Below are 57,671 nucleotides of genomic sequence, written 5' to 3'. Positions count from 1 at the left end.
CCCATCAATTCTGAAAAAAGTACATGATTTAAAATTGGAAAAAAGGGCTTGGAGAACTGTTCATATACCCTTCAATGGGGCTCCCTTTGATGTGATGATCGCCGACTATCTGATCAACCCCTCCAAGGCTTCGTATGATCTGGAAGCACTGGCGCTTCACTATGATGGACAAAAAGTGGTGACAGCCAAGGAACTGTGGGGAACCGGACTTAAACGAAAAAAACAGACAGAGCTGGACATGGAAGCTATGGTGGCTTATCTGGTACAGCGAACAGCATTGATCCATCGCCTTACACCTGAACTAAAAAGTCAACTCCAGGAACTGGAAATGTTGTCTCTCTACGAATCTGTGGAAATGCCGCTGGCTTTTGTGTTGGCCGAAATGGAATCAGAAGGCATTGAACTGGACGCTGCATTACTTAAGGAATTTGAGATAACCTATGCAAAACGAATTGATGATTTGATTAAACAGGTGCACGAAGCAGCCGGCACAGAATTTAACTTGAATTCCACTAAACAGCTGGGTGAAGTGCTTTTTGTCCGGTTGAACATGCCGCCGGTAAAGAAAACCAAAACCGGATATTCCACCGATGTGGCGGTGCTGGAAAAATTGAAGAATGAACACGCAATCATTCCCTTGATTTTAGAATACCGACAGATGACCAAAATAAAAAGCACCTATATTGACGGGTTGCTGGCCATTGTGAATGCCGGCACCGGACGCATTCACTCCACATTCCACCAGACGGTTGCCGCAACTGGCCGAATTTCCAGTGCTGACCCGAATTTGCAAAATATCCCGGTGCGCACGGAGATGGGAAGACAGCTGCGACGCGTTTTTGTCGCCAGAGAAGGCTGGCAGTTGATCGATGCCGACTACTCACAAATTGAACTGCGCATTATGGCTCACTTATCAGGAGACCCTGGTTTTATCAAAGCTTTTAAGGAAGAAGCAGACATTCATACCCGTACCGCCGCAGAAATTTTCCAGGTGTCGGAAGAAAATGTCACCGGGGAAATGCGCAGCAGTGCAAAAGCAGTTAATTTTGGCATTATTTACGGCATCAGTGACTTTGGACTGTCCAACAATCTGAACATCAGCCGACAGCAGGCACGCCTGTATATTGACGACTACCTGCAACGTTATGCCAGTGTTAAGACCTATATGGATGAAATGGTGACACAGGCAAGAGATAAGGGGTATGTCACCACTTTGTTGCACCGCATTCGATATATTCCCGAGATTAATTCAAAGAACTTCAATCTTCGTTCTTTTGGGGAACGCATGGCGATGAACACTCCCATTCAGGGAAGTGCTGCCGATATCATCAAAGTTGCCATGGTGAGGGTTGCAGATGAACTGAAGAAAGGAAACTATCAGGCGAGACTCATTTTACAGGTGCACGACGAATTGATTGTGGAAGCACCGCCGGAAGAGGTGGAACCGGTAAGCCTGCTGCTTCGCCAGGCGATGGAAGAGGCAGCTGACCTGTCAGTTCCTCTGAAGGTTGACCTGTCGGTGGCAACAAATTGGTTTGATGCGAAATGAGGTAACGCACATGAAGATAATCATCGGGTTAACCGGCGGAATCGCCTCCGGCAAAAGCACTGTCGCAGCCATGTTAAAAGAAAAAGGGGCTTGGGTGGTGGATGCAGATCAGGTGGCCCGTCAAGTGGTGGAAAAGGGAAAACCAGCACTCGATGAAATTGTGGAAGTTTTTGGGACGATGATACTTCAGGCAGATGGAACACTCAACAGAGAAGCATTGGGAAGGGAAGTCTTTGCGAATGATGAAAAAAGACGCCTGCTTAATCAGATCACTCATCCACGAATTCGGCGGGAAATTCTTCACATAATCAAGGTGTTTAGCGAGAATGACCCACGACAAGTACTGGTGCTGGAAGTGCCGCTGTTGTTTGAAACGGGGATAGACCAACTGGTGGATCAAATTTGGTTGGTAGACGTTGAAGAAGAAAAACAGGTGAGGCGCTTGATGGAGCGCAGTAAGCTGTCAAAAAGGGAAGCCTGTGCGCGCATCCAGTCGCAAATGCCTCAAACAGAAAAACGGAAACGATCCCATATTCTCATTGATAACAATGGTGACCGACACATGCTCCAAAAAGGTGTCAACCATCAATGGGAGGAATTGATGATGCAACTAAACAACAAAACCGGGTCTAAGAAGCAAGATAACGGCTGCTGATGAAAGGGGAACTATTGTGAAGCAAAAACAACTATTGGGTCTTGGACTGGCGCTGCTCCTGTCAATCGCAGGCCTGACAGCCTGTCAATCTGACGTCGCTGAAATACCTGAAGAAATTCCGGAGGAAACCGCAGATCTGGACTATCATCCGGCTGACAGCCCGCCATTACGACTTGCGGTTACCAGACCAACACAGATGAATCCGCTGCTGAATGACAACGATACCCTCTTTCAGGTGTATCACCTGATCTATGAAAGTATGATCACCTTCGATGATCATATGAAACCGGAACCATTGCTGGCAGAAAGCTGGGAACTTGATGACCAGGGAATGAGCATTACGTTCAACCTGCGTAGCAATGTGACATGGCATGATGGCGAACCATTTAGCCCCGAGGACGTAGTGTTTACATTCCAGGTACTGCGGGAACAGGCAGCCAGTCTGGCCTACCCGAATCTCTACGTCAACAATCTGCAACAGGTGTCAGATGTTCGCAAAACAGGGGATCATACGGTGCGTTTCACATTTACAAGACCTTATTCAAATATGCTGGAAACATTGGCTTTTCCGGTGCTTCCCCAACACCTCTTCGCCGGCCAGAACCGAAATCGCCTCACCAGTAGTCAGTTTCCGCTTGTGGGAACGGGGCGCTACAAGGTTGAGAGTTTTGAGGCATCGCGTTCAATGAAGCTGCATTATTATCCCAGCTACTGGGGGCGAAAACCCTATATTGAAGAAATTGATGTCATTGTGGTTCCTGACCATCAGGCACAACTCAGCCTTTTTGAAAGTGGCGAAATTGACCTTGTGGAGCCATTGACTGTTGACTGGATCAAATATACTGATCATGAGGCTGTGAGTGGTATTTCCTATCCCTCAACCCAATATGAATTTATCGGGTTTAATTTTCGGCAGGAAATCTGGCAAAATCAAAATTTGCGCCAGGCAGTGGCCCACGCCATCGACAGGGACATGATTATGAAAAATATTTATTTTGGACACGGACACCTCACAGATGTGCCGGTGCTTCCCACTTCATGGCTTTACCATGGAGAAGAGCTTCGTTACACCCATGATGTCACAGAGGCGCGAAGGTTAGTGGAAAGCGTTGAATTGCCGGAGAGTGCCATTTTCACACTGCTGACTAATGATGGAAATCCACAGCGGGAAAAGATGGCCAATGCAGTGGCTGAAGCTTTGGCAGAAGTCGGAATCACCATTGAAGTGGAAACTGTTTCATGGCAAGTACTGCAAGAACGGCTGGCTGCCGGGCAGTTTGATCTTGTGCTGACTGGCTGGCATTTCTCCATGGTGCCGGATTTATCCTTTGCCTTCCATTCCACTCAGGAGTCTGCCGGAAACTTTATTGGCTACGAGAATGCAATCATTGATCAGCTGCTGGAATCAGTTTTTGCGGCGCCCAATGAAGCTCAAAAACTGGAGCGCTGGCAGCAATTACAACAATATCTACTACAGGAGGTGCCGTATGTCAGCCTTCTGTTTAAAGAGCATGCTGTACTTCACCGCACTTCACTGAAGGGTGAACTGACTCCCAATCAGTTTAATATTTTCAGAGGGATTGAAGCAGCTTATTTGATACCACAACGCGAAGAAGCTACCGACGAAACAGCATCTGACGAGTCATCAGAAAGCGGTTCATAAAGCTTGACAGTCGATTGAAAAGGGTTTATACTGTTATAGTGTTTCGGCGAAAGTGCTGTGTTGTAAGCTCAGCAAGCCGTAAACCTGCAAGGCGACGTCGCCGGTGGAGATATTGGTTGATGATCGACGGCTTCGAGAATTCAAGTTTTATTAAGAAGCCGGGCTTTGCTGCATTAGCGAGAGTGCTGGAATCGGCAGACAGGCATGGTTGAGGGCCATGTGTTCGCACGAACGTGTGGGTTCAAGTCCCATCTCTCGCACCACAAAAATAACGCTGTCTCTCTCGGGAGGCAGCGTTTTTGAATTTCTTTCATAATGACCCATGTACGGCGATCACTTCACTGTTGGAGTTTCTCTTGCCTCGAGGGGTGCTTTATGCATCCATTTTCTGATGTCTGCTTCCAGCGCATCAAACATGAGGGGAAGTCCAGCCGTGTGAGTGCCTCCGCCTTGAGCGCTGATGGCATTGCCGCCACCCTTGCCTTCAATGTGGTGTACATGAGACATCATCAAATCTTTTATCGAAAAGCCTGTTATATCGGTGGTATTGATGAAAATGAATCGAAGAGAAGGTGAAGTGGTTGCCAGCAGTGCGACACTGTCTGTTTCAGACTTTAAGGCATTGGCGATTGACTGTAACTGATGGGCATCTAATGAAGCATATATCTGACGAATCACCCTGTAATGACCAAAGGAAATCGCCGAAGTCATCAACCGCTGACTTTCCAGGTGACACCATTCAGTCTGCAAGTTTTTAAAACTCTTTTTCAGTTGCTGATGATCCTGCAAATGCGAAGTCAACGCGGTCGGAATCTGGTACCGACCGACTGACAAAAGGGTACTGCAGTGATCCAGTTCCTGCTGCATCAGCTGAAAGTGCGAAAGGGCTCGTTGACCGCACACAAATGTGATCCGGGTGCCTCTTTTGTATGCTTCGGCTTTTAGGATTTTCACCGGACCAACAGAGCCTGTCATGGAGGGGTGGGTTCCACTGCAGGCTGAGCAATCAACACCCTCGATGGCAACAATGCGTACCGGGTCAGTGAGTTCCGGTGTTTTCCGCAACTTTAGACGGTTGTACTCTTCGGTGCTGATGAGGCGTGTCGTGACGGGCAGGTTTTTGAAAATCAATTGATTGACTGTGTTTTCGATTTTATGGTAATCGTCAGAATGAAATTGGTTGCGATCAAGGTCGATGGTGACAGTGTTTTCGCCCAAATGAAAACCAATGGTATTGGCGTTCCAATCATTATATAAAACTGCAGATAACAGATGCTGGCCCAGGTGTTGCTGCATATGATCAAAACGTCTGATCCAATCGATTTTGCCAATAACCATATCACCTGTATGGATGGTGCAATCATTATCGGTGGACAAGATATGCCAGACCTTTTCATCCTTCGATTCAACGTGAATCACCCGAAAATCATTGAGCCAACCCTGATCTGCAGGCTGGCCGCCTCCTTCAGGATAAAAGGCAGTTTGGTTTAGCTGTACGCGAAAAGGACCGGTGCTATCGCCGGTCGCTTCGATCTCAGTTACTTTGGCTTTGAAATCAGTTAAAAATGAATTCTCCCAATAGAGTTTCCTGGTGTCATAAGGCTGGTGCATAAAATCGCTCCTTTGGTTGAAAGAATAAGAGGTGCATCAGGATTTTTCATCAACAATGGTGCCCTTAACAAAATTTTCCGTTTGTTGCTGATGAACCTGGCGGTAGTGACTTTGGTTTGGGTGAGCCTGAACAGACTTGAATTGTACGTAGAGTTCGTAAAGAAGCCCTGAACGATAATTGAACAGTACCTGAAGATAATCAGGGTGATGCTCCAGATTGCGACTGAGAACGCTGCGGTTAACTTCAAGAAGTCCGGTGCTGGATAGAGTGATTCCCAGGCGATTCAAATATACCTCATATTTTCGTATGGTTCGAAGCATCAGTCGACTGTGGTGAATGCCAATCTCTTTTTCAAAAACAGTGAGACTCAGATAGGCGCGGTTGTATTTTTCAATCAGTTCGATGATCAGCTCAAGAAGTTCGTCAGGAAGCACATTGTCAGACCCGCGGCGAAAGCGCTCCATCACATCTTCCAAAGCTTGCTCGTGGAGATAAAATCGCTGATAAAATCGACGCAGATCCATCAACTTACCATAGAACACCTCTGAAAACATGGTGAAATTGTCGTTGGCACTGGCGGTATTGTTCTGTACCGGATTAACTCGTTCGAGACGATCCACCTGTGAAACATCCTGATTGTTGTTTCTTCGGTTCACTTGATAAGTGGAAATGCGGTGGCGGTTGACAGATGAAACACTCATCAAATCACCTCTTTATAAGATAAATACCCTTTAATTGAACAATATCCCGTGTATGGTGAAAAGAAAAGATCCTTTACAGTATTTATCGGTAAAAAAAGAGCATCTCTGTAAAAATATGGCGACAAAAATTAAAATTTCAACACATGCACGATAAATCAGGCGGAATTCCCATCGAATTAGATATGCTATAATGGGCTAAAATCATCATGAAAGGGCGGCTGAAAAATGACTTCATGGCAATCGGTTCTCAATCAGCTGGAAGAAAGTTTAAGCCACCTGACAAAAAGGATTCCATCATGCCGGTTGTTATTGTGGCTTGTGATGAGAAAACTTGGAGTAAACACGCTTGCTGCTGCACCGCTTCATGAAGATCTGGAATTGTTGAACATGGAAACGCAGGGCGCGCATGATCTTTTTGATAATCTGAATAAAGTTGATCTGTTTCAAACCGAAATACTTGATGAGTTATTTCAGCAATCGATGAATCCCGACTTTCGGGAAAGCAGTGGCAGTTATTACACAGAGACACCCTTGGCGGCCTTCATGGTAAAAGAGTCATTAAGAACACACTATCATCAGTGGATGAAAGGTTGCAGTGCCTCGGCATGGTTTCCGCTGGATCTGATCAAATCGGAGAATGATCCCGGTTGCATACCAGCTGGCATATTAGAAGCTCAGGAAGAGTGGTTAGACTTAATAACGGTGCTGGATTTATCCTGCGGTAGCGGTGTTTTTCTGCGGCAGGGGTTAATCCAGCTGGCGGCAGTGTCCAACTGGGTTAACGAAAAACGGGGTTTAGCAGTATCAATGGCTGATGTGGTCATGAAAATCGGATCGCGACATCTGACAGGTGTGGATAAGGAACCGGAAGCTGTGATGATGGCGGATATGCTGTTGCGTATTGAAATGATGCGCCAGGGGGGCGTATCGGTCATAACGCCTGGCATACAAAATATCCACTTAAAGGTGGAATGTGGCGATGCGCTCACCTGGGAGCCCGCTGCTGACGAACGCTATCAGCTTATTCTGGGAAATCCGCCTTATCTGGGGGAAAAGGGCAACAGGCGTCTTTTTGATAGTGCCCGCAGTACACGGGCGGGGGCCTTGTATTATGAAAAAAATATGGATTTTTCCTATTATTTTTTGCATCGGGGACTGGATCTCCTGCACCAAAAGGGATGTTTGTGCTACATCACTACCAGTTACTTCACCACAGCTGATGGAGCTCGCAAATTGAGGCAACGTCTTCATGGAGAAGTAGTATTTCATTGGTTGATCAATCCTGAAAAAACCATGATCTTTCCCCATGCGAAGGGGCAGCATAACCTGATTTATTGTCTGGGGGTAGCCGGCGAAGGTCTTTCGGTATTGCCAAGGCTGCTTCACCTGAATCAACCCATGGACAGAACAGCCTTGTTTAACCTGCTGTATCATCAAGGTTTAACGAGCCTTTCTCCTGCTGTTTTTGCGAGTACATCTGCCTTGTTTGACCAAAGAGGTCAATTGATGGTGCGGTCGCCCGGCAGGAATAAGAGCTTATTGCAACAGATGGAGCAGAAGACGGTTTTTCAGATTCAAGACCTTTGCTATGTGAATCAGGGATTGGTTTCGGGTGCCGACCGGCTTACCAGACGACACAACGATTTAGTAGCTGATGTGGCGCCGGGGACGGGGATCTTTGTACTGGATGAAATTGAGAAAGATCAACTGGTGACAGCAGCTCCCGAAGTGGCGCCTTATATAAAGCCATTCTTTAAAAACAGCCACATATGGCCTTATGAGGTGGCATGCACATCAAACCAGTGGTTACTTTACCTGACAGATAAAAATCTGCCTGATATCAGCCGGATAAAGCCTTTGGAGCAGCACCTGACACCATATCGTCCCATTCTGGAAAAACGCCGGGAGGTGGCGATGGGGCTGCGAAAATGGCATTCGCTTCACTGGCCGAGAGATCCGGATATTTTCGAATCAGTCAAAATTGTGGCACCGCAACGGGCGATGCTGAATGTATTTGCCCGATCCAACACACCCTGGTACGCCAGTGCCGATGTCTATTATCTGAAAAGACGCGAGACATGTTTCCATTCCCTGGATTATTTGGTTGCATGGCTGAACTCGGCCCTGTGTTACGCCTGGTTAAGTCAGTACGGAAAAATGAAAGGCAGCGATCTGGAACTCTATGCATCGCCTTTAAAAGCGATTCCAGTTCCTTCGCTGCCAGGTGGAGAAGCAGAGCAAAGAGTGATGAAGATGGTAGATGATTATCGGTTGTCAAATCAAGAGGCGCATAACCCTGAACAGATGAGATCGTTCTTAGAAGCGATGGACAGGTGTTTTCTGGAACAAACAGAAATCTCATTGGCAGATGCCCGGCCACTTTTGGAGCAAGTGTGCTCATTGCGTCGCCGGTTTCGTCGCAGGCAGGTCACGTAAAGCATTCGCCGGGGCCTGATAGGAACGAAGAGTCGTACCATCACTGTACAAGGTGACATGCCCCTGAAGATCAGTGCGATAAATCCAGACATCCAGCGCTTCCAGCCGGGAGATGACATCTTTGTGGGGATGACCATACGCATTGTTCCGACCGCAGGAAATCAGCACCACTTCAGGCGATACCATCTCTAAGAGGGCTTGCGTGGAAGAGGTGTTGCTGCCATGATGTCCGGCTTTTAGTACTGTTGACCGGAGCCATTCAGCTGGAAATGTTTCGACAGCCAGCAATTCTGCTTCCTGCTCAGCATCACCGGTGAAAAGAAAAGACTGCTGTCCATGAGTGACATGAACCCATAAACTCCAGTTGTTGAGATGATCCCCAAAATCGTGGCCGGTGGTCAGAATCCGCACCACCACATTTTCCTCATCCAGGATGATCGTTGGTTCAGTAACAGCAACAAGCTGTTGGCCCTCAGATTCGACGGTGTTCAACAGCGATTCAAATGTACGGCTGGTATGAACCACCGGTGGGAGATAGACAGTATCTACATCGAACTGTGTCAAAACCGTCTCCATGCCGCCAATGTGGTCGGCATGAGGATGGGTGGCAACCACCAGAGGAATTTTGCGGATTCCCTGCCGTTTAAGATAGGCTGCCACCAGATCGCCGCCTGAAGCATCGCCGGCATCTATGAGCAAACCTGTTCCTGAAGGTGTGCGGATAAAGAGGCTGTCACCCTGTCCCACATCGATAAGATGAACCGATAAGTGATTTTTGAATGGATTGGTGGAGAGATATCTGCCAGAAATACCAATGAATAGAATGCCAATAAGAAAAAATGGTACAATGAACTTGAAACGAGAGAATTTTGACAAAACTGGAACACTCCCTTATGTGGATTAAACAAGAATCGATGGTAGTTCGCTCTCCCATGATGATGTCTATTGGAGAGCAGATGCGGAGAACCGGCAATCAAGATGTTGGATAAGGATGATTTTCATATGTTGAAACGACAAAAATACAAATTTCAGACATTGCTGCTGGCAGCCATTTTTTTGCTGGTTGGTTGCAGTGAAAATGTCACAGATAAAATGGATGAAGTCAGTCGTCCTCAGGTGGATCTCAGTCCCCGGTTCATCCAGGTTGAGTCAATGCCGGTCATTGAAATACTGGCTGGGCAGGTGACGTTTCAATGGCCGGGTGAATCTTACAGCCTGTATGAAGAAGACCAGGAATTATATGCGTTGTCACATGATCTGAATACAATGGTTCATTTATTACCTGAGAGGCGTCAGATACAAGTAAATCACTGGGAAACGGCTGTTGAATTTATGGAGAAACAACAATTTGAACCAACCAGGGTTTATCCGTTGTTGCAGGGCTTTCTGACTGTGGGACGTTTTTCAGACAAACACAGTGGGCTGGTCCATTTTCGCAATCTACAAGATGAGAATCCGGTGATTTTACAGGCAAAAATACCAGATGATGAAGGAACACCACCAGATTTCCTCTTAAGTCCCGATGGCAGTAAAATTGTTTTTTTTGACGAAGTTTCCGGGAGTTTGGCTGCCTATCACACTGTCACGGGCAGAATGACACAGCTCACACCGCTGACTGTCCACTGGTTTTGCCACGACTGGACCAGTCAAGTGACTATCTCTCCAAAAGGGGGGTATCTGCTGGTGGAACAACAGGATTGTGATGAAACTCATCCACAACAGTTTATCACATATGGGGCTGATTCTGGTCGGCAGATTCACGCCTTTCTTCCAGGAATTCGGCCACAAATGAACCTTGAAGAAACAACCATTGCCTTTTTGCTTAATCCCGGTGCCCGGAAAATCGACGATCAGTCATCAAAACCCGTTCAGGTGGGAATTTACTCACTTGACCGCCGTGAAACGCAATTTCTAAACCAGGTTTCAGAAGGGTACAGCATCATTGGAAAACCCGTCTTCAGTGAGACGTACCCTTACCTGTTGTATGGTGCCCTGCCTGTTGATACCGACTCAGAAAATCCTGATAATACTGGAAAAATGATAACTTATCACCTGAACCAACAGGTTCAACAAACGCAAGTGCAACAATACGGCGACTTGATGGAAGCGAGTGAATCGATTTACTTCAATTATCCATGGCTCGTGTATCCATTGCAGCAAGATGACTCCAGGGTTGTTATCATTCATCATTTCGAAGATGAATGGACAGAAGTGATTGATGCGATCGAACCATGGGAGGCATTACCAACCGGCCAAATCACGTATTTCACAGGAAATGCCGAATCTGGATTTGTATACATGAAACATCGTCAGCTGATTCATTTTCAGTCAGGCAGCCAACGAATGCTGTTTGAAATACCAGAAATGCATCGTGTGAAGCAAGTTCTGACTTACCGGCGATGGCAAGTAGTGGTTTTAGAGACCCCAACAGGAGACTGGCAGACAATTTTTCCGGCACATTTTTAAGTGAGGATCAAAGATGGGCGTCAGGCATGACATTTATTGTCAGGCGTGGTTTAAAAGCTGATTTTGAGGGATACTTCTTTTGAAACAGGCCTTTCTGTGGTATTATGGTGTTCATGAATAGAAGGATTATCTGGAAACAATATTGTTTTCAGGATGGCTGAAAGGAGGCCTCCATGATTTTATATATCTTTTCTGCAACCAAAAAAGAACGCATGCGACTGCTTAGACAGTACTTTTATAAAGAGCTGGCCGTGGAAAGTGAACTTCGCAGTGATGGGATGCCAACGAGCAAAGTTCGTGGTGTCAAAAGCATCACAACGCCAAAGCATCATCGGCGGATTCCCGGCTATTGGATTGCTGTGGAATTTTGCAAGAATCATCAGGGCGCTGCGCTGCTTCAGCGAGTTCGGGATCAATTGCCTGCGCATCATCTTGACGGGCAAGTTTTCTTTCCCAAAAACGAGCTCTCCGGCAAAGAGCTGGAAAAAGGGTGGTTGCAAAAATACCCCTTTGATGGTGACCGGTTGGAAGAAGTCAGCCGCCTTTTTTTTCAGGAAATTCGAAGTCATTTAAAAGAGGGAAGACCAGGAAATGCTCTGCATGGCGTATTATTGATATTACGAATGAATCCTTTTTTTATGCGCAAGTATCGACGGTACTATTTGCTGGAGGATTTGGCATATGCTTTTGATCATGCAGGTAATCTGGGCAAAGTGATTCGATGCTTTCAACTTCAGGCAAAAATTCGACCGGAATCGCCAGAACCATACCTCAACATCAGCAGTTTTTATATTGTCAATGGGATGGAAGACAAAGCAGTCCAGCTGCTAAAAAAAGCTGTGAGGGAATATCCTGACAACCCATTCCTGATGAGCAACCTGATCATTGCCATGTGCAATCTGGGCCTGTACGATGCAGCGGTGATGATCCTAAAAAAAACCCTGGAGAAAGAACTGAAAAACGGATTTTACTGGAAGCTGCTGGGTGATGTCTTTTATGAAATGGAAGATAACGAAGCGGCGATTCGGTGCTACAAAAAAGCGGTGCGCGAAATGGATGACGAGAAGTCGGAAGAACTGACAGCTGATATTCACAGTGGGATTGCTGCTTGCTATTATGAAGAAGAGCATTACAAGAAGGCGCTGGAACACTATCAGAAGGTGTTGGCTATTTACCCTGAAGACCACTACACGCTCATCAGTTTGGCACAGCTGTATTTCTACAAGATGCAAAACTCCAAAGAAGCACTGAAGTACACAAAGAGAATTCTTGAAGTCTTGCCGGAAAATGGGTATGCGCACTATCACATCGGTTTGATTTACATGGATTTAAATCTCATTGATAAAGCGCGCTGGCACTTGTATAAAGCCCGTCGGATGATGCCCTACTACAATCCGGTTCATGAAGCGATTCAGATGTTGAAAAAAAATATCGATTTTACCACCGGTCGCAGATTGAATAGCAGCAGACAAGGCGAATGAGGAGCAGGCTGAATCATTCGTTCATTGATCAGGAGGTGTTCGCGTGCAGTTGAATCAAGGCATTAAGCGAGTGATCAGCAGCTTGCTGTTTCTGTTGATGATAATAACCACGCCGGTGGTTGCTTCTGAACTTGAAGACCCCTATGACAACACGATGCGGGCAAGGGTTTTGGCAGTGGAAGATCGAGGGCAGTCAGAAGTCTTTTTTGAAACTCAATGGGTAACACTTGAAATTTATAGCGGGCCACTTAATGGGGAAGTTGTCACAGTGGAAAATCACCTGTCTGATAATCCTGTCTATGACGTACCGGTGAAACCAGGTGACCGCGTGTTGGTGGTACAGGAAATGCTTGCCTCAGGAGACCTGGAAATATATATCATCGATTATGTGCGAGACATGTCAATTCTATGGATCTTGGGACTTTTTATATTGCTGTTACTCGTCATTGGCCGCTGGAAAGGCTTGAAAACCATTGTGACACTGGCATTCACTTTTGTTCTGATTATTCGCGTGCTGTTGCCAGGCATGTTAAAGGGGTATCCTCCGATTTTGCTGACCATCGGCGTTTCTTTACTGGTGACATTAGTGACAATTTTGCTTATTGACGGGGTCAATGTGAAAAGTATTTCAGCGGTTATTGGGATTACAGGAGGCCTGATGGCGGCAGGAGTGGTCATGTTCATTGCCGGGTCACAAGTGCGGCTGACAGGGCTGTCCAGTGAAGAAGCCATTATGCTGATGTACATTCCCCAGGAGGTTTCCTTTGATTTTCGTGACCTGCTTTTTGCGGGAATTATCATGGGGGCTTTGGGGGCCGTGATGGACGTGGGTGTTTCCATTGCCTCTGCCATTACTGAAATTCACCGGGTGAACCCGGCGGTATCTTCACGCCAGTTAATGAGATCTGGAATGAACGTGGGGCGTGATATTATGACAACCATGTCCAATACCCTTATCTTAGCCTACACTGGTGCGGCACTGCCATTGATGCTTCTTTTTATGGCGTATGACACCTCTGTGATTCGCATCATGAACTTAGATATGATTGCCACAGAAATTTTGAGGGCGCTGTCTGGAAGCATCGGGTTGCTTCTGACGATCCCACTGACTGTCGTGGTCACTTCTTTATTGTTAAAGAGAACAGAGGCAGGAGCCAAAAAAAACATGCCGGCTTCAAAACAATCACCTGACCATCCTTAAAAATCAGGGACATTTCAAGATCATCAGATTAAGTGAAAATGGCGAAAGGGTTGTCAACATTGCATAAGGGAGGCATCTCAGTGAAGCGACCTGCAATGATGATTGTTCCAGCTTTTACGCTGGGTATGTTGCTTGCGGGTCAAACGCAGGCGGTTGCCGGATGGCTGATCTTTCCTGTGGCACTGATGGCCGCAATTGGGTTGGTGAAGCTGGATGATCGACGGGCATTGTGTTGCATGATATTGCTGGCCTGTCTTATGGGCTTTCAACGACAACAGATGGAAAACGCAACAGGAACTTCGATGATGGGTGTTCTTTCCACCGATGATGTGACCCAACTGAAAATAATGGTGACGCATACAGGGAACAGCGGTCGTTTCAGTACCCGCTATGAAGGTGTCATCCAGCAAATTGTCATGGAAACAGAAAATATTCAGATGAAAGTACCCGTCATCATTGAACTGACACATTTTGATAATGACATTCCCAGGCTGATGCCGGGCCAGATGTTTTATGCTTCTTCTTTTCAAGTGGTTCATGATCTGTCGGAATCTGCCACAGAGCCTTGGCTTGAAAACTGGAGGTCCAGAGGGTTTCGTGGAGTCATTCAGCTGTCGGGAAAAGAGATTTGCGTGACAGAATCCGTAAATTGGTGGCGTCTAAGAGCTTACCAACTGCGAAAATTCTCTGAGAAGTCAATTGACAGCCGGCTTTCTGAACCGGAAAATCAGATATTAAAAAGCATTTTTTTTGGAGAGCGTCGTCTGTTACATCAGGATCAGCTGCAGCACTTCAGCCGTACAGGAACAGCCCACCTGATTGCAGTATCTGGTCTTCATGTGGGAATTCTGGCAGTCGTCATTCAGTTTATCCTCCAGAAAACAGGAGCAGGCAAACGTGGAGCACTTGTTACCACCGTGCTGGCGGTATGGTGTTACGCTGCCATGACGGGTTTTTCGATTTCCATTCTGAGAGCTGCGGTGATGTATACTTGCTACGTTGCAGCTTTTTTTCTAAAACGTCGATACGATGCAAAGAGCAGTTTGCTTTGGTGTGCATTGTTTTTTGCTTTCGTGAACCCACTAACGCTGAGAACAGTGTCATACCAGCTGTCTTTTTTGGCCACAGGAGGGATCCTCTGGCTATATCCACCCTTGCGCAGCTGTCTATATCAGGAGAAGCTGCCTGTGCTGGATCTGTTGCTGGTTACCCTGGCGGCCCAACTGGGGACCTGGCCTGTGGTGGCTGTCCATTTTGAGACATTTTCACTGGTGGCGATACCGGCAAATTTTCTGATTGTTCCCGTGATGGGCGTTTTGATGCCCCTGGCGCTTGTCATGATTGTGGCAGGCCTGCTTCACCCGATATTGGCAGTTTTGCCGGGAATCATGGTAACGGGTGGCATACGATATATCATCGCCGTCACCTCATACTTTAGTCAATGGCCCTGGGCAGAAATGCAGGTGTCATTCTTGTCATCCGGATGGCTCATAGGCTACGGACTCGCTTTAGCAATAATATGGAAAGGCTTATCAATATGCGAACAAAGTCGATTGGTGCAACTTAAGACGAAGATCTCATATTCGGCAGAACCAACACAAGGAGGCGAAGATAATGTCACAGAAACAGATATCAGACCCAAAAGCATTGATACTCATTGATTACACCCATGATTTTGTGGCAGCGGATGGCAAGCTGACGGTGGGAGAACCGGGCCAGGACATTGAACAGATGATCGCCGAAAAAATAAACACATATCTGACTGAAGCGGGCTATGTGTTTGTTGTCAATGATGTGCACGATGAAAATGATACGACCCACCCCCAACATCGGCTCTTTCCTCCTCACAATATTTCAGGCACTGTGGGCAGATTGCTTTATGGCAGCATTGAAACACTGGTGAGGCGTCTGGAAAAGGAGCATCCTGAAAAAATTATTCAACTGGATAAACGCCGCTATTCTGCATTTTGCGGAACGCCCCTGGAACTGATCCTTCGACAGCAGGGCATTGAACAGATTGAACTGGCAGGAGTCTGCACGGATATCTGCATTTTTCACACAGCCGTTGATGCCTATAATAAAGGTTTTGCAGTAATCGTCAACGAAGGAGCTGTGGCAAGCTTTAATGCGGAAGCCCATAATACAGCGCTGGCACATTTCGAAACAGTCATGGGATTCGATGTTGTGAGAAGAGGGTAGCCAATGGAAGTCATCAGAAGATTGCAGCAGACCCCGGTGGAACAGGTGCCGGCGGTTTTCATAATCACCGGAGAAGAAGAGTTGTTGATGAAACGTTACCTACAGGCACTCATCCAGCTACTGATCCCACCAGGAATGCAGGACATGAACCTGGTCACTTATGAGGGAAAAGATTTTACCATCGAAATCTTGCTGGAAGCGGTGGAAACGTTACCGGTGATGGCCCGGCGAAAACTGGTTGTCGTTAAGAATCCGTCATTTCTGGAAACAAAAGGAGCGGCATTGACAGAAAAAGAGGAAAAAAAACTACTGCAGTATCTTGAACGTCCTTCCAGCAGCACGTGTTTGCTGTTTTTCTGTCGTGTCAAACCAGATGGCCGAAAAAAAATTTTGAGAGCCATTAAGAAGGTGGCTCATACAGAAGATTTTCCGCGACTAAAGGAACCCGACTTTCGGCGGTTTATTCAGCAGGAGCTGGAGGCTGCAGGAAAAAAAGCGGATCAGAAGGCTGTGCGAACATTTGCAGAGAGCTTTGACTATTTTACCAGTCAACCGGAACAGACACTGCAGGATGTCAGCAATGAAATCATCAAACTGGTGGCGTATCTGGGAGATCAGCAACGGGTAACACAGGAAGAAGTGCAGCAGACAACATACGCCGCTTTTCAGAATGATATTTTCATGCTCATTGAGAGTTTTGCTGGTAAAAAGGGAGCAGAAACGCAGGTGCGCCTCCATGAATTATTGTCAAGAGGTGAACCTCTCATGAAAATTATTGGCTATCTGCGCAACCAGTTTAAGCTGATGCTTCGGGTGAAAGAACTGACCATGCAGGGTTATACGCCGGCAAAAATGGCGACAAAACTGAAACAACACCCCTATGCCGTGAAAAAAACAGTGTCATATAGTAAGCGTTTTCATGAAAATGATCTGATGTGGCTGCTGAATGCTTTTTTGGTACTCGACCGGCAGATGAAACAAGGGCTTTTGGATGCACAGCAGGCCATGGAGCTGATCATCGCTGAAATATGCTTGCGGAAATGATGGTCAACATTCAGACATATTAAAAAAAGCGTCTCTGAAGTAATCAGAACGCTTTTTTTATCTCATTTGATTGTTTAACGCATAAGTTTGAAACTTTTCATCTGATCTAAACCGTACGGTTTAATTTTTTCGTCAGGCGAGACAGTTTCCTGGAAGCATTGTTTGTATGAATGATGTTTTTGGCGGCAGCCTGCTTCAATTTCTTATCAACAAACTGAAGTTTTTCCTTTGCCACATCAAACTGATTATGATCCAGAGCTTCTTCGAAACGTCTGATAGCAGTCTTAAGTTGCGACTTAATCATTTTGTTTCGGGCAGTTTTTTTACGGATCACACGAATGCGTTTCATTGCAGATTTAATATTAGCCAATCACTTCACCCCCTTATGTGCTCATTAACATTCTAACTATACCAAAAGCATGCCTAAAAATCAATAGCTTCTTTCATTCATCTTCATGAAGTGATTGAAACTCACTAGACCCTTATGATATAATGCCTTCGTTAAAGGTGTCAATAGAAGGAGGAATTTCGTTGTTTTCAACACGTCAACATAAAATTCGCAATTTCAGTATTATCGCCCATATTGATCATGGAAAATCCACCCTGGCTGACAGGCTCATTGAAACCACGGGCCTGGTAAGCAGCCGGGAAATGAAAGAACAGCTGTTGGATAACATGGAACTGGAGCGGGAACGCGGCATTACCATAAAGTTGCAGACCATCCGGCTGAACTACAAAGCAAACGACGGCGAAACCTATCAATTGAACCTCATTGATACGCCGGGTCATGTAGATTTTACTTATGAGGTTTCCCGCAGCCTGGCTGCCTGTGAAGGAGCCTTGTTGGTGGTGGACGCCGCCCAGGGCATCGAAGCTCAGACGCTTGCAAATGTGTATCTGGCATTGGAGCAGGACCTTGAGATAATACCGGTGATCAATAAAATTGATTTACCCAGCGCACGGGTGGATGAAGTAAAAAAAGAAATTGAAGATATCATCGGACTTGACACAGAAGGCATCCCCCTGATTTCTGCCAAAGAGGGCCTTAACATCGAAGATGTATTGGAAGCTGTCGTTCAGCGCATTCCCCCACCAAAGGGAGACGAGGAGAAACCGTTAAAAGCACTCATTTTCGACTCCCTTTATGACAACTATCGGGGAGTCATTGGCTACATCCGCATGATGGATGGTGAAATGAAACCAGGCATGCGGATTCGCATGATGGCAGGCCAGAAAGAATTTGAAATCACAGAAGTTGGTGTGTTTTCGCCTGGGCCCATTGAACAGGATGTGTTGCGGGCGGGAGACGTGGGATATGTGGCAGCCAGCATTAAAGATGTGCGTCATTGCCGGGTGGGTGATACCATTACCGAAGCCAAAAGGGAAACCCAAACACCACTTCCCGGTTATCGAAAAGTGACGCCAATGGTTTACTGCGGCATCTATCCGGCTGAAGGCGAAAAGTTTGAAGATGTAAAAGATGCCTTGGAAAGACTCCAAGTGAATGATGCGGCACTGGTTTTTGAAAACGAAACTTCTGCAGCGCTTGGTTTCGGATTTCGCTGTGGTTTCCTGGGGTTGCTTCACATGGAAATTGTTCAGGAACGTCTGGAGCGGGAGTTTGATCTTGATCTGGTGACCACTGCCCCAAGTGTTATCTATCAGGTGCATAAAACCAACGGCGAAATGGTCATGATACAAAATCCTGCCAACCTGCCCCAGCCTCAGGAAATCCGACTTATTGAAGAACCCATTGTCAAAGCAAGCATTATGGTGCTGAATGAGTATGTAGGGTCTGTCATGGAGCTTTGTCAGGAACGCCGGGGAATGATGAAGGAAATGACCTATTTGGACCAGACAAGGGTGAATATTAATTACGAACTTCCCTTGAATGAAGTGATTTATGACTTTTTTGATGCGCTGAAATCCCGAACCCGCGGTTATGGATCCCTTGATTACGAAATGCTGGGGTATCGGGAATCACAGCTAGTCAAGCTGGATATTCTCATTAACGGAGAACAGGTGGATGCCCTTTCCTTTATTGTACACACGAGCAAAGCCTACGAACGGGGACGGCTCATGTGTGAAAAACTGAAGGATGAAATTCCGCGACACCAGTTCGCGGTTCCCATCCAGGCATCCATCGGGCAAAAAATCATTGCACGTGAAACGGTCAAAGCGTTACGCAAGGATGTGCTTGCAAAATGTTACGGTGGTGACATCTCTCGCAAAAAGAAACTGCTGGAAAAGCAAAAAGAAGGCAAGAAGCGCATGCGACAAGTGGGCAATGTTGAAGTGCCTCAGAAAGCCTTTATGTCAGTGCTCAAGCTGGATAGTTAAAGTGACTGCCGGCAAATGCGATTATTTCAGCAGTTATCCATTTCATGAAAAGTAGGTTTTAAAAATGTGGAGCAATCAACACCCTTTAAGCATTTACATTCACATACCGTTCTGTCGTCAAAAATGCCATTACTGTGATTTTTTATCATGGCCCAACCGCCTTGAAGATCTTGACGGGTATGTGGAAGCACTGCTGGCAGAAGTGGATCTTTACCGGGGTCGACTGGCTGAAAGGCCGGTCGCCACGGTTTTTTTTGGTGGCGGCACACCTTCGTTGCTGACGGGCGTTCATACCAGTCGTATTCTTGAGAAACTGGCCGCAGTGGGAAATCTTACAAAAAATGCAGAAATCACCATGGAAGCAAATCCGGAACAGTTGACCCTGGATCAGTTGAAAGCTTATCGTCAGGCAGGTGTTAACCGCCTCAGCCTGGGTCTTCAGAGCACACATGATCCGCTCCTCGCTTTTCTGGGGCGCAGGCATACTGCAGCCGACTTCTACCAGGTGGTGGAGCTTGCGCGCCAGGCAGGGTTTGTTAATGTGAACGCAGATTTGATCTTTGGAATTCCAGGCCAGCAATTGGAACAGTGGCAGGAATCACTGGAAACATTGGAAGCAATGAAGATACCTCATTTATCATGTTACGGCCTTACATTTGAACCCGGCACACCCCTTCACCGCCAGAGAGAAACAGGGGTAGTATGTGCAGCTAATGAAGATCTTGAATATGCCATGTTTCGTTGGGGAATTGAGTGGTTGCAGCAGAAAGGATACCAACATTATGAGATTTCCAACTATGCCCTTCCTGGGAAATCCTGTCATCATAATATAACTTACTGGGAAAACAGAGAATATCTGGGCCTTGGAGCAGGTGCCCACGGATTCTTGTCGGGCGAAAGAACCGCAAATAGTCAACAAATGGAAAGCTATGTGACAGCAATCAACCAGGGTGATTTTCCGTACATGAACAGCGAGAAAATTGGGCTGACAGAGTCGGTGAGTGAAACCATGTTTTTAGGGTTGCGCATGCGGCGCGGGATTTCTGAGACCGCTTTTGAAAGTCGTTACGGGCAGTCGATGGCGTCATTTTTTGAAAAGGAGATAGCCGAACTGGTGCAACGGGGATTGTTGGAGCGAAATTCGGGTTTTTTGAGATTGACTGAAAAGGGAATTGATTTATCGAACCTTGTATTTGAAAAACTGCTGGTATCTTCCAGATAATTCCTGCGGAGAATGCTTGACAAAATTTCTGTGAAATGGTATTTTGATATCAAGAATTAGCACTCACCTGAGTAGAGTGCTAACAAAATAGGGTGATCATGATGATGTTAAATGATCGAAAACTCATGATCTTGCAGGCAATTGTCCGTGACTACATTGAATCGGCAGAGCCTGTGGGGTCCCGCAGTTTGTCAAAAAAATATGATCTGGGAATCAGCCCGGCAACAATTCGCAACGAGATGGCCGACTTGGAAGAGCTGGGCTATATTTTGCAACCCCATACTTCCGCCGGAAGAGTGCCTTCTGACAAAGGCTATCGGCTTTATGTGGACCAATTGATGGAAATTAAGCAAACCGCCGACAAAAATCGGGTCAAAATCAAGACAGAATTGCTGCGCCAGTATAATGAATTGGAACAGCTTCTGCAGTATACTTCCCGGTTATTGTCTGAGTTCACAAGTTATACATCCATCGTGTTGGCGCCTCAGGTGAAAAAAAGCCGGTTGAAACAGATCAAGCTGACCCGTATCGATGAGGCTCATTTATTGGCTATTTTTGTTACCAATACCGGGCTTATCCAAAATCCGGTGTTTCGTGTGCCGCCAAATCTGACAGGAGATGACTTGGAAAAGATTGCCAATTTCCTAAACCAGGAATTTGCCGGGATGCCGCTGGAAGAAATAGAAACCCGTCTGGTTCAAACACTTCAGACAGAACTGGCCCAGTTCCATTCAACGGTACATGCCATCATGCCTGAAATGTTCCGCGCGCTGGAACAAATGAGTGACATCAGTCTTTATCTCAGTGGCACAACTAATATTTTCAACTTTCCGGAGTTCAGTGACCTCACCAGAGCAAAAGACTTTCTGACATTGATGGAAGAGAAACAGGTGATTAGCCGCATGATTACTGATCCGGGAGGCGGTCAGCTGAAAATAACCATTGGCAGTGAGAATCAGGTACAGCGTGCCAGGGAATGCAGTATTGTCAGCGCCACCTATCAGGTTGATGATCAGACGCTGGGCTGGCTGGGCGTCATCGGTCCGACACGCATGGACTATGGGCATGTCATTGATGTGCTGGATCAAATGAGTCGATTGATGAATCAGGCATTGAAAGATAAATCCTGATGAAAAATCGGCTTCCAAAATAACGGGAGTGCGGAGCGGCTGCTTTGCACTCTACTTATGCAGTCGGTCAGTTGATAGTTCTTAAGGAGTTCAAGCCAATTTAGAATGATGCGAATACAGCAGAATAGTGAATATCATATTGAGAAAGCGGGTGTCATGCAGTGAAGAAAGAAAAACAGAACCATACACAAGAACAATCAGAGCGAGCAGAACCGGATGCTTCAATGCAGGACAAGAGCGGTTCAGAGGATGTTGGTCCACCAGCTTCAGCTTCAACGGAGCCTGAAGTTCAGGCAAATGAAGAAACGTCGCAACTGAAGCAAGTTGAGTCACTTGAAGCAGCATTGCAGGAATCAGAAGATCGTCTTCTGCGGCTTCAGGCAGAGTTTCTTAACTTTAAACGGCGGGTGGAGAAAGAAAAATCAGATTTGCACAGCTATGGTTGTGAAAACCTGGCCAAAGATCTGCTGCCGGTGTTGGATAACTTTGAACGGGCACTGGAATCCGTTCAAGAGGCAGACCCGCAGATTTACAAAGGAATTGAGATGATTCACCAGCAAATGATCGAAGCCCTTAAAAAGCATGACATTACAGAGATTGAAGCATTGGGGCAGCCTTTCGATATGCATCAACATCATGCGGTGATGACTGAAGAAACCACTGAAGAGGAACAAAAGAACAGCGTAGCTCTGGTGATGCAAAAAGGATACAGAATGAAATCCAGAGTACTGCGTCCCAGCATGGTCAAAGTGTATCAGTAAAAATGAGTCAGATACCAACCCATAATCAGCAATATTTAACCATACGATTCGTTTGATAAAAGGAGGAAATAAACAATGAGCAAAGTTATCGGAATTGATCTGGGAACCACCAACTCGTGTGTCGCGGTATTGGAAGGCGGCGAACCGGTTGTCATCACCAACTCTGAAGGAAATCGTACCACTCCGTCTGTTGTTGCTTTTGGCAAAGAGGGTGAACGCATCATCGGAGAACCAGCTAAACGTCAGGCAGTCACCAACTCAGAAAAAACCATTATGTCCATCAAACGGCATATGGGGTCTGACCACAAAGTATCAGCCGACGGAAAAGACTATACACCACAGGACATTTCTGCCATGATCCTGCAAAAATTGAAAGCTGATGCAGAAAGTTATCTCGGAGAAACCGTGAAGGATGCCGTTATTACGGTGCCCGCTTATTTCACCGACAGTCAGCGCCAAGCCACCAAGGATGCAGGCCGCATTGCCGGTCTGAATGTCATGCGAATTATCAACGAGCCCACAGCTGCTTCCCTGGCATATGGGCTGGATAAGACAGACCAACAACAAAAAATTCTGGTTTACGACTTGGGCGGCGGTACTTTCGACGTATCCATTCTTGAACTGGGAGACGGTGTTTTTGAAGTACTGGCCACCAATGGTAACAATCATCTGGGCGGAGATGACTTCGATGAGGTTCTCATCGAACACATTGCAGATGAGTTTAAAAAACAAGAAGGCATTGATCTTCGAAAAGACCGCATGGCCCTGCAAAGATTAAAAGAAGCTGCTGAAAAGGCAAAAAAAGAATTATCCAGCACCACCACCACCAACATTAACCTGCCCTTTATTACTGCAACCAATGAAGGTCCCAAGCATTTGAACATGGATCTGACCCGGGCTAAATTTGATGAATTAACCGGACACCTTGTGGATAAAACCATTGATCCAATGAAAAAAGCACTGGCAGATGCCAAGCTGCAGGCGAGTGATCTTGATAAAGTGATCTTGGTGGGTGGCTCGACACGGACACCAGCCGTTCAGGAAGCCGTCAAGCGGATTACCGGTAAAGAGCCTCATAAGGGAGTCAATCCAGATGAAGTGGTGGCGCTGGGTGCTGCCATTCAGGGGGGGGTTTTAACAGGCGAAGTGAAAGATGTGCTGTTGCTTGATGTGACACCCTTATCCCTTGGAATTGAAACGCTGGGCGGCGTCTTTACCCAGCTGATTGAGCGCAACACCACCATTCCCACAAAGAAAAGCCAGGTGTTTTCCACCGCAGCCGATAACCAACCTTCGGTTGATATCCACGTGCTTCAGGGGGAACGCCCCATGGCAGCTGACAACATCACCATGGGACGCTTTGAGCTTTCAGGCATTCCACCGGCACCACGGGGAGTACCTCAAATTGAGGTCAGTTTCGACATCGATGCCAATGGGATTGTCAATGTATATGCCAAAGATCTGGGCACCGGCAAAGAGCAAAAAATAACCATTACTGCTTCCACCAACCTGTCACCGGAAGAAATCGAGAAAAAGGTGAAGGAAGCTGAAAAGTTTGCTGAAGAAGACAAACTAAAGAAAGAAAAAATTGAAACCAGAAACCAGGCCGATTCGCTGGTATATCAAACTGAAAAAACTCTGAAAGAAGTTGAAGATAAGATTGAAGCATCTCAGAAAGAAAAAGTACAAACAGAACTGGAACAGCTTAAAAAAGCATTGGAGTCCGATGACCTTGAAGGCATGAAGAAGGGCGTCGAAGGAGTTACTGCTGTTTTCCACGAAATATCTCAAAAAATGTATGAGAATGTGGCACAGCAGCCAGAAGGCGACACTGCTGGCGGACAGACTGCAAAGGATGACAACGTGGTGGATGCTGAGTTTGAGGAAGTCGACGACGAAGAGAAGTAGGATCATCTGACCGCATGGCAGCCGTATGTCATGCGGTTGCCTTTATATTGTCCGACGTACCGGTTGAAACCAGATGAAAAGTTCTCTATAATAGACGAGAACAGAAGCATTGAAAAGTTGGGGTGGTGAACAAGTGGCAAAAAGAGACTGCTATGAAATACTGGGTATTGATAAAAACGCGGGTCAGGATGAAATCAAGAAAGCTTATAGAAAGCTGGCCATGAAATACCATCCTGACAGAAATCCGGATGACCAGCAGGCAAGTGAAAAATTCAAGGAAGCCAATGAAGCATATGAAATTCTCAGCAATCAGGAAAAGCGAAAGCTGTATGATCAGTTTGGCTATGCAGGACTTGGAGGCAATGGCGGCGGTCAAGGCGGCTTTGGCGGCTTCGGTGGCGGCGGCGGCTTTGAAGATATTTTTGGTGATATATTTGATATGTTCGGCGGTGGCGGTGGTTTTTCATCATCACGGCGTCGCCGTGGCCCTCAAAAAGGGGCGAATCTGCAGTATGAAATGACCATTACCTTCGATGAAGCTGTTTTTGGCAAAGAAAAAACCATTCAGGTAAACAAACAGGATGCCTGTGACCATTGTGGCGGTGATGGTGCCGAACCGGGTTCAGGCACATCCACTTGCACTCATTGTAATGGTTCTGGTGAAATACGGTTTACCCAGCGAACGCCTTTGGGGCAAATTGTCAATGTGCGCCCCTGTGACCACTGTCATGGAGAGGGTCGCATTATTGAAAAACCCTGCTCGGTGTGCCAGGGAACTGGTAAGATGCGCAAAAAGAAAAAAATATCCATTTCTATTCCTGCCGGTGTGGATAATGGGTCGATCATCACCGTTCCGGGTGAAGGTGCTCCCGGTGAAAAAGGTGGTCCTCCAGGAGATTTGTACGTGGTGTTGACGGTAAAACCGCACCCACTCTTTGTGCGTGAAGGATTCAATATTATCTGTGAGGTGCCGATCACCTTTACTCAGGCAGCACTGGGAGATACCATCGAAGTGCCCACACTGGAGGGTCGGGTGAAGCACAAAATTCCGGAAGGCACTCAGAGCGGTACAGTGTTTCGGATGAAAAACAAAGGCGTCCAGAACCCAAGAGGATACGGTAAGGGCGACCAGTTTGTAAAAATAATGGTGGAGATCCCCAAAAATCTGACAGACGAGCAAAAGGATCTGTTGCGTAAGTTTGCAGCTGCAGGCCATGAAGATTCCCACGAACAACGCAAAACCTTTTTCGGAAAAGTCAAAGACATGTTTGGGATGTAGCAGATCAACTGCCAATGGAAAGGATGAGAACCATGAAGTGGATCGAGGTTTCCGTTAAAACCACCACTGCAGCAGTGGAGGCTGTGGCCAATGTGCTGTATGATGCAGGTGTGAATGGGGTGGCCATCGAAGACCCCCGGGACCTCGAACTGCTTGATCGGGGTGAGGATGCCTGGGAACTGGTGGATGAGTCATTGGCAGACAGCTACTACGAGGGTGCTGTTGTCAAAGGCTACTTGCCGGATACGCCAGAATCGGTTGCGCAGGTAGAACTGATTCGAAAGGCGGTGGAGTACCTGCCCTCCTACGGGCTGGACATTGGTCTTGGAGAAGTGGTTGTGTTGTCAGTGGATGAGGAAGACTGGAGTGAAGAATGGAAGAAATACTTCAAACCTCAAAAACCGGGAAGTAAACTGGTGATTAAACCCACCTGGGAAAGCTATGAAGCAGCAGGCGATGAAGTGATTCTGGAACTGGACCCGGGCATGGCCTTTGGCACCGGTACCCACGAAACAACCATTATGTGTATCCAAGAGCTTGAAAAAACAGTTGGCAAGTCCACGACTGTCCTGGATATTGGTTGCGGCAGTGGCATTCTGGCTATTGCAGCAGCACTATTGGGAGCTCGTCAGGCCATCGGAGTGGATCTTGATCCGGTGGCTGTGGAAGTATCCATACGCAATGCAGTACTTAATCAGGTTAGTGATCGTGTTGAAATACGACAGGGCAACTTGATGGATGTGGTATCAGAGCGGGCTGATATTCTGGTATCCAACATCATTGCTGAGATCATCGTCAAGATGTGTCCGGATATTCACCAGTATTTGAAACCTGGTGGTATTTGGATTGCTTCCGGGATCATTAATGAAAAAGTTCCGCTGGTGACCAGGGCGATTGAAGAAGCGGGGCTGAAAATGATTTCGGCCCGATCTCTGGGAGAGTGGGCAGTGATCACAGCGGCGGTACCTGGTGAGTCAACCAAAAAAGAGTAAATGAAAAGCAGCAGGACCCGCTGTAAAGGGGTCCTTTCTTGCCGTTTTTGCTTTATGTCAGGGCGGAGACAGAGGAAGAGAGGAGCAAACATGCATCACTTTTTTGCATCACCTGAAAACATCCATGAATCAGAAAAGCATATTGATCTCCTGGGACCGGATGTGCATCATATTCGAAAAGTACTCCGTCTTTCTTTGGGGGAGCTGGTCAGCATTTCTGATGGACAGGGACATCAGTATCAGGCTCGTGTGGAAGAAATAGAACCCCAGCGCGTGGGATTGACAATAATGAGCAGTCGGATTAAACAACATGAATCAGCCATGCGACCCGTTACACTGGTGCAGGGAATTGCCAAAGGGAGCCGTATGGATTGGGTCGTTCAGAAAACCACCGAGATGGGAATCGCTGCCATTCAGCCTGTAGGCACCAAGTTCACGGTGGTCAAATTTGAATCCCAAGGAGATGCTGAGAAGAAACAGAAACGATGGCAAAAAATTGCTGAAGAAGCCTCGAAGCAAAGCAAGCGAACCACCATTCCACGAGTTGAAACGCCGGCTTTGTTCAAGGATTTGCTTGAGAAAATAAAGCATCCCGAAGATCAAAAAGATCGCACACTGCGACTGTTGGCATATGAACGTGAAGAGGGGCAGCATCTGTCGGAACAATTGAAACAAGAAAAACTGGCTGCCTTTGACCGTATAGAAATATGGATTGGCCCCGAAGGCGGTTTTTCCACAGATGAGGTGGCTGCAGCAAAAGCGGCTGGCATACAAACAGTAGGGCTTGGCCCCCGAATCCTTCGGACAGAGACAGCGGGGCTGGTGTTGCTGACGGTGGTCTTGTACGAAATGGGAGCTTTGGAGGAAACATAAAATGGAAGCAATGGAACATCCGATGACAGAACTGTCTTTAACAGGCGATGCCTTTGAAAAGCGTCATGGACGACGAAAACGTCTGGCAACCCTGACCCTGGGCTGCAAAGTTAATCAGTATGAAACACAGGCACTGATTGAACTCTTTCAACAAGCAGGATTTGACAATGTGTCCTCAGAAGAGATGGCCGATGTGGTGCTAATCAATACCTGTACAGTCACCAGTATGAGTGACCGGAAATCACGACAGTTCATTCGCCGCGCCCGAAAACTGAATCCACAAGCTATCGTAGCTGTTGCCGGCTGTTATGCGCAGCTTTCACCTGAAGAAGTACGTCGCATTGAAGGAATTCAGGTGATTGCAGGCACCACGGAGCGGCATCGGTTGGTTGATGCGGTGCAGTATGCCAGGCATGATCAGAAGCATCCCATCGTACTGGTTAAACCCCATGAAGCCGGAGAAATCTTCGAACCACTAACGGTTCAGGAAACCAACGACATGACACGGGCTTACGTGAAAATACAGGATGGCTGTAACCAGTACTGCAGTTACTGCATTATCCCATATGCCCGGGGACCGGTACGCAGCCGGCCTTCGGAGGCGGTGATAAGCGAGATTCAAAAGCTGGTGGCCAATGGCTACCAGGAGGTTGTTTTGACAGGAATTCATTTGGCTTCTTATGGAAAAGAACAGGGTGAGCCAGATGCACTGATCCGCTTGCTGATATCCATTGATCAGATGACAGGCCTGAAACGCCTGCGTCTGGGTTCGCTGGAACCAACCTTGATCACGACTGACTTTACGGAGAAGCTGATGATGCTTCAATCACTTTGTCATCATTTTCATCTTTCGCTTCAAAGCGGCAGTAATCAGGTGCTGCGAGGAATGAACCGACGCTATGATACCCTTCAATATCGAAAAGCGGTGGAGTTGATTCGTCAGTATGATCCTGAAGCAGCCATCACCACCGATATCATCGTGGGTTTTCCGGGAGAAACCGAGGCACATTTTCAAGAAACACTTGATTTTGTATCAGACATTCAATTTGCAGACATTCATGTGTTTCGATACTCTCCCAGAGAAGGAACACCGGCAGCAGCCTACCCGCAACAGGTTGATGAGCCGGTGAAGCATGAACGCAGCCAGCGTCTGAGCCGTTTGGCAGCCTTAATGAAAGAAGCATACCTGAAGCAGCTGATTTCCCGGGAAGTAATGGTTCTCATGGAAAAACCTTCCACAGAGAGGCCTGACATGATGGAGGGTCATACCGGTCATTACGTGCGTGTGCTGGCACCCCTTGATGAAGCGTCGTTTCAGCGGATTATCCGGGTTAAGATTCACAGAACGGGCACAGATAGTTGCGAAGGAATTGTGGTATAATGCCTGTATTATTGTCAGCGAACCATCAATAATTCTGTCAATTAAAAAGGAGCGGTGAAGAATGGAGAACTGCATTTTCTGCCGGATTGCCAACAAGGAACTGTCGTCAGAGGTGGTTTATGAGTCGGATCAGGTGATTGCTTTTCGAGATGTGGCACCGGTGGCGCCCACCCACATTCTTGTCATTCCAAAAGAGCATATTCCTGCGGTACACAACTTAAGCATGGAGCAGCGCAACACACTGCTGCCAGCTATTTTTGAAGCGATTGACCAGTTAGTTGAAAAGGAAAACCTGGCAGAAAAAGGATTTCGGGTAGTCAATAATGCCGGTCAGGAAGGTGGACAGACGGTGAACCATTTGCATTTTCATCTTCTGGGCGGCCGATCTCTCCAATGGCCTCCCGGCTAATTTTCGGCATGCTTGATGTAAAATGTTTATTGCACAACAAGTCCAGATAGGTTATAATTGGAACATGTTCAATCAACCCCGCCACATCACAGTTAATACCTGCGACTGATCATGCACTATCTGTGCCAGCGGAGGGAGGGAGAAGTCAATGTCAGAAATCAAAGTGAAAGATAATGAGTCACTGGACAACGCTCTTCGTCGTTTCAAACGTCAGTGTGCGAAAGCTGGCGTGTTATCCGAAGCCAAAAAACGAGAGCATTATGAAAAGCCCAGTGTACGCCGCAAGAAAAAAGCGGAGGCCGCCCGGAGAAAGAATACCAAGAAGTTTTAGTGAGTGAAAGTATCGAAATAAGAAGAGTCAGGTGAAGCAAATGACACTAAAGGAACAATTGGCTACTGATTTGAAAGCAGCCATGAAAAATAGGGATACCGTCCGCAAGGATGTGGTCACGATGATTCGTTCCTCCATTAAGCAGGTGGAAGTTGATGAACGCAAGGATTGCTCGGATGAGGATGTGCAGCTGCTGATCATGAAACAGGTGAAACAGCGCAAAGATGCACTGGAATCCTTTCAGCAGGGTAACCGGCAGGATCTGGTTGAACAAACTGAAATGGAAATCGGCATCCTGGAATCCTATTTGCCCGAACCTCTTTCTACAGAGGAACTGATGGCAATCGTCCAGGACGCGGTGGCAGCCACCGGAGCCGAATCGGCGAAAGACATGGGCAGAGTGATGTCTCTGGTTATGGAAAAAACTAAAGGTAAAGCAGACGGAAAGACAGTGAATCAGCTGGTGCGCCAGTGTTTGTCTTCCTGATTAAAGTAAAAACCCGGCCTGTGCCGGGTTTTTCTTTCAAAAAAAACATAATGATGCAATCATATCATCAATGGAAACTTTTGCCAGCAAACGACGTCATAACAAATACAAGGGTGAAATAAGCGGGAATCAGGTGCTTTTTTGGTTGTGGTCTACAACTGTCCCATCCAAGCGGGCTGGCTGAAAACCTGAAAGTTTCTGATTGAAATGCCCCCATTGGCGTATATATCCAAATAGAAGGAATCGGTGGTGATGGTATCACTCATTGCCCAAACATGGCCCGCGGAGGATCTTTTTTTTGCTCGAATGACAGAAAGGAGCATGACCATGAAACGACCAATTTTTTTAAGACGACAGCTCTGGATCATTGTCTTTGTGTTGATGCTCACCAGCTCCTTTGCATGGGGTCAAAATGAAAATGGTCATGTCTATGTGATACCATTGCAAGGAGAAGTGGGTGTTGCCATGGAGCAGTTTGTCTCCGGAGCGTTGGCAACGGCACAGGAAGATGACCAGCTTTCAGGCATCATTTTTGTGATTGACACCTACGGAGGGCGTGTGGATGCCGCTGAACGCATCAGTGAAATGATCACAGGGCTTCAGGTTCCAACAGCTTCCTTTATTAACCCGCGAGCTATTTCGGCAGGGGTCCTTCTCGCCATCTCAGCCGACACCGTTACCATGGCACCAGGCAGTAACATTGGCTCTGCAGAAACCATTCCTGATACAGAAAAAGCACTCTCCGCATGGACAGGCGTGCTTCGGTCTGTGGCACAGGAAAAAGGCCGGAATCCCGAACTGGTGGCAGCAATGGCTGATCAACGCATTGAAATTGAAGGTATCACCACAGCCGGACAACTGCTCAACATGACAGCGGCTGAGGCTCTTGAGGCAGAATTATCTGATTTTACCGCGAGGGGACTTCAGGAAGTATTGCATGTGATGGAAATGCCAAACGCTTCTCTGATTGAAATGGAAGTATCCAGGGCCTTCAAAATGGCACAGGTGCTCACCAGTGCCTATGTGGCTCCCATCTTGTTGTCTGTCGGGTTCGTCGGCCTGCTCATCGAAGTCTTTACGGCTGGTTTTGGATTTGGCGGCACTGTCAGCTTTGTTGCTTTCGCTCTATACTTCGGCGGGAGTATTTTGGCTGGAAATGCAGGTACAGCAGTGCTTTTAGTATTTTTGGCAGGCATTATTCTATTGTTAATTGAAGCCTTCGCCCCTGGGTTTGGTTTTCCTGGTATTGGTGGTATTCTTCTTATTGTGGTCAGCATTGTCATGGCCTCCAGCTCTATTACATCGGCCATTGTTTCGCTGGTTATCTCCTTGGCGGCATCAGTGATTGCGCTCATTGTGATACTAAAGTATGCCCCCAAAAGCAAATACTTCGACCGGCTCACCCTGGCGACTGAAATGCGTACTGATCTGGGATATGTATCAACTGAAGGGAAGGAAGCACTGATTGGAAAAGAGGGGATTGTCATCAGTTACCTGCACCCTGCTGGTACTGTGGACATAGAAGGAGAAAAGGTGGATGCCGTTTCTGAAGGCATGTACGTGGAAACGGGTACCCGTGTGAAAGTGATTCGACGGGAAGGCAGAAGAATTGTGGTCAAAAAAGTCGATTAGGAGGGATTTTGAATGGAAGGTTTGATTGGATTAATCATCACTGTAGCAGTCGTTATTGTACTTTTGTCCGTGTTTTTAAGCTTTGTTCCGCTGGGACTCTGGGTGACGGCCTTCTTCTCGGGTGTTCGCGTGGGGATTTTTACACTGATTGGAATGCGGTTCCGTCGTGTGGCACCATCACGCATTGTCAATCCATTGATCAAGGCCACTAAAGCAGGTCTGGCATTGAACATCGACAAGTTGGAGGCACACTACCTGGCTGGTGGCGATGTCAACCGGGTTATCGACGCACTCATTGCGGCACAACGAGCTGAAATTAATCTTGAATTTGAACGGGCGGCGGCGATTGATCTGGCTGGCCGTGATGTGTTGCAAGCCGTTCAGGTAAGTGTTAATCCGAAAGTGATTGAGACTCCCAAAATTGCAGCAGTGGCCAAAAATGGCATTGAAGTAATCGCCAAAGCCCGGGTAACAGTTCGGGCCAACATTGAACGGCTGGTGGGTGGTGCAGGTGAAGAAACCATCATTGCTCGTGTTGGTGAAGGGATTGTCACCACTGTTGGATCGGCAGAATCTCACAAAGACGTGCTGGAAAACCCTGACATGATTTCACGAACCGTTCTGAACAAGGGTCTTGATGCCGGAACAGCCTATGAAATACTGTCCATCGACATTGCAGACATTGATGTGGGCCGTAATATCGGAGCACAGCTGCAGACCGATCAGGCAGAAGCTGATAAGCGGATTGCCCAGGCGAAAGCTGAGGAACGCCGTGCAATGGCTGTTGCAAAAGAACAGGAAATGAAAGCCTCTGTTGAAGAAATGCGGGCGAAAGTAGTGGAAGCCGAAGCCGAAGTGCCCAAGGCAATGGCGGCAGCTCTCCGCGAAGGTAATCTGGGTGTGATGGATTACTACAACATGAAAAATGTCATGTCTGATACAGAAATGCGCAACGCCATTTCTCGCATTAAAAAAGATGATGGCGACCATAAGGATCAGTAGAACATCCTGCATATTTTGAAAATATCTGGTGAAGCCATTGTCACTGAACAGTAAGGAAGTGATGGTATGCAAATTGAAAGCATCCTTATCTTCATTGTATTTGTGGTCATCAGTTCGATGGCCAACAGGCGTAAACAAGCCCAACAACGGCAACAACGTCAGCAACCTCAACCAATGGAAAACCAGCAGCCAAAAGTGGCTGCCAGTCAACCTAAAACTCAGCATCCATCTCAGCCTCCCAAGCCTGCCCGCCCGGCAAAAAGAACACTGCAAGATCTCTTCAGAGAAATGCAACAGGAGCTGGTGGATGAGTTCAAGCAGGCTTCGGAACAAGTGCCTGAAGATCGCAGTCTGGAAATGCAAGACCCTGCGATGGTCACCAGGTCTGCCAAATCTTCAGTGACCGCTGCAGCAAAGAATAGAGGGGCTGGACAGTCAACAGACGGGCGGAATGTTGAACCCAGCGAAACGATGAAGCGTAAGAGTCCGATATACGGAAATGAAATAAAAGAAATGCCTAAGACAGCAGCCATTGAGCTGACAGAAGAGACTGTGCTTAACGGCATCATCTTCTCAGAAATACTGGGAAAGCCCAAAAGTATGAGACGGTAACCACGAACCTGAATGAACAAGCAGAACAGCCTCGTTTCGGAGGCTGTTTTGTCTTGGGGGAAACCTACGATGACATGGTTGTTGTAGTACTCCCAATGCGTTATAATGGTGTAAATGACGTCACTGCCCATATAGCAGGATAAACGAACAGGAGGATTCTATTTGAATCAGACAGCTCAAAGATCTATTCCCGTGATCAAAGCGGAATGGATGCAAGCGCTTTTTGGTTCGGCAGACGAACACGCCAGACTTGTCAAAGAAGCCTTTGGTGTTGAGATGGTTGCACGCCAGGAAGCCGTTTTGCTTCTGGGGCCGGATGCCGGAATTAAAGCAGCGACACAACTGGTGGAAGGTCTGCTGGCCGCAAAAGACAAAGGAGAGACATTGACTCCCCAGAAAGTGGCCTACCTCATCAGTTTGATTCAGGATGATCAGGTGGAGCACATGAACCGGTTTATGGAAGAGCCGGTCTACATGACGGCTAAAGGCCGCATGATAAAGTCCAAAACATTGGGTCAGGCCCATTACATTCGAACGATGCAGCAGAAAGACCTCGCCTTTGGCATTGGTCCTGCAGGAACAGGCAAAACTTATCTGGCCGTCGCCATGGCGGTGAAAGCATTTGGAAGCAGAGAAGTGAACAAAATTATCCTCACACGACCGGCGATTGAAGCCGGCGAAAGCCTGGGCTTTTTACCTGGAGACCTGAAAGATAAAATTGACCCATACCTGCGGCCTCTCTACGATTCCCTTTTCGACATTTTGGGAGTCGATAAGTTCCAGAAGTATATGGAACGGGGACTTATTGAAGTGGCGCCATTGGCGTATATGAGAGGGCGAACACTGGATCATGCCTTTGTGATACTTGACGAGGCCCAAAATACCACCCGGGAACAGATGAAAATGTTTTTGACCCGCCTGGGTATTGGGTCAAAGGCAGTGGTGACCGGTGATATTACGCAGATTGACTTGCCAAGGGGTAAGTCATCCGGCTTAGTGGAAGCATTGGATGTAGTCAAAAGTATCCCAGAGATTGGCATTGTTTATTTGAATGATAAAGATGTGGTGAGGCACACGCTGGTGCAGAAAATCATCCGGGCCTACGAAGCCTCGGAGTCACAGAAATAGAAGACACCATCAGGAGGTCCGGTATGACATTGATAGATGGATGGAAGAAAAGGAAAAAGGGGACACCTGCAGAATCGGGAAGGCTGGAAATGAAGCGGATCGCAGGATATGTACTGATGTGTCTGCTTTTTTTCTTGGTGCTCTTTTTTACGCTCTTGGCAAGTCTTCAGCCACCCAAATATGATTTGCGTGTCGGTCAGGCAGCCCCTGAAGAAGTGTTATCACCAAAGTTGATCGTGGATCAGCACCGCACCCAGCAGCTGCGTTCAGAAGCCATGAGTCGTGTTGAGCCTGTTTATCGGCTGGACCAGGGAATTTACCCAGAAGTAAAAAGAGATATCGATTCGCTGTTTGATTTGGTCTTTGAAGTTCGTGAAATGGAAGAAGTGACACCGGAAGAAATAGTGGCCGAACTGCAGGACAACATGCTGGGAATCACTGGATACCAACTGTTGGTTTTGGCAGAAACACCGGTGGAAAGGCTACAGAATTTGCAGAACTATCTCTATGAAATAATTGCCCAGCGAATGAACCAGGGTATCAAAGTGGCAGATTTACAATGGGAGAAAGGTCAGATTCGGGAATATGTCGGTACCCTGACAGAGTTCGAGGAAAACTTAAGGGAAACAGCCGTGACTATTATCAACTCAACTATTCGCCCCAACGAGTTTTTAAATGTGGAAGCGACAGAAAATGCCCGTCAGGAAGCGGAGGAAAGCATTGAACCGGTGGTGATCCGTCGGGGCGAGGCTATTCTGCGTCAGGGTGACCGGGTGACTGCTGACCGACTGGCTCTCATGCGTGAGCTGGGACTGGTGGAGGGTGAGTATCAACCAAACTACCTGCTTTATGCCGGCATCACCCTGGTGGTGCTCTTGGTAATGCTGTTGTTTGTGGGTTATCTGTGGCAATTTCATCCAGTTCTGTTGCATCAGTTGGACAAACTGCTTCTGATTGTCCTCATTATCACCCTCATCAGTCTGATGACACGCCCCATTTTTATCTTGTCTCCCTATCTGATTCCAACAGCTGCAGGAGCTATGCTGTTATCACTGCTGGTAGACCCCCGACTGGCGCTGATGGCGAATACCATGATTACCCTTTTGGTGGGGCTTTCCACCGGGAACAACGTTCTAATGATTATGATGGGCCTGGTGGGCGGCACCGCTGGAGTGCTCAGTATGATGAACACTCAGCAACGGGGCAATATTTTCATTTCAGGTGTCATTATCGGAGCGGCGAATGTGGTGATGGTCACTGTATTCCGCCTGGTGGGTATGCACGAAAGTGTTCGTTTGTGGATGGATTTGATCTATGCTTTTCTCAACGGTATTTTATGTGCGGTTTTAACCATAGGATCCCTGCCTTTCTGGGAGTATACGTTTTCGATCCTAACGCCGTTAAAGCTCATCGAGCTGTCTAACCCATCCCATCCCTTGCTGAAGCGGTTGCTTATGGAGGCGCCGGGAACATACCATCACAGTATCGTTGTGGGAAATCTGGCAGAATCTGCCGTGAATGCTGTTGGCGGTGACGGACTTCTGGTACGCACAGGAGCTTTCTATCATGATATCGGCAAACTGAAACGTCCTTTCTTTTTCAAAGAAAACCAGTATATGATGGAGAATCCCCATGATAAACTGGCACCATCTCTCAGTGCCCTCATTATTACAGGGCATGTGAAAGAAGGCCTGGAAATTGCATTGAAGCACCGGCTGCCTGTCAAAATCAGAGCGTTTATCGAAGAACACCACGGCACCACACTGGCAGCATATTTTTTTCACAAAGCTAAAAGTGCCAGTAGCGAGCCTGAGAAAATTGATGAACACATGTATCGCTATAATGGTCCGATCCCTCAGAGCAGAGAGACGGCGATCTTAATGTTGGCCGACTCGGTGGAAGCCGCAGTTCGCAGCATGGAAAACCCCACGCGGGACAGAATCGAACAAATGGTGCAGAAGATCATACAGGGCAAACTGGACGATGGTCAACTGGAAGACAGTCAGTTAACCCTGAGAGAGCTGAAAGAAGTTCGCAAAATTTTCACCCGGATTCTGGCGGGGATCCTTCATGAACGTATCCAATACCCGGAAATGGATCTGAAGGAATTGAAAGGAAAATCACCATGAATCAAAGAGACATTCTCATCGACATTGATCATCGGCAAGATATCATCACGTTGACACTCCAACAAGAACAGCTGATTCAGCAGGCGGTGACTGCCTGCTATGAACTGGAAGACTGGCCGAAAGATTTCGAAGTCAGCCTTTCCTTTGTTATGAATGAAGAAATTCAGGCCCTGAACCGTGACTACAGGGGTAAAGACCAACCCACCGACGTGCTTTCCTTTCCCATGGATACGCCTGACAACGCCCCTGAAAAACTGTTGGGAGACATTGTGATTTCTGTTGAAAAAATGCTGGAACAGGCAACCGAGTATGGACACAGTGTTGACAGGGAAATGATCTACCTGGTGGTTCACAGTACCCTGCATCTTATGGGATATGATCATATGACAGAGAAAGACAAGCAGATGATGCGGGAAAAAGAAGAGACCATCATGAAGCGGCTGGCATTGATTCGCTAGGCCGCCGGGAGGACCGGCATGAAATCACGAAATCTCATGGACAGCTTCAACTACGCTTTTCAAGGAATCATTTACGCACTGAAAACACAGCGCAACATGAAAATCCATGTGGCCGCGGCCGTGGGAGTTCTGGTCATGAGCCTCTTTTTTCATTTGACCCGACTGGAACTGGTGATCCTCATTGCCACCATTTCTCTGGTGCTGGTGACAGAAATGATTAACACCGCCATTGAGTCAGCCATTGATCTGATGACTGATCAATACAATATTTTTGCCAAGATCGCTAAGAATGTGGCTGCCGGGGCAGTGCTGATCGCAGCCCTCAATGCACTAATTGTAGCTTATCTGCTTTTTTTTCAGCATCTCAATCCCCTTTCCAAACAAGTGCTTGAAACAGTGCGTCAGTCAGATATACATATCACCTTTATTGCCCTGATGGTGGTGGTGTTGGCCACCGTTGCCGCCAAAGCATATTTTGGCCGGGGGAAAGGAACACCAATGTCCGGTGGCATGCCCAGTGGTCACGCAGCCCTGGCTTTTGCAACGGCGACTGCCATCACCTTTATATCAAATCATGTGCTGGTTGCCAGCCTGTCTTTTCTGCTGGCGGTGTTGGTGTCACAGAGTCGTGTAGAAGGGAAAATCCACAGTTTGCTGGAAGTCGCTGCAGGTGCTCTTTTGGGGTTGTTGGTGACTGTCTTGCTGTTTCAGTTATTTCTTTAAGTTAGAATAAATCAATCAAGCGTTCCAAATCACAAGAATCAAGACACGCTAAGGAGGAAGGCATCCCTTGAAGAATCGAGTCAAATGGCTGATACTGTTGCTTCTGATGGTTTCACTGTGGTCCGCCGGATGTGGATCATCAGCACCTCAGGAAGACCCTGCAGAACTGGAAGAATCCATAGTTGAAGAAATCATGACAGAAGAACCGGAACCAAATCCCATTCCGGAGGGAATGGCAAAGAGCCCGCTCACCGGCTTATGGATTCCTGAAGAAATGGCGTCGGTGCGGCCGGTGGCCATGCAAATTAACAATATCAAGGTGGCTTACCCTCAAAGCGGTATTTCTCAGGCAGACATTATCTATGAAACCCTGGCTGAAGGCAATATCACCCGCTTGCTGGCGGTTTTTCATGTGTACGATGCAGCGAAAATCGGCCCCATTCGCAGTGCCCGTCACTATTACCTGGATATGGCCGCCAGCCACGACGCACTCTACATGCACTATGGCGGAAGCCCCCAGGCCTATGAGTACATCAGTCGTATGAAAGCACCAAATCTTGATGGACTGCCAAAACCTGACGGTGTACTAAGTTGGAGAGACCCTGAACGGCGCGCCATTCCCCGCATGCTGGAACACAGCGTCTACACCAGTCATGAGCTGATTGATGAAGCTTGGGAAAAAGCAGGTTATCGCAGAGAAGTGGCCGACGATTTTGAAAGTGGACTGCTATTTCGAAGCGAACCTAAAGCACCCTTGGGGCAGCGGGCCGACTATGTGACGATCCCCTTTTCAAATGCCTACATATCAACTTTTGATTATGAACCCGAAACCCGGGAATATATCAAATATCAATCGGGAGAACCTCATCTTGATGAGATGACAGGCGAACCGTTGCGCTTCACCAACCTGATAGTCCAGCGCACCAATATTTTCGTGATTCCCGGTGATGATGCCGGTCGTCGGGAGATCAGCATTATTGGAAGCGGCAAAGGTCATTATATTTCAGAAGGGCGTACGGTTGCCATCGAATGGAGTAAGGCAGGTTATAACCAACCCACCGTCTATGTTGAAGCCAAAACAGGCCTCCCCCTCACCATGAATCCTGGAAAAACCTATATTGCTATTTTTCCGGAACGTCAGGAAATCACGCTGGTTAAGCCTGTAGAAGCAACTGAAACACCGTAAAGGCAAATATGCCTGTCAGACTGGAGTTCACCAGTGGTAAAGAGGCACCCTATAAGAGAGGATGAAAAAAATGACACACCAGGATTTGATTCAGATAGCCCTTGAAGTTAGAGAAAATGCTTACGTTCCATATTCTCATTTCAAAGTGGGAGCCGCTTTGCTTGGAGTCTCCGGCAAAGTTTATACCGGATGCAATGTGGAATGTGCTTCTTATGGCGGTACTAACTGTGCAGAGCGCACAGCCATCTTTAAAGCAGTATCCGAAGGTGAACGTCGCTTTAAGACCATTGCTGTGGTTGGGGATCCAAATGCGTACACTTTTCCCTGTGGTATTTGCAGGCAGGTGATGGTGGAATTTGGAAAGGAACTGGAAATCATTGTTGCCAAAACACCTGAAGATTACCGGGTTTATACAATGAATGACATACTTCCCCATTCCTTTACACCGGATGATCTGGAAAACAGCAGGGAAGGAGCTCATTCACATGACCTTTAAATCAGGTTTTGTAGCCGTTGTGGGTCGTCCCAATGTGGGAAAATCGACCCTCATGAATCGACTGATCGGCGAAAAAGTGGCCATCATGTCTTCAAAACCCCAAACCACCCGTAACAGCATCCGGGGAGTTTTAAACCGCCCTGGAAGCCAGATGGTGTTGGTGGATACGCCGGGACTTCACCGTCCCAAAAACAAGCTGGGTGACTTTATGATGCAAAGTGCCATGAATACCCTGGCCGATGTGGATGTTATTCTGTACCTTGTTGAACCGGAAAATGACATAGGGCCGGGCGACCGGTATATTATGGAGATGCTGGCAGAGATCAAAACACCGGTGATTCTGGTGATTAATAAAATTGACCTTTCCAACGGCGAGCAGCTGGATCATTGTTACGGTCTTTATGAAACAACCGGCCGTTTTCAACGGATTATTCCTCTTTCAGCAACATTGGGAGTTAATTTGGAGCAGTTGCTGCGGGAGCTGGAAGCACATCTTCCTGAGGGGCCCCGGTACTTCCCTGAAGACATGATCACTGACCAGCCGGAGCGGGTGATTATGGCAGAGCTCATTCGCGAAAAAGTGCTCCAGTATCTGGAGCAGGAAATACCCCACGGGGTAGCGGTGATGACGGAGCGCATGCGACTCAATGAAGAAAAACAGCTGATGGAAGTGCAGGCCACCATCTTCTGTGAAAAGAAATCCCACAAGGGGATGATCATAGGCAAAAATGGCCGCAAGTTAAAAGGAATCGGCAAAAGTGCCCGGGAAGATATGGAGCGTTTTCTGGGAGTGAAAGTATATCTGGAGCTGTGGGTAAAAGTGAAAGAAGGCTGGCGTGATCAGGCGGCCTCTTTGCGGGACTTTGGTTACGACGAATAAAGGCGGCGGCGCTTGATGCTGATTAAAACGGAAGCATTTGTACTGAAAAGCCAAAAATACAGAGAATCAGACAGCCTTATCGTGCTTTTCAGTCGAAAGTTGGGAAAAATAAGTGCAGTTGCCAAAGGCTCGCGTCGTGCTAAAAGTCAAATGCTGGCCGGTATTCAGCCTTTTTGTCATTCTGATTTTCTGCTTTATCAGGGACGCAGCCTCTATACGGTTAACCAGGTGGAGGCAAAGCAGATTTTCTACCCCCTTCGAGAAGATTATCAGCGGTTGATGGAAGCGGCTTACCTGGTGGAGCTGGTGGATATAGAAATCAACGAAGGACAGCCCCATCCCCGTCTTTATTCTCTTTTTGGAACAGGACTGACCCTGCTCAGTCGAAACGAAACCGAGCTGAACACCCTGACAAGAGCCTTTGAAGTACACTACACCCGGGTTTGCGGCTATGCGCCACAAACAATGGCTTGTGTTGCCTGTGGTATTGCCTATTCAGAGCAATGGTCTTTTTCAGCGGCCCAGGGGGGGATTTTGTGTGGGAACTGCCGACACCAGGATCCCCAAGCCTCACACATATCCCCTACCTGCCTGAAACTGCTCAGGTATCTTGGAACCAAACCACTTCAAGATGTGGTGCGTCTTAAAATCCATCAAAAGCTCAATGACGAGCTGCAACAGCTCATGCGGCACTACCTGCTTTACCATATGGAACGCCACCAGTTCCGAAGTCAGAAGCTGCTTCAGCAACAGGGATTTCTTCCAGTCATTAAGGGCAGCGAGAAAGAAAACACCAGCACCACATTGACAGAAACAGGTAAATCTGGTACAGTCATTAAAACTGAATCTGGTGAAAACAGCGATGAGCAGAAGGAGTAATTTCCGTCACTTTCCAAAGCGAGCCGGGGCCGGTGGAAGCCTGGCGAAAGTCTGAAATGAAGGGCATCTGTGAGCTGAACTGATGAAAGTGGGTATCGCCTGAGTCGATATCAATCAGGGTGGAACCGCGGAAGACATATGATGCTTTCGTCCCTTATGCAAGGGACAGGAGGCATTTTTTTATGCTACCATACTTCCTGAACTGAAAGAGATTGTCAAATGAACAGGTAAGAGAATGCAAATATGAGAGGAGTCGTTATGATGGCAGTGGAAAAGAGCATGGAAAAAGTGGTTGCACTGGCAAAATCAAGGGGTTATATTTTTCCGGGGTCAGAAGTTTACGGAGGTCTTGCCAATACCTGGGACTACGGCCCATTAGGTGTTGAATTCAAAAACAATGTGAAAAAGGCATGGTGGAAAAAATTCATTCAGCAAAGCCCCCATAATGTGGGTCTTGACGCGGCCATTTTAATGAATCCAAAAACATGGGAAGCTTCCGGTCATGTGGGTGGTTTCAGTGACCCGTTGATGGACTGTAAAGCATGCAAATCCCGCTTTCGGGCAGATAAGCTGATTGAAGATTTTCTGGGAGATGAAGCCAGCCATGCTGCTGTGGATGGTTGGAGTACGGAAAAAATGGCGGCTTTCATTGAAGAAAATCAGATAGCCTGCCCCGAATGCAGTGCTCACAACTTCACAGGAATTAGGCAGTTTAATCTGATGTTTAAAACGTTTCAGGGAGTTACTGAAGACAGCAGTACACAAATATATCTGCGTCCCGAAACAGCACAGGGAATTTTTGTGAATTTCAAAAATGTGCAACGGTCTTCACGTAAAAAAGTGCCCTTCGGCATTGGCCAAATAGGCAAATCCTTTCGTAATGAAATTACACCGGGAAACTTTACCTTTCGTACTCGGGAGTTCGAACAGATGGAGTTGGAGTTTTTCTGCAAACCAGGAACAGATTTGGAGTGGTTTGATTACTGGTCCAACTTCTGTCACAATTGGCTCATCAGCCTGGGCCTGACTCCGGATAATTTACGGCTGCGTGAACACGAAAAAGAAGAACTGTCCCATTACAGTGCCGCCACCACCGATATTGAGTACCGGTTCCCCTTTGGCTGGGGCGAATTGTGGGGAATTGCCGATCGTACCGATTTTGACCTGAAACAGCATGCGGCCCATTCCGGGGTTGATTTCCATTATCAGGATCCGGTGTCCAATGAAAAATACGTGCCTTATTGCATCGAGCCATCTGTTGGGGCTGACCGAGTTGCTCTTGCATTCCTGGTGGATGCCTACGATGAAGAACAGGTGGGTGAAAATGATACACGAGTGGTGTTGCGTTTGCATCCGTTTTTGGCTCCCATTAAGGCGGCTGTGTTGCCCCTGGCCAAAAAACTGGGTGATGATGCGATGAAAGTGTATGATTTGCTGTCAGAACATTTTATGATTGAATATGATGATGCCGGCAGTATCGGTAAACGCTATCGCCGTAATGATGAGGTGGGCACACCTTTCTGCATTACTTTTGACTTCGATTCTCTGGAAGATGGGTGCGTGACAGTTCGTCATCGTGATACAATGGAACAAGAAAGGGTATCTATAGACGAACTCGTCCACTATCTGGCCAAGCGACTTGTATTTTAAAGGAGGAGATCGATGAAAGTTCAGGAACTGAAGTTTTTTATAGTATCCGACTCTGTGGGAGAAACTGCAGAGCTGGTGGCCCGGGCCGCACTCAGTCAGTTTGATTTTAAAAACTATGAAATCAGGCGTTATTCTTTCATGTCTGAGCCGGAACAGCTTCTTGAAATGCTGACCGATGCACAACCTGAAAGTACCATCATTTTGTACACCATGGTGGTACCAGCCATGCGTGAATTGTTGATGCGTGAAATCAATGAACGCAAATTACGGGCCATCGACCTGATGGCGGGTCTGATGGACGTTTTGGAAGATCGACTGTGTATGAAACCCAAGGGAGAAGCCGGGCTGATTCGCAAATTGGATGAACAGTATTTCCGGCGCATCGAGGCCATTGAATTTGCTGTGAAATATGATGATGGAAAAGATCCGCGGGGACTTCAAAAAGCAGATATTGTTCTCATTGGCATTTCCCGAACTTCCAAGACTCCCCTGAGCATGTACCTGGCACACCGAAACATCAAAGTGGCCAACGTGCCGCTGGTGCCGGAAGTGTCGCCGCCCAAAGAACTTTTTGAAGTGAAACCCCAAAAAATCATTGGACTGACAACAGACCCCTACAAGCTGATAGAAATTAGAAAAGAACGAATTAAAGCATTGGGACTGCAGGATAATGCCAACTATGCCAGCATTCAGCGCATTATTGAGGAGCTGGAATATGCAGACGCCCTAATGCGCAAATTAGGCTGCCCTGTCATTGATGTTTCTGCCCGGGCAGTGGAAGAAAGTGCCAGTATCATTTTGGAAATCTGCCGGGAAATTGGCTATGAGGTTGGACTGCTGAAAGGTTAAGAGAGACACTCATCAATTTCTTTTTGATGAAAACAATCTGCGGAGGTGACCATCTGTCATGAAACAGTACGTGTATGCATTTCGTGAAGGATCTTCAGAAATGAAACCACTTCTTGGTGGCAAGGGCGCAAACCTGGCGGAAATGACCCGCATAGGGCTGCCGGTGCCCGGAGGCTTCACCATTACCACAGAAGCTTGTATTGAATATTATGAACAGGGGAACATGATATGGGATGACTTAAAGCAGCAGATCGGACAAAAGCTGAGCGAGATGGAAACTGAAATAGGACATCAACTGGGAGACGTGAAAAACCCCCTGCTGGTTTCTGTTCGATCTGGCGCCGTTGTTTCAATGCCCGGCATGATGGACACCATCCTGAACCTGGGGCTGAATGATGAAACCGTTCAGGGGCTGGCAAACACCTCGGGCAATCAAAGATTTGCCTTTGACAGTTACCGACGTCTGATTCAAATGTTTGGTGATGTGGTACTGGAGATTCCCAAATACAAATTTGACAGTCTCTTGGAGAAAAAGAAAACTGAAAAAGGTGCCGCTTCCGATACAGACCTGGTGGCAGAAGATTTTATTGATTTGGTGGAAGCTTTTAAAAAAGTGGTTCAGAAGGAAACACGAAAACCTTTTCCCCAAGATCCTCAGGTTCAGCTCATGATGGCGGTGGAAGCAGTCTTCAAATCATGGAACAATCCCCGTGCCCGTGTCTACCGGGAGCATAATGATATTTCTCATCACCTGGGAACAGCGGTCAACATACAGGTGATGGTTTTCGGAAACATGGGTAATGATTCCGGGACGGGTGTTGCCTTTACCCGAAATCCTTCAACAGGTGAAAACAAGCTATATGGTGAGTTTCTGGTGAATGCACAGGGTGAAGATGTGGTGGCAGGCATCAGAACACCAAAGGATATTGAAGAAATGAAGAACCTGTTGCCCGAAGCATATCAGCAGTTCAAAGAAGTGGCACAGCTGTTGGAAAAACACTATCGGGACATGCAGGACATTGAGTTCACCGTTAACCGGGGCAAACTGTTCATGTTGCAGACCCGTACCGGAAAGCGAACCGCCCAGGCCGCCATCCAGGTTGCTGTGGACATGGTTGAAGAAGGACTGATCACCAAAGAAGAGGCTGTTCTGCGAATGAACCCTTCTGATCTGGACCAGCTGCTGCACCCCACCTTTGATGAAAAAGCACTGGAAGAGGCTGCTCTCATCACCAAAGGACTCCCAGCTTCTTCGGGAGCTGCCTGTGGAAAAATTTACTTTACCCCTGAAGAAGCGGTTAAAGCGCATGCCAGAGGTGAAACCGTTATCCTGGTGCGCAATGAGACCTCGCCTGAAGATATTGAAGGAATGGTGGCATCTGCCGGCATTCTCACGGCCAAGGGTGGCATGACCTCACACGCAGCGGTGGTGGCCCGGGGAATGGGAAAATGTTGTGTGTCCGGTGCTGGTGAGTTGAACATTAGCGAACAGGAAAAAACCATGAAAATGGAAGCGATTTCGCTGACGGAAGGCGACTTCATTTCTCTTGATGGAAATACCGGTTGCGTTTATAACGGCAAAATTGCAACCAGAGAAGCACGCCTGGGGGGGCGTTTTGTGACCCTTATGGAATGGGCGGATGATCTTCGAAAGCTGAAAGTGCGCACCAATGCCGATACTCCGAGAGACTCGGCCAAGGCAGTTGAGTTTGGAGCAGAAGGCATAGGCCTTTGCCGCACCGAACACATGTTTTTTGAAGAAAACCGGATTGCAGTCATGCGCCGCATGATTCTTTCCAGAACAGAAGATGCCCGCCGTAAAGCGCTGGCAGAGCTAATGCCCATGCAAAGAGACGATTTTGTCGCCATTTTCAAAGTGATGGGCGACAGACCCGTCACCATCAGACTTCTCGATCCCCCGCTTCATGAGTTTCTGCCTACGGCTGAAGCTGATATTCAACGTTTGGCCGGCGAACTGGATGTTTCAGTTTCTCAGTTGAAAGAAACTGTTCGTGAACTGGCTGAGGTGAACCCCATGTTGGGACATCGGGGCTGTCGATTGGCTGTCACTTATCCAGAAATCTATGAAATGCAGGTGCAGGCGATTATGGAAGCAGCCACACAACTGAAGCGAGAGGGGCATCATGTTATACCAGAGATCATGATTCCTCTTATTGGCGAAATAAAAGAGCTTCAGTATGTGAAAGAGTTGGTGCTGAAAGTGATTCACCAGGTGGCAAATGATACCGGCGAAACGGTACCCTATCTCATTGGCACCATGATTGAAATTCCACGAGCCGCCATCACTGCCGATGATATTGCCAAAGAAGCCGAATTTTTCTCCTTTGGCACCAATGACCTGACTCAGATGACCTATGGTTTTTCCAGAGATGATGCCGGCAAGTTCATCAAAGAATACCGGGATAAAGGCATTCTGGAAAAAGACCCATTCCAGCAGATTGACCGGCGCGGTGTGGGAGAATTGATGAAAACCGCTGTCAAACTGGGGCTTGAAAGTCGTAGCGACTTGAAGCTTGGTATTTGCGGCGAACATGGCGGTGATCCCAGTTCTGTTGAATTCTGCCACTTGCTGGGACTTGATTATGTTTCGTGCTCCCCCTTCAGGGTTCCCATTGCCCGACTGGCTGCGGCTCAGGCGGCCATCCGGTATCCTTCATGATGATTTGTCTCAACTGAATACAAGAACAGTACAAAGCACTGCAATTCAATACTTGCAGTGCTTTGTACTGTTCTTGGAATCGACCAGGAGATGATGGTCATGCTGGCGCTGATTGGCGGTCAAGAAACAATGACCTTTAATCTGAGCCATTGCGCATCTTATGATATAAAAGGTAAAATAGAAATAAAAAGCATTTTTCAACAACAGCGTTAACAGGTGAAAAAACTGTTAACCTCATGGACTTCTGTGAAAAAATTGGCCATCGTTGACAGTTGACAATCGGTTACTGCATGCGGTCGGTGTGAAAACCCCTGTCTTCGCGCCGCCTGGCAAATGGAAACGTCAGTAGACCGCCTAATCCTCTCTCATTATGCAATGCGTTGCAATAATTGAGGTTAAAACGCCATTTATTTGAAAATGAAAGCAACGAGAGCTGCAGAGATGGTCTGACAACGCCATCGAAATCGAAGAAGGAGGAGCTGTCTTATGGAAGTGATTAAAACACGGGATGCAGTGGGCATGGTAATTGGCCATGATCTTACAGAAATTGTTCCTGGTGAGTTTAAGGGAGTTGCCTTTAAAAAGGGACATGTGGTGCGGCAGGAAGACGTGGATCATTTGCTGCGTATCGGAAAAGAACATCTGTATGTCATGAATTTAAAAGAAGGAGAAGTTCATGAGGATGATGCGGCTACCCTATTGGGAAAAATGATTTGTGGTCCCGGTGTTCATTTCACACCTCCTTCAGAGGGGAAAATCAATCTGGTTGCCTCTGAAACAGGACTGCTGAAAATTAACCGCGACTTACAGGATGAAGTGAATGATCTGGGAGACATTTGTCTGGCCACCATTCATGGGAATCGTTCCATTGATGAAAAAGGGCTGATAGGAGGATGCCGAGTGATACCCCTGACAGTTCCACAACAGAAGCTGTCAGAGGTGACGGTCATTCTTGAGAATCAGGAACCGTTGATTCAGGTCAAGCCATACCAACCCAAGCGGGCTGCCATTATTGTCACGGGCAGTGAAGTGTTTAAGGGGAGACTAGAAGATAAGTTTGGGCCAGTGGTGGCTGAAAAATTGGCGAAATATGACGTTGAACTGATACACAGGCAGATTGTTCCTGACGAAACACAGTGCATTCGACAGGCGGTGGAAGATGCAAAAACTGCAGGCGCAAACTTGATTGTGGTGACCGGAGGAATGTCAGTTGACCCCGATGATAAAACCCCTGGTGCCATCAAGCAAACCGGTGCAGAAATGGTGGCTTACGGTACACCAGTGCTCCCGGGTGCCATGCTTCTGCTGGCCTACCTTGATGGAATTCCAGTGTTTGGGCTTCCGGGGTGTGTGATGTTTGCACATACCACTGCTTTTGATATTTTACTTCCCCGGGTAATGGCAGATGAAACCATCACCCGACGGGACATCTCCCGGCTGGGTCATGGAGGACAGTGTTTGAAATGCGATACCTGCTTCTTCCCTGATTGTCATTTTGGAAAATGTTAGCGGTAAAAAGAGGTTTCAGATGATTGAAGTTCTGAAACAAAGAGGATATCGGGTAGGAACCATTAAACACGATGTCCATGGGTTTGACATGGATCATCAGGGAAAAGACACATGGAAACACGCCTAGGCAGACTCTGACCTGGCGATGATCTCATCGCCTGAAAAATTTGCAATGATAAAAAAGGTTGAGACCGAGCGAAAACTGGAAACACTCGTTGCTGAGATTAAAGATGTGGACATTCTCATCACAGAAGGACAAAACGCGGGAATACACGAAACCCTGACGATGAAGAATCATTCAATTAATTATTCGATGTCAGGGTTTCCATATTTTTATACATAACCCATTGAGGGTTTTTCATTTTTTTGATATACTATAGAGCTTATGAGCCTTTTGGCAAACAGCATTTAGGGTATTGATACGGATAACAAAGGAGTTGATGGCGGTTGTCCGATAAAATCACCATTCGAGCCATGACAGAAATGCGCGAAAAGCAAACACTGGCACCTTATGCCCAACTGAGTGCTGATACCCGGGGTCGCGAAGAACCGGAACCCAATTGTGACATTCGCACCGTCTATCAGAGAGATCGAGATCGAATCATTCATTCTGAGTTTTTTCGCAGATTAAAGGGAAAGACCCAGGTGTTCATATTGAAGTCAGATTTTTACCGAACACGTTTGACCCATACCCTCGAACTCAGTCAAATCGCCCGCACCATTGCCCGGGCGCTGGGACTAAATGAGGACCTTATTGAAGCCATTGCCCTTGGCCACGACTTGGGCCACACCTGTTTTGGTCATAGTGGCGAAGAAGTACTGCAGCGACTGACAGGATTTTTTTCCCATAACGAACAGAGCCTGCGTATCGTTGACCAACTTGAACGGGAGGGGCGGGGGTTAAACCTCACGGTTGAAGTGCGTGACGGCATTCTGAATCACACCGGCGACGGCATTCCCATAACAATGGAAGGTAAGCTGGTGAAAATTGCCGACCGAATTACCTATCTCTGTCATGACATTCAGGACAGCTTGAGTGCAGGCATTCTTAAAGCAGAGGACATTCCTCCTGCCATCAGGAACACCCTGGGAGACAGTCACAGCCAACGAGTGAACAGTTTTGTGCAAGACATGGCCATGGAGACGGTCCGGCAACTGGCGCTTGGGAATGAACCCCGCATCTATCAAAGTTCGCATATGGAAGCTGTGATGCAGGAACTGCGCAGTTTTATGTTCGAAAAAGTGTATTACGGAGAACTGTGCATGCGGGAGAAAGAAAAAGCCACACATATCGTTGAATGCCTTTACCGTGAATACACCAAAAATATGACGCCCCGGGAATCAGCAGACATTATTGCAGGCATGACAGATGAAGCAGCTATTAAGGCATTTCAGGAGTTGATGATTCCGATTCCCAGTTAGAACTGATGTCATTTTATGTAAGGGTTGTTGATGTCCTGCAAATATATTGAGAACTTTTTTCGCCAACTGGCAGGACTTTTTGATTTCATGTCGAATAAGGTATCACGGAGTGGGATTACCTGCTTAAACTATTTGCAACTCGGAAATGGTGTGTGCATGTTGAGTAGACATATACCAGATGAAATTGTTCATGAGATCATAAGCCGAAACGACATTGTAGAAGTGATCAGTGAGTATGTGCCATTACAGCCGGGTGGAGCTAATCATCGCGCCTTGTGTCCCTTCCATAATGAAAAAACACCGTCTTTCATGGTGAGTCGTGAAAAGCAGATGTTCAAATGCTTTGGGTGTGGGAAAGGCGGTGACGTGGTAGGGTTCATAATGGAGAAAGAAAATCTTGACTTTGTTGAGGCGCTGAAAAAACTGGCCCAGCGAATTAACTTGCAGATTCCTGAAGCAGAGATGACACCCCAGGTCCGGCAGGAACTGCAGGAGCAACACCAGCTCATGGATCTGCATCGAGATGCCGCTTCCTTTTATTTCAATTGCCTTAAAAAAAGGGGCAATGCCGGTGCCAGATATCTGGCCGGGAGGGAATGGAGCATCGAGACCATTAAACGTTTTGGCTTGGGTTATGCCCCTGACCAATGGGATGCTTTGTGCCGCTACATGTCCACCAAAGGATATTCTAACGAGTTGCTGGAAAAAGCCGGGTTAGCCATATTAAGCGAGAAAGTGGCAGGCAATAAGCGGCATTATGACCGTTTCCGAAATCGCGTGATGTTTCCGATTTTTGACATTCGCGGCAATGTCGTAGCTTTTGGAGGGCGAATTCTGACTCCGGAAGGAACACCCAAATATCTAAATTCGCCTGAAACCCTCCTCTTTAATAAACGTCATTTACTGTATGGTCTCAATATCGCACGAACACACCTGAGACAACATACACTGATTCTGGTGGAGGGCTATACGGATGTGATCACCCTTCATGAAAACGGATTCCAAAACGCAGTTGCCACTCTGGGAACTTCCCTGACACCGGAACATGCTGGACTGGCTGAAAAAACTGCCAAACGGGTGATCTTATGCTTTGATGGAGACCAGGCGGGTGAACAGGCTGCCCAGCGTAGTATTCGTATTTTCCGTAATACTGAGGTTGAAGTCAAAATTCTCACGCTGCCCCATAAAACCGACCCGGATCAATACGTGAAAGAAAAAGGCGCTGAGGCTTTTGAGCAGCTGTTGCAGAAGGCCCCCACTGCTGTCGAGTACCAAATTTCTCTCATTCGACGCAGGCACTCGTTGGCTACAGTGGAAGGGAAAGTGCATTTTGCCCGGGAAGCATCAGACGTTCTGAAACAGATAAAAAGCATGGTTGAACGGGAAGCCTATGCTGCCCGGGTAGCTGAAGAAATAGGTGTTTCCAAAGCTTCTTTCATGGAGGAACTCCAGCAGGGTAAACGGAGCTTTGAGCTTCGGAATTATGGAAAAAATAAAGATGCGTATGTTGCTCGTCGGCTTTCCATTGAGGCTATGACACCTGTTGAACGTGATGCTGTGATTAAAATGGAATGCCTGTTTCTTAAATGGGCCCTCCGGCATCCTGAACACTTGCTTCAATTGGGTGAAAAAATTGAAGCAAGCCTTTTTCAACACACTACCCATCAGGTATTATTTCGATTAATGATAGAAAATCACGAATTACTTCAAAAAAATACTGTAAAAAAAGATTTCTTTGAAGGATTTGAAGAAGAAATGGCGAATATTGATGCAGCTGAAGATTGTGACCTTTCATTGGAAGACATGATTCGGCGATTTACTCAATATATGAAGACTCAACAGCGCCAGCAACAGCTGAAGCAGTTGGAGGAGAAACAACGGAAGCTGTTGGATAATCAGGAATTGAACCCGAAAGAGAAGGAAGATGAAATGTTAAAACTGGGAATGGAAATCAGACGCATCAACATAGAACTGCAAGAGCTGTACATGCAGAAGGGAGGGAAATAGTATGGATAGTCAAACCATCGATTTGACCAAAGAAATGTTAAAAAAACTCATCGAAAAGGGACAAAAGGACGGATCACTCACTTACGAGGAGATCATGAATGCCCTTGAGAAGGCTGAGTTGGATAAAGATCAAATTGACGATCTGTATGATCAATTTACAACCTTAGGCATCGATATCATTGGTGAAGAAAAAGAAGATGACCTTGAGTTGGATGATCCGGATCTTGAAGAAGATCTTAAAATTGATGAACCGGTTGAGGATGATTTATCTCTGATGAAAGGGGTAAACATTGACGATCCGGTACGCATGTATTTAAAAGAAATTGGAAAAGTGCCCTTGCTGACAAGTGCAGAAGAAATAGATCTGGCCCAGCGTATGGAACAGGGTGACGAGCAGGCTAAGAAACAACTTGTTGAGGCTAATCTGCGACTGGTGGTTAGTATTGCCAAGCGTTATGTTGGGCGAGGCATGCTGTTTCTCGACCTGATTCAGGAAGGGAATTTGGGTCTGATTAAAGCTGTTGAAAAGTTTGATTATCGTAAAGGTTACAAATTCAGCACCTACGCAACCTGGTGGATACGACAGGCTATTACCCGTGCCATTGCCGACCAGGCCCGTACCATTCGCATACCGGTACACATGGTGGAGACCATCAATAAACTAATTCGTGTTTCACGCCAATTGCTTCAGGACCTGGGCCGGGAACCGAAGCCCGAAGAAATTGCCCGTGAAATGGATATCACAGAAGAAAAAGTGCGGGAAATTCTTAAAATCGCCCAAGAACCGGTCTCGCTGGAAACACCTATTGGAGAAGAAGAAGACAGTCATCTGGGAGATTTCATCCCGGATGAAGATGTATTGGCTCCGGCAGAATCAGCGGCATTTTCCCTCTTGAAGGAACAACTGGTGGAAGTACTGCACACTTTGACGGTGCGGGAGCAGAAGGTACTGCGCCTGCGTTTTGGACTTGACGATGGCCGGGCCCGTACACTGGAAGAAGTGGGTAAAAAGTTTCAGGTTACCCGGGAACGTATTCGACAGATTGAAGCAAAAGCGTTACGCAAGTTACGTCATCCCAGCCGCAGTAAAAAGCTGAAAGATTATCTGGAATAAGCCGAATGAAAAACCTGGGATTCGCATTTGCGGGTCCTTTGTTTTGAAGGAGCCGATGACTATGTCCATAACCCTATCCCCCAGACTGGCAGCTGCAGCTAACCGGGCAGATCCGACAGCTGTAGTGGCTGATATTGGAACTGATCACGGCTATATCCCCATTTACCTGGTGAAAGAGAAGGGTGTTCGTCATGTGATTGCCACAGATGCAAACGAAGATCCTCTAAACAAAGCAAGGCGGATAGTACAGCGCTTTAAACTGGAAGCCCACATTACGCTGCGACTGGGAAATGGGCTGGAAGTATTGGAACCTGGAGAAGCCACCACTCTGATTCTGGCAGGTATGGGCGGTACGCTGATAACAGAACTATTGGAAGCATCGCCGATGGTGGCACACCAGGCTCAGCAACTGATCTTGCAGCCTGTGCAGGCAGTGCCTGTCTTGCGTCGTTACCTGGCCGCTCATGGGTACCGAATCCATGAAGAAGTGTTGATTCAGGAGAAACATCGTTTTTATGAAATAATGGTAGCCAAGTATGAGAATCTGCCGGTCCATGAACCTGAACCAGTGTGGCTGGAAACAGGCAGTTTTTTGAAGCAACAGCCTGCAACGGTGGCCAGGGCATTTGTTAGCAGAAAAATCAGGCTTTTTACCCAAAAGTATCAAGGGCTGTCGCAGGCTGATCCCCCCGATCCCCGGCAGCTTTCTGAAACCCGTGCCCTCATCGAAGCACTGAAGGAGGAATTGAGATGGCTCAAACAATAAGAGATATCGTGAAAGCGATGAATCTTCTGGCGCCACCGGCATTGGCGATGGAGTGGGATGCCGTTGGTTTGCAGGTGGGATCCATGAACGACACAGTCAAAACAGTGTTTGTGGCATTGGATTTGACGGAAAAAAGCCTTGAGGAAGCCCTGATTCATGACCCTCAGTTGATTATTACACATCACCCCTTTATTTTTTCGCCGTTGAAACATTTGCGTACCGATCAAACCATGGGTAAAATGATTCAAACGTTGATGCATCGGGGCGTGTCAGTTTTTGCAGCTCATACCAATATGGATATTGCCCAGGGCGGCCTCAACGACTGGGTGGCGCAGCAGTTGGAACTGCAACAGATAAGACTATTGGAGAAAACAAACATAGAACCCCTGCTGAAGCTGGTGGTATTTGTACCTGAGGCCAGCGTTGATCAGGTAGCCAACGCTCTGGCCGCAGCTGGAGCGGGCCACATCGGCAATTACAGCCATTGCAGTTTTAGAGGGAAGGGTACAGGCACATTTAAACCTTTGGAAGGTTCTAATCCAACGATTGGCGAACAAAATCATCTGGAACAGGTGGCAGAAATACGGCTTGAAACCGTTTTGCCCGCCGGACGCCAAAAGGCGATTGTTCGAGCTATGAAAGAAGCTCATCCTTACGAAGAAGTGGCATATGATCTCCTGCAGCTTGAAAACCCTGGCATTCAGAATGGGTTGGGCAGACTTGGACATTTGAAAGAACCCATGAGCCCGCCCACACTGACGACGAAGCTGAAAGAAATATTTCAATTAACGCATTTGCGATGGGTTAAGGGAAGCACAGACCAGATTTGCCGCGTAGCCATTGTGACGGGAAGTGGTGCCAGCGTCATTAAAGAGGCTGCAGCCACTGGCTGCGATGCTCTCGTAACAGGTGATATCAAATATCATGATGCACAGTTGGCGGAATCACTGGGGCTCCATCTTTTTGATGTTGGTCACTTCGAGTCAGAACAGTGTTTTGTACCACTGGTCACTAATTATCTATTTCAAACGGCCGATACCTCCGGCTGGTCTCTCGAAATAATTCCGGCACGCAACCAGAGCAGTCCCCTTCAAACTGTGTAAACCTCAACACAATAGGATGGAGGAAGGCCTGTCTTTGACAGAACCCTGTCCCAGTGTTACAATAAAACTGACAAATAGTGATGAGCGAGTAAGCCAGACAGCCGCGGCATCGTGATCCGATGACGAGGAAAGTCCGAGCTCCCCAGGGCAAAGGTGCTGGGTAATTCCCAGTGGAGGCGACTCCAAGGATAGTGCAACAGAGAGATACCGCCGGTGATTCTGAAAACCGAGGTTTTTGGAATTCCGGTAAGGGTGGAAAGGTGAGGTAAGAGCTCACCAGCAGCCTGGCGACTGGCTGGCTATGTAAACCCCACCTGGAGCAAGACCAAGCAGGGGCTAAAAGCGGCTGCCCGCCGCGCTCCGTGGTAGGTTGCTTGAGCCGTCTGGTAACAGACGGTCTAGATAGATGGCTGTCAAATACAGAACTCGGCTTATAGACTTACTCGCTGTCCATTTGACAATACCAATGATTGCTTCTGAAAAATGCTGATTTTCCCATAGGGGAGAATCAGCATTTTCTTTTGGCGTGCTGACAGCGTTGAACGATTAGAAAAACATCAGATGATGAAGCAATGGTTTTTGCGTAGAATAAGGATAAATGTCCCGAAAATATTGATTTATGTCCCTTGTCATGAGATAATGGTATTAGGAAGACAATTCCAATCATTCACATATTTCCAGGCGGACTCGTTATAGAATCTGATCTGACTTTTTGATATCCGAGCACCTGAAAAGGGGGCGGAATCATGGATGCACTGATGAGAAATCAAAGCCATAAGAAAAAGGGATGTTTCAATAGAAGGCTGTTTGCTCTGATGGTTCTCTTGGTGAGTTTATGTATGTTGTTTTTACCGGTTGAGTTTCATGCGGATCGGCCTCCGGCAGTTAGTGGCTATCAGTTGTATCGAGTGGTAGGCAGTAGTATGGAGCCAACATTTGCCAGTGGCGCAATACTGATCGTGCAGTCTGTGGATCCTGTCGCTATCAAGCCAAATGCAATCATCACTTATCAATGCACCCGCAGTGCAGTTAAAGTAACGACGCATCGAGTCAAATCAGTGGAGAATCCTCCCGGGGGCGGCGTCCAGTTTGTGACAAGAGGCGATGGCAATCCTGTTATTGATCCAAATCCAGTTTGTGGGTGTGAGTTGATTGGTGTTGTGCGCTGGGTGGTGGCTGCACCCAAAGCCCCTCCGATACTGTCGCATCTTAATAACATGGCAGGGTTGGCGCTGGTAATGGCCGGCATGTACTTCATTCGAATCCTCCACCAAAATCACAGAAATCGCCTTGAAAACCATGTGATGCATTAGATAACAAGCCGTTTACTACGATCAATGCAACCAAAAAACAACCGAGTCCATTAGGAACGGTTGTTTTTTCTTAAAAGAAATATTGTCTATCTGGAATAAAATTCAACTATGAGTTGATCGTTTACTTCCACCGGAATTTCATCTCTTGAGGGGATGGTTGTCAGACGACCAGTGAACTGATCTGACTGCTTTTCCAGATAATTGAAAGGAGATGTAGGCATTGAACTGAAAAATTCGGTAAAATGATCTATTTTTTGAGCTTTTTCATTCAGGCTGATCACGTCTCCCGGCAAAACCCGATGAGAGGGAATCGTCACCTTGCGCTGATTCAGTAGAATATGCCCGTGATTCACCATCTGTCGAGCCTGACGAATTGACTGGGCCATTCCCAATCGGTACACTAAATTGTCAAGCCGGCATTCCAACTGCTGAACCAACACCTCGCCAGTCATTCCCTTGGACTTCATGGCAATATCCACATACCTGCGGAATTGTTTCTCCATCACATTATAATAGGCACGCAACTTTTGTTTTTCCAACAGTTGTATTCCGTAATTTGATAATTTTCGGGTACTTCTGTCGAATGCAGCACCAGCCCGATTCATCGCCTTGGGATGACCGCAAATGTTAACACCCAGCCGGCGGCTGGTTTTAAAACGGGGTTTCATCATTTTTGCCATTCCATGTTCCTCCTAAATAAACAACAAGCGTTCTGCCGCGGTAAGCCTGTTGGCAACCATATTATAACACAGCAAAACGAAAATGAGAACTGTTATCAATGATATTTTTCAGAAAAGCTTCAGGTGCATGGAAGAAGGGTTCTTTCGGTACGTTCATTTTTCAGTTATAATGCCAGTAGGGCTTCGAGCAATTTTAGGCTGGTGGAATAAGAGAATGGCCTTCAGCATATTTCAGAGTACAGCAGAAAAAGGAGTTTTTAACAGTGCATCTTACTATTTTAAGTGTCGGAAAAATCAAAGAAAAATATGCGAAACAGGGCGTTGATGAATATGCCAAAAGGCTCTCCAGATATTGTCAGCTGCAGTTCATTGAAGTTCCTGATGAAAAGGCGCCTGAAAATCTCAGTCCTGCTGAAGAAGAGCAGGTGAAACAGCGGGAGGGTGAACAGCTCTTAAAAAAGATCAGTGATCACCAACATGTGATTGCTCTGGCCATCGACGGAAAACAGCATTCGTCAGAGGAGCTGGCCCACCATCTACATCAATTGGGTCTTACAGGCAAGAGCAACGTGGTTTTTATCATAGGCGGTTCATTGGGATTGGCAGAGGCGGTTCTGAAACGTGCCAATGAAAAGATCAGCTTTTCACCCATGACATTCCCTCACCAACTAATGAAAGTGCTGCTGTTGGAGCAAATCTATCGGGCTTTTCGGATTAACCGGAATGAACCATACCATAAATAACGGTGGTTTTTCTTGACCTGACCATAACTTCATACTTTATCATGGGGATAAAGGAGTGGTGATGCAGATGAATATTAAGAGAAAATTGATCCGAACATATCGCCAAACGTTGGAAGGAACCAGGGAAGAAATATTTCCATTGCTGTGTCCTGTTCGTGAGAAAGAATGGCTGCAAGGCTGGGATTATGAGATGATGTATTCAGAAAGTGGGTTCGCAGAAAAAGGATGTGTATTTGAGACAAATAATGACTATGGCAGCTATCGATGGGTTGTTACTGAACATGATCAAGAGTGTCATCGTATACAATTTGTCAAAATGCAGGCAAAGGATATTTGTGTGATCATAGACATTCGTTTAACGGTGAAAAGCGAAAAATGGACCTTTTGTGACATTCAATATACTTTCGTACCATTAAATTGTGAGGCTGCAGAGCAGATCTACAGGGAGAATACAGAAGAAGTATTTAACGGGCACATGAAAAAGTGGGAAAAATCCCTGAATCACTATTTAAAACATGCTGAAATGCTATTGGAAGAATAACAGTAAAGAAGGATTGCCCATGTATAAAATTGGAGATTTGGCAAGAAAG

The 57,671-nt window shown here is 47.0% G+C and carries 52 protein-coding genes, 1 tRNA gene and 1 other RNA gene (2 of these 54 only partly in view); 49 read left to right on the top strand and 5 right to left on the bottom strand.

The window, feature by feature from the left end; all coding sequences use genetic code 11:
• From polA to QOL74_RS01285, 4 genes are all read left to right on the top strand, one after another.
• Window positions 1-1,549, top strand: partial view of a DNA polymerase I gene (gene polA / locus QOL74_RS01300; RefSeq protein ID WP_283407620.1) — the 3' portion only. The gene continues 1,139 nt to the left of window position 1, outside the view; 1,549 of the gene's 2,688 nt are visible here — the last part of the coding sequence; its start codon lies beyond the left edge, outside the window; it ends in the stop codon at window positions 1,547-1,549.
• A 10-nt stretch (window positions 1,550-1,559) separates the two neighbouring features.
• Entirely contained in the window at window positions 1,560-2,204 is a 645-nt protein-coding gene (gene coaE / locus QOL74_RS01295) for a dephospho-CoA kinase (RefSeq protein ID WP_283407619.1), read from the top strand.
• A gap of 16 nt (window positions 2,205-2,220) precedes the next feature.
• Window positions 2,221-3,867: an ABC transporter substrate-binding protein gene (locus QOL74_RS01290; RefSeq protein WP_283407618.1), complete on the top strand. Its 1,647-nt coding sequence runs from the start codon at window positions 2,221-2,223 to the stop codon at window positions 3,865-3,867.
• 176 nt (window positions 3,868-4,043) lie between these two features.
• Window positions 4,044-4,130, top strand: a tRNA-Leu gene (locus QOL74_RS01285).
• A gap of 70 nt (window positions 4,131-4,200) precedes the next feature.
• On the opposite strand, the gene QOL74_RS01280 is transcribed toward QOL74_RS01285, so the two are convergent.
• Together QOL74_RS01280 and QOL74_RS01275 are read right to left on the bottom strand one after the other, a co-directional pair.
• Window positions 4,201-5,478: an alanyl-tRNA editing protein gene (locus QOL74_RS01280; protein ID WP_283407617.1), complete on the bottom strand. Its 1,278-nt coding sequence runs from the start codon at window positions 5,476-5,478 to the stop codon at window positions 4,201-4,203.
• Window positions 5,479-5,514: 36 nt separating this feature from the next.
• On the bottom strand, window positions 5,515-6,180 hold the full coding sequence (locus QOL74_RS01275) for a hypothetical protein (protein ID WP_283407616.1): 666 nt from the start codon (window positions 6,178-6,180) through the stop codon (window positions 5,515-5,517).
• 321 nt (window positions 6,181-6,501) lie between these two features.
• Between QOL74_RS01275 and QOL74_RS01270 the strand changes: the two genes are divergently transcribed.
• A complete protein-coding gene (locus QOL74_RS01270; RefSeq protein WP_283407615.1) occupies window positions 6,502-8,616 on the top strand; it encodes an Eco57I restriction-modification methylase domain-containing protein in 2,115 nt (704 codons plus the stop codon).
• Here the strand turns inward: QOL74_RS01270 and QOL74_RS01265 are convergent.
• Window positions 8,578-9,492, bottom strand: coding sequence for a ComEC/Rec2 family competence protein (locus QOL74_RS01265; protein WP_283407614.1), 915 nt, complete (start codon window positions 9,490-9,492; stop codon window positions 8,578-8,580). The two genes, QOL74_RS01270 and QOL74_RS01265, sit on opposite strands and share 39 nt — an antisense overlap.
• 126 nt (window positions 9,493-9,618) lie before the next feature.
• Here QOL74_RS01265 and QOL74_RS01260 point away from each other — a divergent pair, with 126 nt between their 5' ends.
• The 6 genes from QOL74_RS01260 to holA all read left to right on the top strand — a co-directional run bounded on the left by QOL74_RS01260 (window position 9,619) and on the right by holA (window position 17,007).
• Entirely contained in the window at window positions 9,619-11,082 is a 1,464-nt protein-coding gene (locus QOL74_RS01260) for a hypothetical protein (RefSeq protein ID WP_283407613.1), read from the top strand.
• A gap of 173 nt (window positions 11,083-11,255) precedes the next feature.
• Window positions 11,256-12,563, top strand: a complete 1,308-nt coding sequence (locus tag QOL74_RS01255; protein WP_283407612.1) for a tetratricopeptide repeat protein — start codon at window positions 11,256-11,258, stop codon at window positions 12,561-12,563.
• Between the two features lie 43 nt (window positions 12,564-12,606).
• Window positions 12,607-13,764, top strand: coding sequence for a YibE/F family protein (locus QOL74_RS01250; protein WP_283407611.1), 1,158 nt, complete (start codon window positions 12,607-12,609; stop codon window positions 13,762-13,764).
• Between the two features lie 80 nt (window positions 13,765-13,844).
• Complete coding sequence (locus QOL74_RS01245) at window positions 13,845-15,425, top strand: ComEC/Rec2 family competence protein (protein ID WP_283407610.1); 1,581 nt, start codon at window positions 13,845-13,847, stop codon at window positions 15,423-15,425.
• Complete coding sequence (locus tag QOL74_RS01240; protein WP_283407609.1) at window positions 15,379-15,963, top strand: cysteine hydrolase family protein; 585 nt, start codon at window positions 15,379-15,381, stop codon at window positions 15,961-15,963. The genes QOL74_RS01245 and QOL74_RS01240 overlap by 47 nt, the downstream gene beginning before the upstream one ends.
• Window positions 15,964-15,966: 3 nt before the next feature.
• Window positions 15,967-17,007: a DNA polymerase III subunit delta gene (gene holA, locus QOL74_RS01235; RefSeq protein ID WP_283407608.1), complete on the top strand. Its 1,041-nt coding sequence runs from the start codon at window positions 15,967-15,969 to the stop codon at window positions 17,005-17,007.
• Between the two features lie 106 nt (window positions 17,008-17,113).
• Here the strand turns inward: holA and rpsT are convergent, their stop codons facing one another.
• Entirely contained in the window at window positions 17,114-17,377 is a 264-nt protein-coding gene (gene rpsT, locus QOL74_RS01230) for a 30S ribosomal protein S20 (RefSeq protein ID WP_283407607.1), read from the bottom strand.
• A 161-nt stretch (window positions 17,378-17,538) separates the two neighbouring features.
• Here rpsT and lepA point away from each other — a divergent pair, with 161 nt between their 5' ends.
• The 35 genes from lepA to QOL74_RS01055 all read left to right on the top strand — a co-directional run bounded on the left by lepA (window position 17,539) and on the right by QOL74_RS01055 (window position 55,658).
• A complete protein-coding gene (lepA, locus tag QOL74_RS01225) occupies window positions 17,539-19,347 on the top strand; it encodes a translation elongation factor 4 (protein WP_283407606.1) in 1,809 nt (602 codons plus the stop codon).
• 64 nt (window positions 19,348-19,411) lie between these two features.
• Window positions 19,412-20,569, top strand: a complete 1,158-nt coding sequence (hemW, locus tag QOL74_RS01220) for a radical SAM family heme chaperone HemW (RefSeq protein ID WP_283407605.1) — start codon at window positions 19,412-19,414, stop codon at window positions 20,567-20,569.
• A gap of 101 nt (window positions 20,570-20,670) precedes the next feature.
• Complete coding sequence (gene hrcA, locus QOL74_RS01215) at window positions 20,671-21,699, top strand: heat-inducible transcriptional repressor HrcA (protein WP_283407604.1); 1,029 nt, start codon at window positions 20,671-20,673, stop codon at window positions 21,697-21,699.
• Window positions 21,700-21,860: 161 nt separating this feature from the next.
• Complete coding sequence (gene grpE, locus QOL74_RS01210) at window positions 21,861-22,460, top strand: nucleotide exchange factor GrpE (RefSeq protein WP_283407603.1); 600 nt, start codon at window positions 21,861-21,863, stop codon at window positions 22,458-22,460.
• A gap of 75 nt (window positions 22,461-22,535) precedes the next feature.
• Entirely contained in the window at window positions 22,536-24,368 is a 1,833-nt protein-coding gene (gene dnaK, locus QOL74_RS01205) for a molecular chaperone DnaK (RefSeq protein WP_283407602.1), read from the top strand.
• A gap of 133 nt (window positions 24,369-24,501) precedes the next feature.
• Window positions 24,502-25,647 carry a molecular chaperone DnaJ gene (dnaJ, locus tag QOL74_RS01200; protein WP_283407601.1) on the top strand — a complete coding sequence of 382 codons (1,146 nt, stop codon included), beginning with the start codon at window positions 24,502-24,504 and terminating at the stop codon, window positions 25,645-25,647.
• Between the two features lie 32 nt (window positions 25,648-25,679).
• Complete coding sequence (gene prmA / locus QOL74_RS01195) at window positions 25,680-26,639, top strand: 50S ribosomal protein L11 methyltransferase (RefSeq protein WP_283407600.1); 960 nt, start codon at window positions 25,680-25,682, stop codon at window positions 26,637-26,639.
• Window positions 26,640-26,729: 90 nt separating this feature from the next.
• Entirely contained in the window at window positions 26,730-27,512 is a 783-nt protein-coding gene (locus tag QOL74_RS01190) for a 16S rRNA (uracil(1498)-N(3))-methyltransferase (RefSeq protein ID WP_283407599.1), read from the top strand.
• Between the two features lies 1 nt (window position 27,513).
• Window positions 27,514-28,893, top strand: coding sequence for a tRNA (N(6)-L-threonylcarbamoyladenosine(37)-C(2))-methylthiotransferase MtaB (gene mtaB, locus QOL74_RS01185; protein WP_283407598.1), 1,380 nt, complete (start codon window positions 27,514-27,516; stop codon window positions 28,891-28,893).
• A 61-nt stretch (window positions 28,894-28,954) separates the two neighbouring features.
• Window positions 28,955-29,302, top strand: a complete 348-nt coding sequence (locus QOL74_RS01180) for a histidine triad nucleotide-binding protein (protein ID WP_283407597.1) — start codon at window positions 28,955-28,957, stop codon at window positions 29,300-29,302.
• Between the two features lie 148 nt (window positions 29,303-29,450).
• Complete coding sequence (gene rpsU, locus QOL74_RS01175; protein ID WP_283407596.1) at window positions 29,451-29,633, top strand: 30S ribosomal protein S21; 183 nt, start codon at window positions 29,451-29,453, stop codon at window positions 29,631-29,633.
• A gap of 40 nt (window positions 29,634-29,673) precedes the next feature.
• Entirely contained in the window at window positions 29,674-30,120 is a 447-nt protein-coding gene (locus tag QOL74_RS01170) for a GatB/YqeY domain-containing protein (protein ID WP_283407595.1), read from the top strand.
• Between the two features lie 327 nt (window positions 30,121-30,447).
• Entirely contained in the window at window positions 30,448-31,752 is a 1,305-nt protein-coding gene (locus tag QOL74_RS01165) for an NfeD family protein (RefSeq protein WP_283407594.1), read from the top strand.
• Between the two features lie 12 nt (window positions 31,753-31,764).
• On the top strand, window positions 31,765-32,754 hold the full coding sequence (floA, locus tag QOL74_RS01160; protein ID WP_283407593.1) for a flotillin-like protein FloA: 990 nt from the start codon (window positions 31,765-31,767) through the stop codon (window positions 32,752-32,754).
• A gap of 66 nt (window positions 32,755-32,820) precedes the next feature.
• Window positions 32,821-33,366 carry a hypothetical protein gene (locus QOL74_RS01155; protein ID WP_283407592.1) on the top strand — a complete coding sequence of 182 codons (546 nt, stop codon included), beginning with the start codon at window positions 32,821-32,823 and terminating at the stop codon, window positions 33,364-33,366.
• A 162-nt stretch (window positions 33,367-33,528) separates the two neighbouring features.
• A complete protein-coding gene (locus QOL74_RS01150) occupies window positions 33,529-34,494 on the top strand; it encodes a PhoH family protein (protein WP_283407591.1) in 966 nt (321 codons plus the stop codon).
• Window positions 34,495-34,517: 23 nt separating this feature from the next.
• Window positions 34,518-36,623 (top strand): HD family phosphohydrolase, encoded by a 2,106-nt coding sequence (locus QOL74_RS01145; RefSeq protein ID WP_283407590.1) that lies wholly within the window; start codon window positions 34,518-34,520, stop codon window positions 36,621-36,623.
• Window positions 36,620-37,081 (top strand): rRNA maturation RNase YbeY, encoded by a 462-nt coding sequence (gene ybeY, locus QOL74_RS01140; protein ID WP_283407589.1) that lies wholly within the window; start codon window positions 36,620-36,622, stop codon window positions 37,079-37,081. The genes QOL74_RS01145 and ybeY overlap by 4 nt, the downstream gene beginning before the upstream one ends.
• Window positions 37,082-37,099: 18 nt before the next feature.
• A complete protein-coding gene (locus QOL74_RS01135; RefSeq protein ID WP_283407588.1) occupies window positions 37,100-37,804 on the top strand; it encodes a diacylglycerol kinase in 705 nt (234 codons plus the stop codon).
• A gap of 67 nt (window positions 37,805-37,871) precedes the next feature.
• Window positions 37,872-38,990 carry a DUF3048 domain-containing protein gene (locus QOL74_RS01130; protein WP_283407587.1) on the top strand — a complete coding sequence of 373 codons (1,119 nt, stop codon included), beginning with the start codon at window positions 37,872-37,874 and terminating at the stop codon, window positions 38,988-38,990.
• Between the two features lie 70 nt (window positions 38,991-39,060).
• A complete protein-coding gene (locus tag QOL74_RS01125; protein ID WP_283407586.1) occupies window positions 39,061-39,486 on the top strand; it encodes a cytidine deaminase in 426 nt (141 codons plus the stop codon).
• Window positions 39,476-40,366 carry a GTPase Era gene (gene era / locus QOL74_RS01120; protein ID WP_283407585.1) on the top strand — a complete coding sequence of 297 codons (891 nt, stop codon included), beginning with the start codon at window positions 39,476-39,478 and terminating at the stop codon, window positions 40,364-40,366. Before QOL74_RS01125 ends, era begins: the two co-directional genes overlap by 11 nt.
• A 15-nt stretch (window positions 40,367-40,381) precedes the next feature.
• Window positions 40,382-41,245: a DNA repair protein RecO gene (gene recO, locus QOL74_RS01115; protein ID WP_283407584.1), complete on the top strand. Its 864-nt coding sequence runs from the start codon at window positions 40,382-40,384 to the stop codon at window positions 41,243-41,245.
• A 261-nt stretch (window positions 41,246-41,506) separates the two neighbouring features.
• On the top strand, window positions 41,507-42,895 hold the full coding sequence (locus QOL74_RS01110) for a glycine--tRNA ligase (RefSeq protein WP_283407583.1): 1,389 nt from the start codon (window positions 41,507-41,509) through the stop codon (window positions 42,893-42,895).
• Between the two features lie 12 nt (window positions 42,896-42,907).
• The gene (locus QOL74_RS01105; protein ID WP_283407582.1) at window positions 42,908-43,744 is read left to right on the top strand and encodes a pyruvate, water dikinase regulatory protein; all 837 of its coding nucleotides are present in this window, start codon (window positions 42,908-42,910) and stop codon (window positions 43,742-43,744) included.
• 58 nt (window positions 43,745-43,802) lie between these two features.
• A complete protein-coding gene (ppdK, locus tag QOL74_RS01100) occupies window positions 43,803-46,424 on the top strand; it encodes a pyruvate, phosphate dikinase (RefSeq protein WP_283407581.1) in 2,622 nt (873 codons plus the stop codon).
• 486 nt (window positions 46,425-46,910) lie between these two features.
• Window positions 46,911-47,933, top strand: a complete 1,023-nt coding sequence (locus QOL74_RS01095) for a molybdopterin-binding protein (RefSeq protein ID WP_283407580.1) — start codon at window positions 46,911-46,913, stop codon at window positions 47,931-47,933.
• Window positions 47,920-48,060, top strand: a complete 141-nt coding sequence (locus QOL74_RS01090) for a molybdopterin-guanine dinucleotide biosynthesis protein B (RefSeq protein ID WP_488153916.1) — start codon at window positions 47,920-47,922, stop codon at window positions 48,058-48,060. The genes QOL74_RS01095 and QOL74_RS01090 overlap by 14 nt, the downstream gene beginning before the upstream one ends.
• A gap of 320 nt (window positions 48,061-48,380) precedes the next feature.
• Window positions 48,381-49,355, top strand: a complete 975-nt coding sequence (locus tag QOL74_RS01085) for a deoxyguanosinetriphosphate triphosphohydrolase (protein ID WP_283407578.1) — start codon at window positions 48,381-48,383, stop codon at window positions 49,353-49,355.
• A gap of 159 nt (window positions 49,356-49,514) precedes the next feature.
• Complete coding sequence (gene dnaG, locus QOL74_RS01080) at window positions 49,515-51,362, top strand: DNA primase (RefSeq protein WP_283407577.1); 1,848 nt, start codon at window positions 49,515-49,517, stop codon at window positions 51,360-51,362.
• 1 nt (window position 51,363) lies between these two features.
• Complete coding sequence (gene rpoD, locus QOL74_RS01075; RefSeq protein WP_283407576.1) at window positions 51,364-52,476, top strand: RNA polymerase sigma factor RpoD; 1,113 nt, start codon at window positions 51,364-51,366, stop codon at window positions 52,474-52,476.
• Window positions 52,477-52,537: 61 nt separating this feature from the next.
• Window positions 52,538-53,242: a tRNA (adenine(22)-N(1))-methyltransferase gene (locus tag QOL74_RS01070; RefSeq protein WP_283407575.1), complete on the top strand. Its 705-nt coding sequence runs from the start codon at window positions 52,538-52,540 to the stop codon at window positions 53,240-53,242.
• Entirely contained in the window at window positions 53,227-54,345 is a 1,119-nt protein-coding gene (locus QOL74_RS01065; RefSeq protein ID WP_283407574.1) for a Nif3-like dinuclear metal center hexameric protein, read from the top strand. Before QOL74_RS01070 ends, QOL74_RS01065 begins: the two co-directional genes overlap by 16 nt.
• An 85-nt stretch (window positions 54,346-54,430) precedes the next feature.
• Window positions 54,431-54,795: RNase P RNA component class A (rnpB, locus tag QOL74_RS01060), an RNA gene on the top strand.
• Between the two features lie 296 nt (window positions 54,796-55,091).
• Complete coding sequence (locus tag QOL74_RS01055; RefSeq protein WP_283407573.1) at window positions 55,092-55,658, top strand: signal peptidase I; 567 nt, start codon at window positions 55,092-55,094, stop codon at window positions 55,656-55,658.
• Window positions 55,659-55,744: 86 nt separating this feature from the next.
• On the opposite strand, the gene rpsD is transcribed toward QOL74_RS01055, so the two are convergent.
• The gene (rpsD, locus tag QOL74_RS01050) at window positions 55,745-56,338 is read right to left on the bottom strand and encodes a 30S ribosomal protein S4 (protein ID WP_283407572.1); all 594 of its coding nucleotides are present in this window, start codon (window positions 56,336-56,338) and stop codon (window positions 55,745-55,747) included.
• Between the two features lie 263 nt (window positions 56,339-56,601).
• On the opposite strand from rpsD, the gene rlmH reads away from it, so the two are divergent.
• The 3 genes from rlmH to QOL74_RS01035 all read left to right on the top strand — a co-directional run.
• Window positions 56,602-57,081, top strand: a complete 480-nt coding sequence (rlmH, locus tag QOL74_RS01045; RefSeq protein ID WP_283407571.1) for a 23S rRNA (pseudouridine(1915)-N(3))-methyltransferase RlmH — start codon at window positions 56,602-56,604, stop codon at window positions 57,079-57,081.
• A gap of 67 nt (window positions 57,082-57,148) precedes the next feature.
• The gene (locus tag QOL74_RS01040) at window positions 57,149-57,622 is read left to right on the top strand and encodes a hypothetical protein (RefSeq protein WP_283407570.1); all 474 of its coding nucleotides are present in this window, start codon (window positions 57,149-57,151) and stop codon (window positions 57,620-57,622) included.
• 19 nt (window positions 57,623-57,641) lie between these two features.
• Window positions 57,642-57,671 carry the 5' end (the start) of a MerR family transcriptional regulator gene (locus QOL74_RS01035; protein WP_283407569.1) on the top strand. It continues 489 nt past the right edge of the window, so 30 of the gene's 519 nt are visible here — the first part of the coding sequence; its start codon is at window positions 57,642-57,644; its stop codon lies beyond the right edge, outside the window.

Source organism: Anoxynatronum buryatiense, from assembly GCF_900182905.1.
GTDB classification, from domain to species: Bacteria; Bacillota; Clostridia; order Peptostreptococcales; family Tindalliaceae; genus Anoxynatronum; species Anoxynatronum buryatiense.
The sequence above is the reverse complement of the archived record's forward strand: the minus strand, read 5'-3'. Positions and strand labels throughout refer to the sequence as shown.

What these genes read in the sequence shown, in the direction of transcription:
- QOL74_RS01270 (WP_283407615.1), top strand. Translation starts at nt 6,502, where the DNA reads ATGAGAAAACTTGGAGTAAACACGCTTGCTGCTGCACCGCTTCATGAA.
- QOL74_RS01110 (WP_283407583.1), top strand. Translation starts at nt 41,507, where the DNA reads ATGGCAGTGGAAAAGAGCATGGAAAAAGTGGTTGCACTGGCAAAATCA.
- QOL74_RS01070 (WP_283407575.1), top strand. Translation starts at nt 52,538, where the DNA reads ATGTCCATAACCCTATCCCCCAGACTGGCAGCTGCAGCTAACCGGGCA.
- coaE (WP_283407619.1), top strand. Translation starts at nt 1,560, where the DNA reads ATGAAGATAATCATCGGGTTAACCGGCGGAATCGCCTCCGGCAAAAGC.
- dnaK (WP_283407602.1), top strand. Translation starts at nt 22,536, where the DNA reads ATGAGCAAAGTTATCGGAATTGATCTGGGAACCACCAACTCGTGTGTC.
- QOL74_RS01180 (WP_283407597.1), top strand. Translation starts at nt 28,955, where the DNA reads ATGGAGAACTGCATTTTCTGCCGGATTGCCAACAAGGAACTGTCGTCA.
- QOL74_RS01155 (WP_283407592.1), top strand. Translation starts at nt 32,821, where the DNA reads ATGCAAATTGAAAGCATCCTTATCTTCATTGTATTTGTGGTCATCAGT.
- prmA (WP_283407600.1), top strand. Translation starts at nt 25,680, where the DNA reads ATGAAGTGGATCGAGGTTTCCGTTAAAACCACCACTGCAGCAGTGGAG.
- QOL74_RS01280 (WP_283407617.1), bottom strand. Translation starts at nt 5,478, where the DNA reads ATGCACCAGCCTTATGACACCAGGAAACTCTATTGGGAGAATTCATTT.
- mtaB (WP_283407598.1), top strand. Translation starts at nt 27,514, where the DNA reads ATGGAAGCAATGGAACATCCGATGACAGAACTGTCTTTAACAGGCGAT.
- era (WP_283407585.1), top strand. Translation starts at nt 39,476, where the DNA reads ATGACCTTTAAATCAGGTTTTGTAGCCGTTGTGGGTCGTCCCAATGTG.
- rpoD (WP_283407576.1), top strand. Translation starts at nt 51,364, where the DNA reads ATGGATAGTCAAACCATCGATTTGACCAAAGAAATGTTAAAAAAACTC.
- QOL74_RS01240 (WP_283407609.1), top strand. Translation starts at nt 15,379, where the DNA reads ATGTCACAGAAACAGATATCAGACCCAAAAGCATTGATACTCATTGAT.
- QOL74_RS01095 (WP_283407580.1), top strand. Translation starts at nt 46,911, where the DNA reads ATGGAAGTGATTAAAACACGGGATGCAGTGGGCATGGTAATTGGCCAT.
- rpsD (WP_283407572.1), bottom strand. Translation starts at nt 56,338, where the DNA reads ATGGCAAAAATGATGAAACCCCGTTTTAAAACCAGCCGCCGGCTGGGT.
- QOL74_RS01125 (WP_283407586.1), top strand. Translation starts at nt 39,061, where the DNA reads ATGACACACCAGGATTTGATTCAGATAGCCCTTGAAGTTAGAGAAAAT.
- QOL74_RS01065 (WP_283407574.1), top strand. Translation starts at nt 53,227, where the DNA reads ATGGCTCAAACAATAAGAGATATCGTGAAAGCGATGAATCTTCTGGCG.
- QOL74_RS01135 (WP_283407588.1), top strand. Translation starts at nt 37,100, where the DNA reads ATGAAATCACGAAATCTCATGGACAGCTTCAACTACGCTTTTCAAGGA.
- QOL74_RS01255 (WP_283407612.1), top strand. Translation starts at nt 11,256, where the DNA reads ATGATTTTATATATCTTTTCTGCAACCAAAAAAGAACGCATGCGACTG.
- QOL74_RS01170 (WP_283407595.1), top strand. Translation starts at nt 29,674, where the DNA reads ATGACACTAAAGGAACAATTGGCTACTGATTTGAAAGCAGCCATGAAA.
- recO (WP_283407584.1), top strand. Translation starts at nt 40,382, where the DNA reads ATGCTGATTAAAACGGAAGCATTTGTACTGAAAAGCCAAAAATACAGA.
- QOL74_RS01145 (WP_283407590.1), top strand. Translation starts at nt 34,518, where the DNA reads ATGACATTGATAGATGGATGGAAGAAAAGGAAAAAGGGGACACCTGCA.
- QOL74_RS01275 (WP_283407616.1), bottom strand. Translation starts at nt 6,180, where the DNA reads ATGAGTGTTTCATCTGTCAACCGCCACCGCATTTCCACTTATCAAGTG.
- hemW (WP_283407605.1), top strand. Translation starts at nt 19,412, where the DNA reads ATGTGGAGCAATCAACACCCTTTAAGCATTTACATTCACATACCGTTC.
- floA (WP_283407593.1), top strand. Translation starts at nt 31,765, where the DNA reads ATGGAAGGTTTGATTGGATTAATCATCACTGTAGCAGTCGTTATTGTA.
- QOL74_RS01040 (WP_283407570.1), top strand. Translation starts at nt 57,149, where the DNA reads ATGAATATTAAGAGAAAATTGATCCGAACATATCGCCAAACGTTGGAA.
- QOL74_RS01055 (WP_283407573.1), top strand. Translation starts at nt 55,092, where the DNA reads ATGGATGCACTGATGAGAAATCAAAGCCATAAGAAAAAGGGATGTTTC.
- ppdK (WP_283407581.1), top strand. Translation starts at nt 43,803, where the DNA reads ATGAAACAGTACGTGTATGCATTTCGTGAAGGATCTTCAGAAATGAAA.
- holA (WP_283407608.1), top strand. Translation starts at nt 15,967, where the DNA reads ATGGAAGTCATCAGAAGATTGCAGCAGACCCCGGTGGAACAGGTGCCG.
- QOL74_RS01105 (WP_283407582.1), top strand. Translation starts at nt 42,908, where the DNA reads ATGAAAGTTCAGGAACTGAAGTTTTTTATAGTATCCGACTCTGTGGGA.
- ybeY (WP_283407589.1), top strand. Translation starts at nt 36,620, where the DNA reads ATGAATCAAAGAGACATTCTCATCGACATTGATCATCGGCAAGATATC.
- hrcA (WP_283407604.1), top strand. Translation starts at nt 20,671, where the DNA reads ATGATGTTAAATGATCGAAAACTCATGATCTTGCAGGCAATTGTCCGT.
- QOL74_RS01165 (WP_283407594.1), top strand. Translation starts at nt 30,448, where the DNA reads ATGAAACGACCAATTTTTTTAAGACGACAGCTCTGGATCATTGTCTTT.
- QOL74_RS01260 (WP_283407613.1), top strand. Translation starts at nt 9,619, where the DNA reads ATGTTGAAACGACAAAAATACAAATTTCAGACATTGCTGCTGGCAGCC.
- QOL74_RS01190 (WP_283407599.1), top strand. Translation starts at nt 26,730, where the DNA reads ATGCATCACTTTTTTGCATCACCTGAAAACATCCATGAATCAGAAAAG.
- rpsU (WP_283407596.1), top strand. Translation starts at nt 29,451, where the DNA reads ATGTCAGAAATCAAAGTGAAAGATAATGAGTCACTGGACAACGCTCTT.